This window comes from Sinobaca sp. TMA16-18 (assembly GCF_059510535.1).
In genome coordinates, this window is sequence record NZ_JCAKFM010000014.1 from 1 (window position 1) to 42910 (window position 42910).

The window sequence follows — 42910 nt, forward strand, 5'->3', positions numbered from 1 at the left end:
ACCACCCGTCCGGTGACGATAGCCAAGAGGTCCCACCCGTTCCCATGCCGAACACGGAAGTTAAGCTCTTGTGCGCTGATGATAATTGGGGGGCGACCCCCTGTGAAAGTAGGACGCTGCCGGGCTAATGCAAGCACCTTTTCCATAGAGGAAAAGGTGCTTTTTCTATTATTTTTCTGTTTCACGTGAAACATTTTAAAGGAAAAGAGGATGTTTACTATGGCTGCCTATACTCCTTTACTGGATGCGCTGCTCGCTCACCAGCACAAAGAGACTGTTTCGTTTCATGTGCCGGGTCATAAAAATGGTCGTATTGTTCCCTATGGGAAAGAAACGGTGTTTGCTTCGATACTGAGCTATGATTTCACGGAAATTCCCGGTCTGGATGATCTGCATGCACCTGAAGGAATCATTGAAGAAGCGCAGATTCTGGCCTCTTCCTTCTATCAATCCAGCCATACGTTTTTTTTAACCGGGGGATCCACTTCTGGAAATCAGGCAATGATATTTGGGGCGTTTGAAAAAGGTGCTGTTGTTTTTGTGCAGCGGGATGCGCATGTGTCTGTTATAAATGCTATCCGTCTGGCCGGCCTAAAGCCTATTTTTTTAATGCCGGCTGTCGATGAACTAACAGGCCTTACTTTAGGTTTAAACGTGCAGACCGTGCAGCGGGCGTATGAGCATTATCCAGAAGCCAAGGGTGTTATTTTAACGTCCCCTTCCTACTTTGGCATTGTCTCTTCTCTTCGTGATATTATTTCTCTGGTTCATTGTAAAGAGGGGATAGTGTTAGTTGATGAAGCTCATGGTGCCCATTTTGCTGTGAGTGAATACTTTCCAACCTCGAGTCTTGCGCAAGGAGCAGATGCTGTAGTGCACTCTGCGCACAAAACGCTTCCTGCTATGACAATGGGTGCTTATTTACATATTGGTTCCAGCAGTCGTCTTTCCTTTGAGGCGGTTCAGACCGCTTGTGCTGTGTTTCAGTCCAGCAGTCCTTCTTATCCTATTATGGCATCTCTGGATGCAGCCAGGCAGTTTGCAGTGGATCAAAAGCGGGTTCCTGCAGAACAGTGGCATGAACATTTTACCGAAACAGAGCAGATACTGCAGAATATTGGTTTTAACCTGTACGTTCCACCAGCGCCCTACCAGAAGGATCCATTAAAGTGTATTGTTAAAACGCCAACAGGCTATACCGGCTGGCAGCTTGCTTCTTTACTGGAAGAGGAAGGACTGTATCCCGAACTTTCCACTATGGACACGGTTCTTCTTATTCTTCCGTTAGAGCGGAAGGTATGGACGGAAAAAACGAAGGGCAGGGCTTCACGAGCTCTGCAAAAATTAAAGCAAATGAGTCCTGCGAAAGATCTTCATGTTAAAATGCCTTTGTCGCCTTTTGTAGATACGCCTATTATAGAAGGACGAGTGATCCCCGCTGTTTTTCATGGAGAGCGGAGGGAAAAACTATTGGCAGAAGCGAAATTATGTAAGACTGCAGCTGATATTATTCCTTATCCTCCAGGCATTCCTTTGTTTTTTAAAGGAGAGGTACTGGAAGGAGAACGATGGGAATTTCTAAATAAATGGCTTTATCAGGGAGGCCGGGTGCAGGGAGTATATCCCCACCAGGGCACCTGGAAGGTTAAAACAATGACGGAGGACACATATGACTTATAAAGGCTGGTTTATTACGTTAGAAGGCGGAGAAGGCTCCGGGAAAACAACCGCAATGCACGAGCTGGAACAATTTTTAAAAAAGGCAGGCAAAGAAGTAGTGGTAACGAGAGAACCGGGCGGCATCGCTATCGCTGAAAAAATCAGAGCGGTGATTTTAGATCCCGATCATCAGGAGATGGATGCCAGAACAGAAGCTCTTTTGTATGCAGCGGCCAGACGGCAGCATTTGGTAGAGAAAGTTCTTCCTGCTTTAAAACAAGGGAGTGTCGTCTTGTGCGACCGGTTTGTAGACAGCAGTCTTGCTTATCAGGGAGCCGCCCGCGGTCTTGGAATAGACGCTGTGTACCGGATTAACGCTTTTGCTATTGAGGATTGTCTGCCGGACCTGACCTTGTTTTTTGATATATCTCCGGAAAATGGAATGGCCCGCATTTTGGAGAACCAGGATAGAGAGTTTAACCGCCTGGATGGCGAAGCTATGTCGTTTCATCATTCCGTATATCAGGCCTATCACCAGCTGCTGGAAAAATTTCCGGAACGAATCGCACGGGTGGATGCTGATCAGCCCAGAGAAGAGGTTATAGCAGAGGCTGTGCAGATTATTCAAGCCAGGCTGCTTGGCAAAGCATAACAGCTTGGGATTTCCTGCTTGCGATTTTTGGGATTTCCAGTAATATTAAAGAAAACATACTCATATTATCCTATAGAAAGAGGGGGATCAGCCGTGAAGTTAATCGTAGCCGTAGTTCAGGACAAAGACAGCAATAGACTCTCCAACGCCTTAGTAGAACGCGATTTTCAAGCGACAAAACTTGCCAGCACCGGTGGATTTTTAAAAGCAGGCAGTACGACATTCCTCATAGGCATAAAAGATGAAGAGACAGATGCTGTCCTTGAAATAATAAAGAATCACTGCAAGTCACGGGAGCAGCTTGTGGCTCCTGTTTCTCCTATGGGAGGAAATGCCGATTCCTACGTTCCTTACCCGGTTGAGGTGCAGGTAGGCGGAGCTACTGTGTTTATTATGGATGTGGAACGATTTGAGAAGTTTTAAGGCGGGCGTTAATTAATGAAATGGACGGATATGGAAGTAGAGCAGCCCACAGTAATGACCATGCTGCGGCAGGCTATCAAAAAAGATAGGCTGTCGCATGCTTATATTTTTGAAGGCATGCACGGCAGCAAAAAAGAAGACGTAGCCCTGTTGATGGCCCAGAGCATTTTCTGTGCCAGGCAGACAGAAGGCAGGCCATGTGAAACCTGCGTGGAATGCAAACGCATTGCCCACGGCAATCACCCCGACGTGATGCTTCTGCATCCGGACGGGGATTCCATTAAAAAAGCCCAGGTGGAAGCCCTCCAAAAAGAATTCACTTATAAAGGAATGGAAGCAGGCACGAAGGTGTACCTTGTCCATAAAGCGGATACGATGACAGCCAGTGCCGGAAACAGCCTCCTGAAGTTTTTAGAAGAACCTGCCAGCCCGACCATGGCGGTACTGCTTACAGAAAATGCCCATTTTCTGCTTCCGACTATTCAATCAAGAGCGCAGCGAATCAGCTTTGCGCCGCCGCTTCTTTCCACAAGAACGGCTTATTTTCAAGAGCAGGGGATGAGTCCGGCCAATGCCGGCCTGCTGGCACGGCTGCCTGATGAAACCCTTGACAACTATGAGGAAGAGAGCAAAGAGTGGATTGTACAGGGGCGGGCTCTAGTGATACAATTAGTAAACGAGGTGAACCAAAGACCTCAGCAGGCATTATTGACGTTACAGGAAAAGTGGCTCGTTCATTTTAAAGATAGAAAAGAGCTGGACATTGGCTTGGATCTGCTGCTCTTTTGGTACCGTGATCTACTCTCTGTTCAGAAAGCAGGCGGAGAATTTGCTTATCCTGATCAAATGGAAAAGCTTGAATCACAGGCCCTTTCCATAACAGAACAAGAGATTGCTGCATCGATGCAGTTTATCCTGGACGCGAAACGACGTCTTCGCGCTAATGTAAATAACCAGCTTCTGATGGAGCAGTTAGTGCTCCATTTACAGGAGGGATCGTAGCCTTGCATGACGTAGTAGGAGTCAGATTTAAGAAAGCAGGCAAGATATATTACTTTTCACCAGGTGAGTTGACCATTCCCGCTGAGGAATGGATTGTTGTAGAAACCGCCCGCGGTGTAGAATACGGAAAAGTAGTCATTGGCAACAAACAGGTAAATGAAGATGATGTAGTCCTGCCTTTAAAAAAAGTGCTGCGTATTGCAGACAGTAAAGATAAAAAAGCCATGGAAGAAAACAAAACGTTGTCGGAAAAAGCATTTGCTACCTGTGCTGCAAAAATTTCCGAACACAGCTTAGATATGAAGCTGGTCAATGTAGAATATACTTTTGACCGCAATAAAGTGCTTTTTTACTTTACGGCGGACGGACGCATCGACTTCAGGAATTTAGTAAAAGATTTAGCTTCAGTATTCCGGACACGTATTGAACTTCGCCAGATCGGTGTAAGAGACGAAGCCAAAATGCTTGGCGGGATCGGCCCCTGCGGCCGTGTCCTCTGCTGTTCCACCTTTTTGGGCGATTTTGAGCCGGTTTCTATTAAGATGGCCAAAGACCAGAATCTCTCGTTAAATCCGGCTAAGATTTCCGGGCTGTGCGGACGGTTGATGTGCTGTCTTAAATATGAAAACGATCATTATGAGCAGGCGAAAAAAGACCTGCCTGATATCGGCCAGAAAATCGAAACACCGGAAGGCCGGGGAAAAGTAGCAGGAATCAATATACTCGAACGGCTGGTTCAGGTTCATATTGCAGAGCGTGAAAATGTGCTGGAATACAGTCTTGACGAATTAATGGAGCAGGGATTCATTACTCGCTGATAGCATACGGATAGTTGGGGTGGGGAGGAACGTGGAGAAACGAGAAATATTTTCGCAGGTCATTCATATGGAAGAACGAATCGGTGCTTTGCATGATGAACTGGGAGAATTAAAAGAACAGCTGGCTATGCTGATTGAAGAAAATCAGGCTCTTTCTCTGGAAAACAAGCATCTGCGTAAACGGTTGGATGTAAAAGAAGAGGCCAGGCTGGAAATGGAAAAACTTCAGGTAAACAAAAAACCGAAGCGTACAAGTGTAGGCGAAGGGTATGATAACCTGGCGCGCCTTTATCATGAAGGCTTTCACATTTGCAACATGCATTATGGAAGTCTTCGTACAGATGGCGATTGTTTATTCTGCTTATCCTTCCTCCAGCAAAAATAAAAAACAGGCTGTCTAAAAGTGATATTCACTCTTTGGGCAGTCTTTTTATGTGTAAAATGGAATAAGCCGTTTATCGAAATAAAGGAGTGGCAGCACGTGACAGATTCAAAAGAACGTATTGATTACATAACAAAAACCCTGCAGATTATTCAAAGCGAGGACGTATTCTCGTTTTCTATGGATGCGGTGCTTTTGGCAAGGTTTGCCTGGGTGCCTATTACAAAGGGTACTATCATCGATCTGTGCAGCGGAAACGGTGTTATACCGCTGGTGTTGTCCACAAGAAGCCAAGTTTCCATGACCGGGGTGGAAATTCAGCCCCGTTTGAAAGAGATGGCCGACCGCAGTATTCACCTGAATGATCTCTCTGACCGGATCCAATGCATAGAAGGAGATGTGAGAGAAGTACCATTCTCTCTGGAACAGGCAGATCTGGTAACGTGCAATCCTCCATATTTCGCGGCAGCCGGCGAAGCGGAATATCATAACAATCCCCACTTTGCCGCAGCGAGGCATGAGCAAAACGGCACCTTGCAGGATATCGTGAAGGCTGCTTCCCGTATGGTAAAGCAGAAGGGGAAAGTAGCGATGGTGCTTCGTCCGGAACGTTTTCTGGAGCTGGTGCAGCTTTATCAGCAGTACGGTATTGAACCGAAACGGGCAAAATGGATTCATCCGCTGGCCGACCGCCCAGCGAATATTCTGCTGCTGGAAGGTATAAAAAACGGCCGACCTGGTCTGACGATAGAACCGCCTTTGATTGTATATGATGAAAACAGGCAATATACAAAGGAGTTTCAGAATTATTATGAAGGAAGCGACTAAACGGTACTATGTATATATTCTCTGCTGTGCCGACAACACCTTATATACCGGGTATACTGACAATGTGGAAAGAAGAGTCGCAGTCCATGAAGCGGGAAAAGGTGCAAAGTATACAAGAGGGCGCGGCCCTTTTGTGTTAATGCATCAAGAAATGTTTTCCACTAAATGGGAAGCAATGCAGCGGGAGCGGGAGATTAAATCCTGGAATCGGGAGAAAAAAGAAATGTTGATTCAACACAACAGAGGAGGCAGGCATGAAACAACAACATAGTTATGCCGAGGAAGGCGGAAGCCTGTATTTGGTTGCAACGCCGATAGGGAATTTAGAAGATATGACATGGCGGGCCGTCCGGATTTTAAAAGAAGCAGATATCATTTTTGCAGAAGATACCAGACAAACTAAAAAACTTTGCTCACACTTTGATATTCATACGCCCATGAACAGTTATCATGAGCACAATAAGCAGTATAAAGGAGAAGCTATTCTACAGGCGCTGCAGGACCAAAAAACCGTGGCGCTTGTAAGTGATGCCGGCATGCCGCTTGTGTCGGACCCAGGTCTTGAAATTGTGAAACAGTGTGTCGACCTGGATATCCCCGTAATTCCCCTTCCGGGAGCGAATGCGGTTCTTCCCGCTCTCGCTGCATCCGGGCTGGCCGCCCAGGGTTTCTATTTTTACGGATTTCTTCCAAGAAAGAAAAAAGACCGGCTCGAGGAACTGGCGCGGCTTTCTGAAATCGGCGTACCAATGATTTTCTATGAAGCTCCCCATCGGCTGAAAGATATGCTCAAAGATATGAGCAGCGTGTGGGGGGACCGGCAGGCATCTCTTGGCAGAGAACTGACCAAACGTTTTGAGGAGTTTACGCGCGGTCGTATATCAGAGCTGGCCGATTACGCAGGCTCTCACCAAATAAAAGGGGAATGTTCTCTTGTAGTGGAAGCAGGAAGCGGCGATCTGGCGCAAAAAAACGACTGGTGGGAAGAATACAGCCTTCAGGATCATGTTCATTATTATATAAATGAAGGAATGACATCAAAAGATGCAATTAAACAGGCCGCCGTGGACCGGAATATTCCTAAACGGGAAATTTACGCGGCTTATCACGAGATTAAAGGTGAATAAACTACGCTGTACCCAAAAAAAGGCGGCATCCAAAAGGATGCCGCTTACTTATTTGATTAGGCGTTCGTCTTGTGCTTGCTTGTGTAGCTTTGAAGATCTTTCAAGATTTCCTCTGCGCCTTCTGGGGAAAGAATAATTTTGCCGCCGGCAAGAGAAACGTTATCGTCCGATACTTCACCAGTAACCTGGCAGGTCATGTTCGGCTTGTATTTTTTCAAAATAATGCGGTCGTGATCCACATAAATTTCCAATGCATCCTTTTCAGCGATTTCCAATGTGCGGCGAAGTTCGATAGGAATAACTACCCGGCCCAGTTCATCTACCTTACGTACAATACCTGTTGATTTCATAATATTCGTCCTCCTAGGATTTAAATCATTTATGTCATCTTTCGACATTTTTCTCTATTTGTAACCTAAGAATACCAATGTTTCCAAACCAAGTCAAATATTTTTAACTCCATACCATTGTAATATATAGAAATTTTTTCATATTAATAAAACCCTTTTATACCAGCATTTAAATAAGTATATAGAAAGTATATTATGTTTTAGCCTCTGGTGTAATTTCCATTTGCCGATCCAATAAATGAACGAATAAGAAAAAATAAAGGTGTTTTTGTCGAAAAAAGTCGAACTGTTAGACAGTGACTAATACATTGACAGTGAAGGCTTTCCCGGATATATTTACTATTGATGTCTAATATAAAATGAATACTGTTTTCCTATGAAAGGATAAGTACAAAAGGACGCTGTAACAGAGAGCCGGGAACTGCTGAAAACCGGTACAGCTGGAATTTTCGAAAATGGTCCGGGAGGAACTTTCTCTTGAGTTTAAAAAAATAAAAGAGAAACGTATTTCTGCGTTAAAGATAAGCGTTGTTTTCTGATGGAGCTTTCAGAAGAAGCGCACCGAGCCCCCGCCGTTTACCGGGGGAAATTTGGGTGGTACCGCGTGAGTAGAAACTCTCGTCCCTTTGCAGGACGAGGGTTTATTTTATTTTATATAAGAAGTTTTTTCTATTAAGGAGGCCCCATTATGACAAAGAATGATAAGACGTTTTACCTGACAACGCCCATATACTATCCAAGCGCCAAGCTTCATATCGGCCACGCCTACACGACTGTAGCCGGTGACGCTATGGCCCGCTATAAGCGCCTGCGTGGATACGATGTGCGCTATTTAACGGGCACAGACGAACACGGCCAGAAAATTGAGCGAAAGGCCGAAGAAAAAGGTGTGTCTCCACAGGAGTTTGTTGATGAGGTGGTTACAGGTATTAAAGACCTCTGGGAAAAGCTTGATATTTCCTATGATGATTTTATCCGCACGACAGAATCACGGCATAAAGAAGTAGTCCAGAAGATTTTTGAAACCTTAAAGAAAAACGGCGATATTTATTTAGATGAATATGAAGGCTGGTATTCGGTGCCGGATGAAACATTTTATACCGAAAGGCAGCTCGATGACCCTATTTACGAAAACGAAAAAATAGTCGGCGGCAAAAGCCCGGACAGCGGCCATGCGGTCGAGTGGGTAAGAGAGCGCTCGTACTTTTTCCGGATGAGCAGGTATGCCGACCGCCTGTTAAAATATTACGAGGAAAATCCTGAATTTATCCAGCCGGAATCCCGCAAAAATGAAATGATCAATAACTTTATTAAACCAGGGCTCGAAGACCTTGCTGTCTCCCGGACCGCATTTAAATGGGGCATTCCGGTAGAAAGCGATCCGGAGCACGTCGTTTACGTTTGGATAGATGCATTGTCCAATTACATCACGGCACTTGGGTACAGTACGGACCAGGATGAAGATTACCAGAAATTCTGGCCGGCAGACGTGCATATTGTTGGAAAAGAAATTGTTCGTTTCCACACAATATACTGGCCGATCATGCTGATGGCTCTTGATCTGCCACTGCCAAAGAAAGTATTCGGCCACGGCTGGCTTCTGATGAAAGATGGAAAAATGTCGAAATCAAAAGGCAATGTGGTCGATCCGATTCCGCTCATAGAGCGCTATGGATTAGATGCCCTCCGCTACTACCTGCTTCGGGAAGTACCATTCGGCTCCGACGGTGTCTTTACGCCGGAAGGTTTTGTGGACCGTATCAACTACGACCTGGCCAATGACCTGGGAAACCTGCTTAACCGTACGGTAGCAATGGTGAATAAATACAAAGGCGGAACGCTTCCGGCTTACTTGAAAGACGGAACGCCGTTTGATGATTCCCTGGTAGAGCTTGTAGAAGTTACGGTGGCAAAGGTTGAAGACGCGATGGAGGATATGGAATTTTCTGTAGCCCTGTCAGCTATTTGGCAGCTGGTAAGCCGCACGAATAAATACATCGATGAAACACAGCCGTGGGTGCTCGCGAAAAGCGATGAGCATGCTGAGCAGCTGGGATCGGTGCTTTATCATCTGGCGGAAGCCCTGCGTCATATATCCATCATGATTCAGCCTTTCATGACCAAAACACCGCAGAAAATGTGGGAACAGCTCGGTATTCAACAAGAAGATACAGTCTGGGATTCCCTGCATACGTTTGGGGTACTTCCAGCAGGAACGACGGTTGTGAAAAAAGGGACGCCGGTGTTTCCTAGACTCGATTATAAAGAAGAAGTGACCCATATTATCGAAGATATGGGAGGAGAGGCGAAAAAAGAAGAAACGGAACCGGCACAGCAGGAAGAGGTGCAGGAAAGCGAAAGTAATGAAATTACGATAGATGAATTTCATAAAGTGGAGCTGAAAGTAGCAGAAGTGACAGCTGCCGAACCGGTAAAAAAAGCCGATAAACTCCTGAAAATCCAGCTGGAACTGGGTGGAGAGTCAAGGCAGGTTGTCTCTGGCATTGCTCAGCACTATTCACCTGAAGAGCTTGTAGGACGAAAAGTGATTTGTGTTACCAACCTAAAGCCTGTGAAACTCCGCGGCGAATGGTCTCAAGGGATGATTCTTGCTGCATCCAAAGGAAAAGAACTAACGCTTGCCACGGTAGCGGATTCTCTGCCCAATGGCTCGATTGTTAATTAAATAGAAAGAAAAGGGCAGGCTCCGGCCTGCCTTTTTCGTAAGGAGGATACATGTATGCTGTTTGATACTCATGTTCATTTAAATGTAGAGCAATTTGATGAAGATGTAGAAGAAGTAATAGAACGGGCAAAAAAGGCCGGTGTAGAATGGATGAATGTGATTGGGTTTGACCGCCCTACTATTAAAAGGGCGATCGAACTGGCAGAAAGCTATGAGTTTATTTATGCGACCGTCGGCTGGCACCCAGTAGACGCGATAGACATGACTGAAGAAGATCTGCGCTGGATTGAAAAGCTCGCTTCGCATCCGAAAGTAGTTGCTCTTGGAGAAATGGGACTTGATTACCACTGGGATAAATCACCGGCGGAGGTTCAAAAAGAAGTATTTCGAAAGCAGATTCGACTGGCTCAAAAAGTAAATCTTCCGATCGTTATTCATGACCGGGAAGCCCATGAAGACGTTGTAGCTGTGCTGCAGGAAGAGGAAGCAGAAAAAACCGGCGGCATCATGCACTGTTTCGGCGGCGATTCGGAAATGGCTGCCAAGTGTCTGGAGATGAACTTTTATATTTCCTTTGGAGGGCCGGTGACGTTCAAAAACGCCAAACTGCCAAAGGAAGTGGCGGCAGGCGTTCCAATGGACCGGATTCTAGTAGAAACCGACAGTCCGTTTCTAGCGCCTCATCCTTACCGCGGCAAACGAAATGAACCATCCTACGTAACGCTTGTCGCAGATAAAATCGCTGAACTCAAAGGGATGAAGCCTGAATCGTTTTATGCCCAGACTACAGCTAATGCCAAGCGCTTGTTTCAATTGGAAGATAACTAAATGCTGCGTATTAAAGAATGCATTGTCGTAGAAGGAAAAGATGATACAGCTGCAGTGAAACGAGCAGTAGACGCGGATACGATCGAAACGAACGGCTCGGCGATTGGAGAGTCTGTTCTGCAGCGGATTGAGCTGGCCAATGAACGGCGCGGCGTTATTATTTTTACGGATCCGGATACGCCGGGGGAAAGAATCCGTCGTATTGTCAGCGAGCGTGTGCCCGGGTGCAAACATGCGTTTATTACCAAAACAATGGCAGCATCCAAGTTCAAAGGAAGCCTTGGCATTGAGCACGCCTCTCCGGAACACATTCAGGCAGCACTTGCAGCAGTGCGGGAGGATTATGGAAGCAGCAGGCCGGGCTCTGATATTCCCCGTGGAGATCTCATTGCTGCCGGGCTCCTTGCCGGCCCCCATGCGAAAAAGCGGCGGGAAAAGATGGGCGAAAAATTAAAAATAGGCTATGCAAATGGAAAACAGTTTCAAAAGAGACTGGATATTTTTCAGATCCAAAAAGAAGAATTTGCCAAGGCAATGAAGGAAGTATTAGAGGAGGAAGATCGAGGTGTCTAAAGATATTGCCACACCGACGCGCACAAAAGAAATACTGGAAAAGTACGGCTTTTCATTTAAAAAGAGTCTCGGCCAGAATTTCCTTATAGATACAAATATTCTGCAGCATATCGTAAAAGCCGCGGGAATGGGCGAAAACGACTCAGTCATAGAAATAGGCCCTGGCATTGGCGCGCTCACAGAGCAGCTCGCAAAAGCGGCGGGAAGAGTGGAGGCATTTGAAATTGACCGACGTCTGCTGCCGATTTTAGCAGAGACACTGAAAGATTATCCGCACGTAACGGTGCATCACCAGGATATTCTGCAGGCTGATCTGCGTCCGCTGCTGGAAGAGCTCCGTAGTTCCGGAAAAACTGCGGTAGTCGGTAACCTGCCGTATTATGTCACTACGCCGATTTTGATGGGACTGCTGGAACAAAAGCTGCCGGTGGACCGAATTGTCATTATGATCCAAAAAGAAGTGGCAGAGAGGATTGCAGCGGCTCCCGGTTCAAAAGCGTACGGGTCCCTTTCTATTGCAGCTCAGTATTATGCAGAGGTGACGCAGGAGCTTGTTGTGCCAAGAACGGTATTTATGCCAAAACCTAACGTAGACTCGGCTATTCTCCGTCTGGACGTTCGAAGCGGTCCACCGGTGGAAGTGAGAGACGAAGTTTTCTTTTTTACCCTGGTGCGGGGTGCGTTTACCCAGCGCCGGAAAACGCTCTGGAATAATGTACAGAACAGTGTCATGAATAAAACGTACAAAGAAGAGCTGCAGAATCTTTTTTCTGAAACTGATATTGATCCTGTCAGACGGGCAGAAACACTCTCTATAGAAGAGTTTGCCCTATTGAGCAACCGAATGTATCCAATGTGGAAAGAGATGCGGGAAAAAGCAGAATAGAGGGCATGAGCCCTGCTTTACCCGGCGGAATGAAGCTTTTTTTTCCTCTTTCCGATTTCCTGAATTAAATCGTTGACATGCTCTGTTCATACTTGATATAATCATAAATTTACTTGACATCATCGTTCACTGGTGGTATACTATTGTATGAGTGAGGTGGATCTTAGACAATGGGAAAAACACTGGTAGAAATTAAAGAGTCGCTAGATGCAAAGGTCGGTAAAAAAGTCACGGTTATTGCTAATGGGGGAAGAAAGAAAACGATTGAACGATCCGGTTTTCTGGAAGAAACATATCCTTCTGTTTTTATTGTGAAGCTTGACAAAGAAAAGCATCACGTGGAAAGAATTTCTTACAGTTACACAGATGTACTCACGAAAACCGTACAGCTTTTTCTTCCGGAAGAAGAAGCATTAGTTGAAAAAATGTAATTGTAGCCTTAACCACATATGAACGATGAGTGCACCCTCCATAAAAGCAGGGTGCGCCATAAAGCCCCGGCAGAAGAGAATTCTCTGCTGGAGCTTTTTTTTTGCAGAAAATGATGCTGCGGCAAAAATCAAACTCATTCCTGACTGTCTATAAGCGTAAACTGTACATACTGGAAGTTTTCAACTAAAATATACAGAGATAATGAGGCGGCAGATGCGAAGGCTGCTATCAGCGGCTGAAGACAGAGAAGGAGAATGTTAGGTGAAACGATCAATTAAAGCACCTGCGAAAATTAACTTGAGCCTGGACGTGCTTCATAAGCGCGAAGACGGGTTTCATGAAGTAGAAATGGTTATGGCCCAGGTCGATTTAGCAGATCGTCTGGATTTTACGCTGCGTGCCGACGGTAGGATTACCGTAGAAATGTCCGAAGGCTTTCTTCCCGTGGACCACCGGAATTTTGCTTATCAGGCGGCGCGGCTGCTGCAGAAGAAGTATCAGGTGAAAAGCGGCCTTCATATTTATATACATAAGTATATCCCTGTAGCGGCAGGATTGGCAGGAGGAAGCAGTGATGCAGCTGCGGCGCTGAAAGGCGCTAATGAAATGTGGGGGCTCGGCCTCTCGATAGAAGAGCTTGCAGTATACGCTGCAGAAATTGGGTCTGATGTGGCATTCTGTGTTTACGGCGGAACAGCACTTGCTACAGGACGCGGTGAAAAAATCAAACGCCTGCCGGCGCCTCCGCCGTGCTGGGTGATTTTAGCAAAACCTCCAATTGGTGTATCAACGGGAGATATTTACAAAAAAGTAGACGCGGGAAAGCGAAGAAAGCCAGCCAGTCCTTCCATTGTAAAAGCGCTCGAAGCTGGAAGTTTCCCCGACATGTGTGCCAATTTATACAATGTACTGGAAGAGGTCACGCTGCCGATGTATCCGGAAGTAACCCGCATTAAAGAACGGATGCTGGATTCGGGGGCAGACGCTGCGCTGATGAGCGGCAGCGGTCCGACTGTATTCGGTCTGATTGAACGAGAAGCCAAGGTGCACCGGGTATACAACGCCCTCCGGGGATTCTGTGATCAGGTTTATGCTGTGCGGATGATTCGACATGAGGAATAGGCTTGATTAAATCCGTATATTAATGATATATTTTGGATATAATATTCGGATTTAATACGGAGGTTTACATGAAGAAATGGAAACGAAGCGGACGGCTTGTAGATATGACGCATTATTTAAAAGAACACCCTCATCAGCTCGTATCGTTGAGCTATTTTTCAGAGCGGTATGATTCGGCCAAGTCTTCTATCAGTGAAGACTTAACGATTGTAAAAGAAGTGTTTGAAGAACAGGGCATCGGTTCTCTGTTGACGGTAGCCGGAGCGAGCGGCGGAGTGAAATACATACCGAAAATACAAGGTAAAGAAGCAGCGGAGCTGGTACAGGATATCTGTGAAAAACTGGAAGATAAAGAGCGTCTTCTGCCGGGCGGGTATTTGTATATGATGGATATTCTCGGAAAGCCCCAGCTTATGAAAGAAATTGGGCGCCTGTTTGCTACTGTATTTGCAGGACAGAAAATTGATTCTGTGATGACTGTAGCGATGAAAGGAATCCCTTTGGCATACGCGATAGCTTCGCACTTAAATGTGCCTGTAAGTGTCGTAAGGCGCGATCACCGGGTCACGGAAGGTTCTATGGTAAGTATTAACTATGTATCTGGTTCGGCTAAACGTATACAAACGATGTCTCTTGCGAGAAGAAGCCTGCAGGAGGGCGCCCGCGTCTTGATCGTAGATGATTTTATGAAAGCAGGCGGAACCGCCCGGGGCATGATGGACCTTTTAAGTGAATTCAAAGCCGAGGTTGTCGGCATTGGCGTGTTAGTAGAAGCCGAAGACGTAGAAGAGCGTCTTGTCGATGATTACGTCTCCATTGCAAGGCTTGCGGATGTGAATAACCAGCAGAAGCAGGTAAAAGCGGAGCCCGGCAATATTATAAATAAATTAACAGCGGAGGAATAATACATGAAAAAAGTATTTACTAAAAACGCTCCCGAAGCTATCGGGCCATATTCACAGGGAATTATTGTAAATAATTTATTTTACAGCTCCGGCCAGATTCCCCTGAAGGCAGACGGTGAACTGCTGGAAGGGAATGTGCAGGAGCAGACTCATCAGGTTTTTAAAAACCTCCAGGCGGTTCTTGCTGAAGCTGGTGCTTCTTTAGATACGGTCGTCAAAGCTACAGTATTCATTAAGAATATGGATGAGTTTCCTTTGATTAATGAAGTGTACGGAGAATATTTCAGCGCTCACCAGCCTGCACGCTCCTGTGTAGAAGTGGCAAGGCTTCCAAAAGACGTCTTGATCGAAATTGAAGTCATTGCTTTAGTGAACGCCTAAATAACATTTAAGCACATATCAGCCTTCTCTCTTTGAAAAAAGAAAGAAGGTTTTTTACCATCATTTTCTAAAAATTTAAATTTTTTAGAAGGACTCTCTCTTTTTTTGTTGAATGTAGCTGATATACATCTTAAACAAAAAGGGGGTAGAGCAAATGGAAGTAACTGATGTAAGACTTCGCTGTGTGAAAACAGAAGGGCGCATGCGCGCTATTGCATCTATAACACTGGACGGGGAATTTGTGATCCATGATATTCGGGTCATCGACGGCAATAACGGCTATTTTGTAGCGATGCCGAGTAAGCGTACTCCCGATGGAGAATTTAGAGATATTGCCCATCCTATTTCTACCGGGGCAAGAGAAAAAATTCAGCACGCGGTTCTGCAGGAGTACAGCCGACAGAAAGAAATCGATTCAACGGAGTGGGAAAAAGAAGCGCAGACCCCGCTGTAACATGGTATACTTAAAGATGGAATGTACGGCTCTGCAGCAGGCAGGGTCGTTTTTTGTACGTTATCCATAAGACAGCAGGAAAGAGAATGCATTGCAGAATAATGTGACTTTCTCCGCCTGTCTTGAAATAAAGTGCCTTTTAGGATATATTCGTTATGGAAAATCGGATACTTGGAGGATGAGTAATGAATAAACGCTATGCTGTGATTTTAGCTGCTGGAAAAGGTACACGGATGAAGTCGGAATTATATAAAGTGCTGCACCCTGTGTGCGGGAAACCGATGGTCGAGCATGTAGTAGACCAGGTCGCCCAAACAGGTACAGAAAGTATTGTCACGGTAACAGGTCACGGAGCCGAAATGGTAAAAGAACATCTTGGAAGCCGTTCTTCTTATGTGCTTCAGGAAAAGCAGCTTGGTACAGGCCATGCTGTCATGCAGGCGGAGGAGCTTTTAGGAGACAAAGAAGGCGTAACGATCGTCCTTTGTGGAGACACGCCATTAATCAGTTCGGAAACAATGGAGGCGTTGTTTACCCATCATCAGGAAACCGGAGCAAAAGCGACCGTATTAACAGCAGGAGCAGAAGATCCTTCCGGGTACGGGCGTGTTGTACGTGAACAGGAAACAGGAAATGTGCTGCGTGTCGTGGAACAAAAAGATGCTTCCAAAGCAGAGCTTGCGATTGGAGAAATTAATACCGGCACGTACTGCTTTGATAACGAAACGCTGTTCCGCGTTCTAAAGCAGGTTGGCAATGATAATTCCCAGGGTGAATACTACCTCCCCGATGTTATCGGCATCTTAAAAGATGAAGGAGAAACAGTTTCCGCCTGGAAGACACCGGACTTTTCGGAAACGATCGGTGTTAATGACAGAGTCGCCCTTGCAGAAGCAGAACAGACAATGAAGCGTCGAATTAATACCTATTGGATGCGTCAGGGTGTGACGTTTATTGATGATGCGCAGACGTATATTTCGGCAGATGCGGTTATTGGAAGTGACACCGTGCTGTATCCGGGAACGATACTAAACGGAAATGTAACGATTGGAAGCAAATGTAAAATCGGCCCTCATACGGAGATTTCCGATAGTGCGGTTGGAAGTGAAACGGTAATCAGGCATTCTGTCGTGTCCGAAAGTGAAGTAGGCAGCAATGTCAATATCGGCCCGTTTGCCCATATTCGTCCAGCCTCTGTTCTTGAGGATGAAGTGAAAGTAGGCAATTTTGTGGAAGTGAAAAAAGCTTCTTTCGGCAAAGGAAGCAAAGCTTCCCACTTAAGCTATATTGGGGATGCGGAAATAGGAAGCAATGTAAACCTTGGCTGCGGATCGATCACGGTCAATTATGATGGAAAGCAGAAATACTTGACTAAAGTAAAAGATGGAGCGTTTGTAGGTTGCAACGCCAACTTGATTGCCCCTGTTACAATCGGTGAAAATGCTGTAATAGCAGCAGGTTCCACTATTACAGAAGACGTACCGAGCCAGTCTCTTTCCATTGCCCGTTCGCGTCAGACAAACAAAGAAAATTATATAAAATAAATAAAGCCGGTTACAGGCCTGGATTTTAAAATGTTAACGGAGGGAAATTTACTAATGCCAACCTATGAGGATCCATATTTAAAGCTTTTTACCTTGAATTCCAACCCTGCTCTTGCTGAAGAGATCAGTAATAAAATAGGGGTGCCGATGGGGAAAAGCTCTGTTAAGCGCTTCAGTGATGGAGAAGTACAGATGAATATTGAAGAGAGCATTCGCGGCTGCGATGTTTTCCTTGTTCAATCTACTTCCGACCCGGCCAATGAACATCTTATGGAACTGTTGATTATGATTGATGCCATGAAACGGGCTTCTGCGCATACGATAAATGTGGTTATTCCCTATTATGGATATGCACGCCAGGACCGAAAAGCCCGCTCAAGAGAGCCAATCACATCAAAACTTGTAGCAAACCTACTTGAAACAGCCGGCGCGACGCGCGTATTAAGTGTGGATCTTCACGCGACCCAAATTCAGGGTTTCTTTGATATCCCGGTCGATCAACTGCTTGGAGAACCAATTCTCTCCAATCATTTTGAACAAAAAAACCTTGAGGATGTTGTCATTGTTTCTCCCGATCATGGCGGCGTAGTCCGCGCCAGAAAAATGGCGGACCGTATGAAAGCACCGATTGCGATTATTGATAAGAGGCGTCCGAAACCAAACGTCTCTGAAGTAATGAATATTGTAGGGGAAGTTCAGGGAAAAACAGCGATTATTATTGACGATATTATTGATACAGCCGGCACCATGACGCTTGCTGCAGATGCATTAATTGAAGCAGGAGCTAAAGAAGTATACGCATGCAGCACACACCCGGTACTATCCGGCCCGGCTATTGAGCGGATTGAAAACTCCCAGATAAAAGAACTTGTGGTCACAAATACCATTGTTCTTCCGGAAGAAAAGAAAATTGCTAAAATTACACAGCTTTCTGTTGCCCCGTTACTGGGTGAAGCCATTATCCGTGTGCACGAACACGCATCTGTCAGCACACTGTTTGAATAAGCTTCCTTTGGGAAGGACTTGCTTTTTATAAAAAAGACTGGTATAATCTCGTCTCAAGTGGGTAAAAAAATATTAACCCCTGCGAAGACAATCTAAATGAGGTGAAAGAAGCATGGCTACAGTACTAAAAGCCGAGAAGCGCACAGATCTCAGAACTTCTGAGAACAAATCATTGCGCCGCAACGGGCAGGTACCGGCCGTTCTTTACGGAAAGACAACCGAAAGCACAGCAGTTTCAGTGCATAGTGTTGGTTTTATAAAAACTATTCGTGAAGTAGGACGTAACGGTATCATCGATCTAGAAGTAGAAGGCGGAAAGAAATATCAGGTTATTGCACATGACGTGCAAATAGACCGCATCAAGGATCAGGTTCTTCACATCGACTTCTTTGCAGTTGATATGAAATCTGAAATGGAAGCAGAAGTTTCCGTTAACCTTGTTGGAGAAGCACCTGGAGAAAAAGACGGCGGCGTTGTATCAAACCTATTGTTTACTTTGACAGTAAGTGCATTGCCAGCTGACATTCCTGAGGAAATCACTGTTGATATTTCCGAGCTTAATATCGGTGACTCTATATCTGTAGAAGATGTGAAAGCATCCGGCAACTTTGAGATTACGAATGAGCCGACAGAAACAGTAGTTACAGTAGTAACTCCGGATATCGAAGAAGAGCCTGAGGAAGACGATGAAGAGCAGGAGCCGGAAGTAATCGGTGAAGAGAGCGACGATTCCGAAGAAACAGACGAAGAGAACAAATCAGAATAATAAGCAGTAATAAAAAGGTATAACCGTTACAGGTTATGCCTTTTTACCACTTGCTTGGATAAGAAAGGTGCAGACAGCGTTTAAGAGAACTTAGCCGCTGTCTGCGCTTTTCTGGACGCAGAGATGAAAGGAAGAAACCAAAGATGAAGATTATAGCCGGCTTGGGAAACCCGGGCAAAACATATGACCAGACAAGGCACAATATTGGATTTGATGCAGTAGATAAACTGGCCGCGCGTCTTGGTCTGCAGTGGGTGAAAAACAAAAAAATATTTCTTTCCTGTGAAACGATCATCCATGGGGAAAAAATTATTCTTATAAAGCCTTTAACATATATGAATTTATCAGGAGAAGCGATAGCGCCGATTATGAACTATTTCGACGTATCGCCGGACGAGCTGGTCGTGCTTTACGACGATCTTGACCTGGAGCCGGGAACTCTCCGCCTTCGTCAACAGGGGGGCCACGGAGGCCATAACGGCATTCGGTCCATTATTGATCATTTAGGTACCAAAGAATTCAACCGCATCCGTATCGGCGTAGGAAGGCCGGAACCGGGGGTCTCCGTCGTGAATCATGTGCTCGGGCGCTTTGCCCCGGATGAAAAGGATAAAGTCCAGGAGGCCGCCGAGCAGGCCGCTAAAGCAGCAGAAGCATGGACCTCCCACAGTTTTAAAGAAGTAATGAATACATTTAATCAAAAAGCCTGAAGCCAACTATCTGTTAACGTTCCGGGAAACATTGTAAACTATACATGATAAAGTCGATGCATCAGCTGATACAGAACCAGGGTTCGAAACAAGGAGGATAAACATGTTATGAAGGGATTAATTAATGCCCTCGCAGGAAATGAGGAAATACAAAAGGTCGTAAAAGGAATTAAAGACAGGGCCGGCGAACAGCTGGTAGCCGGGCTGAGTGGTTCAGCGCGGGCTTTTGCTATGTCTTATATTAAACAGTCCATTGATTATCCGCAGCTGATTATTACCCATACCCTGCTGCAGGCACAAAAGATATATGATGACTTGCTGGAGCTGATGAATGCCGATGTTTATTTGTACCCCGTAAACGAACTGATTTCCTCTGAGATCGCTACGGCCAGTCCTGAAATGCGTGCCCAGCGGATTGACATACTCAATAAGCTTGCTTCCAGCACCTTTACCGGCGTAGTTATTGTACCGGTTTCAGGAGCCAAGCGGCTGCTTCCGCCGGTGGATGTATGGCAGGAAGCGAGCATTTCGCTTCGTCCTGGAGAGGAAATAGACATAGATTCCTTTGTGGCAAGACTTATTTCTCTCGGTTATCAGCGGACGACGATGGTATCGGCTCCGGGAGAATTCAGCGTACGGGGCGGTATTATAGACACCTATTCGTTAACGGAAGAATATCCGGTACGTATTGAGTTGTTTGATACAGAAGTAGATTCCCTGCGCTATTTCCATGCAGAAGACCAGCGTTCTCTGCATCAGATTGAGGAAATTACGATAGGTCCTGCTGAAGAAACCATTCTTTACGCCCACCATTTTGAAAAAGCAGCCTCCCGTCTGGAAACGGGCATGCAAAAAGCCATTCAAACGGTACAAAGCAACGATGTCAAAGACAAGCTTTATGAACACCTTTCCTACGAAAAAGAACAGCTGGAGCAGGGCAGCCGTTTTCAGGGTATTTATAAATATACGGAATATTTTTACGATAATCCGGCGACACTGCTTTCTTATTTCCCGGAAAACACGGTCGTCTTTCTGGATGAAATCAGCCGGGTTCAGGAAATGGCGGAACGGTTGGATCAGGAGGAGGCGGAATGGAAAACAGCGGTGCTCGAGCAGGGGGAGCTTCCGCTGGACCTTTCTTTATCGCTGCCTTTTCACCAACTGTTTGCAGAAAAAACCTGGCCCCGCATTCACTTTTCTTTATTCTTACGATCGCTGCCTTCTTCCCAGCCAAGCTCCACCAGCAGCATCTCCTGTAAACCGATGCAGCCATTTCATGGCCAGATGCCGGCGTTGAAAACAGAGGTGGACCGCTGGGTTAAAGCAGATTATCAAGTTGTTTTTATGGCAAGCGACGAAGACCGGGCACAGCGCCTTCAGAATATTTTATCCGACTACGACGTCGATACAGACAGAAGCGGGTTTGACGGTCCGTTTTCGACAGAGCGGGCCTCTGTCGTCATCGGTCAGCTGAGCAGCGGGTTTGAACTGCCTGCCGAAAAAATAGCTATTATCACAGAACAGGAAACCTTCACTAAAAAAGTAAACCGCCACAAAAAAAGACAGAAGCTTTCCAACGCGGAAAGAATCAAAAGCTATTCCGATTTAAAAATCGGTGATCTTGTCGTGCACGTAAACCACGGGATCGGGAAGTACCTTGGAATTGAAACGCTGGAAGTAGGGGGCATTCATAAGGACTACCTGAATGTAGCGTACGCCGGCAACGACAAATTATACGTTCCTGTCGAACAGATTGACCAGGTGCAGAAGTATGTAGGCGCCGAAGACAAAAACCCAAAAATATATGCGCTCGGCGGCAGTGACTGGAAGAAAGTAAAGCGTAAAGTCCAGTCCTCCGTTGAAGACATCGCGGATGACCTGATCAAGCTGTATGCTGAAAGAGAAGCTTCCAAAGGGCATGCTTTTTCTCCGAGCGAAAAGGAAGAAACGCTGTTTGCTTCTTCGTTCCCTTATCAGGAAACCGAAGATCAGGTAAAAGCCATTCAGGAAATTAAAGAAGATATGGAACGCGAACGGCCGATGGACCGGCTGCTGTGCGGAGACGTTGGCTATGGTAAAACGGAAGTAGCCATCCGGGCCGCGTTTAAAGCGATTGCCGATGGCAAGCAGGTGGCGCTCTTAGTGCCGACGACGATTCTGGCGCAGCAGCACTATGAAACCATTTCGGAGCGGTTTGCGGAACATCCAATAAATATAGGTCTCTTAAGCCGCTTCCGGACAAGAAAACAGCAGGCCGAAGCCCTGAAGTCGCTGAAAGAAGGCGGCGTCGATATGATCATCGGAACGCACCGGGTGCTGTCCAAAGATGTTGTTTTCAAAGATCTAGGTCTGTTGATCGTCGATGAGGAGCAGCGTTTTGGCGTAACCCATAAAGAAAAAATCAAGCAGCTGAAAGCTAACGTAGATGTGCTCACGCTGACCGCGACGCCTATCCCAAGAACGCTGCATATGTCGATGCTTGGCGTACGGGACCTTTCTCTTATCGAAACACCGCCGGAAAACCGCTTCCCTGTGCAGACATATGTACTGGAATATAACGCAGGACTGGTAAAAGAAGCTGTGGAGCGGGAATTGAGCCGGGGCGGCCAGATCTACTTTCTGCACAATCGGGTGGAAAATATCAGCCGGGTGGCAGAGCAGATTTCGATGCTTGTGCCGGAAGCAGAAGTCGCTTACGCGCACGGGCAGATGAATGAGCAGGAGCTGGAGTCGGTCATGATCGACTTTTTGGAAGGCAATAAAGATGTGCTGGTGACGACGACGATTATTGAAACAGGTGTAGACATTCCAAACGTTAACACACTGATTATTTCAGACGCTGACCGGATGGGACTCTCCCAGCTCTATCAAATCAGGGGCCGGGTCGGGCGCTCCAACCGGGTCGCCTATGCCTACTTTACGTATCAGCGGGATAAAGTGCTCACAGAAGTGGCCGAAAAGCGGCTGCAGTCGATTAAAGAATTTACCGAGCTTGGCTCGGGATTCAAAATTGCGATGCGTGACCTTTCTATCCGCGGTGCCGGAAACCTTCTTGGTTCCCAGCAGCACGGGTATATTGAATCAGTAGGGTTTGATCTGTACTCGCAGATGCTTAAAGAAGCAATTGATGAGCGGAGATCCGGTACGCCGAAACCAAAGCCTCCGGAAATTGAAATGGACGTAAAAGTAGATGCCTACATTCCGGAAAGCTATATTGGCGACTCCAAGCAGAAAATTGAAATGTACAAACGTTTCAAAGGCATAGAAACACCAGAAGACCTACAGGACCTGCAGGACGAAATGATCGACCGATTTGGCGAGTATCCAAGGGAAACAGAAGATTTGTTTGCCATCTCCCGTATTAAGCTTCTTGCAGCAAAAGAAGGAGCAGAAGCGATTACGCAGGAAGGTAAAAAAATCAATCTGCTCGTTACAGAAGAGATCAGCCGGCAGATTGATGGAGCCAAGCTGTTCGCAGTCGTAAACGAATACGGCAAAGCGATTGGTATCGGCACAAGCGGAGCCAAAATAAAGCTGGCCGTTTATCTGGACCGCCTTGGCGGGAAATCTTTCCTGCATGTGCTTGAAGCGTTGTTAAAACAGCTTCCCTATACGAAAAAAGAAGACGAAGCGATAGTCAAATAATAGAAGGCCCTCTGTTGGAAAGCAGGGGTCTTTTTTCATGCAGCAGCAGAAGGAATAGGAACGCTGTGTGCTATACTGGGGACGGAAAAGGAGCGAATGCCATGGAAGAAAAAAGCCCGGGCCGAAAAATATGGGCAGGCGCTTTATTTATATCAGGAGCCACGATTATAGGGAAAGTACTGAGTTCATTATATAGAGTGCCTTATCAAAACATGACAGGAGACCTCGGGTATTATGTGTATCAGCAGGTTTATCCTTTGTACGGGGCGGCAATGGTTATCGCCATGTATGGCTTTCCCGTTATTATCTCTAAAATGATTGTAGATGCCAAAATAGATAAAGGGATTCAGGAAGCAAAAGAAACAGCATGGTCGGCTTTTTTTATTTTGTCACTGCTGTTCACTATTCTTTTTGTATTGTTTTATGCCGGCGCTGGGACGGTTGCTTTGTTTATGGGAGATGCTGAACTTACCGGCGCAATCCGGACGATGTCCTACGTTCTTCTAACTGTGCCGATTTTGTCTGTAGTGAGAGGATATTTTCAGGGAATGAACCAAATGGAACCTACCGCGTATTCCCACGTAGCCGAGAAGTTCATTAGAGTAGCAGGGATTCTATTGTTTGCCTGGCTGGCTGTAACACTGGGCAATGGAGCGTATGATGCCGGTGAAGGCGCTTCGGCAGGCTCCGTGCTTGGAAGTGCCATGAGCGTACTGGTGCTGGTCTGGTTCCTGCAGAAAAACAGGAAAAAAGCACTGCTGCAGCCAATGTCATATAGAAACGCAGTACATAGAATGCCGGGTCACTCCAAAGTGCTGCTTACGCAGGGACTTGTTGTGTGCCTCGGAGCGCTTTTGTTTATTTTGTATCAAATGATTGATGCATTTACCGTCGTACGGTTTCTGCAGATGAACGGTGCTGTGGGAGAAGAAGCGATGATTGCTAAAGGGGTGTTTGACCGGGGGCAGCCGCTGCTTCAATTTGGTACGGTGATCGCGTCTTCTTTCGCGATGGTGCTCGTTCCGCTTTTGCAGGAGGAACGAATGAAAGGAAGGCTTGCGGCCTCCAGGTATTACGCTGCCCTTATGATGAAAGTCAGCTTTTTATTGGGGGTGGCGGCTGCGGCGGGCATGGTTATTTTAACGGAGCCGATTAATATTATGCTGTTTACAAATGACAGCGGCACCGATGTCCTCCGCACACTGTCGACAGCCCTTGTGATGAGCGGAACGGTAATGATTTCAGCGGCTGTCCTGCAGGGAAACGGTTCTTTTAGAGTACCGGCGATTTCCCTGGCAGCCGGTTTTGCCGTGAAGCTTGTCTGTAATGTACTGTTAATTCCTGTGCTGGACACACACGGCGCAGCCATCGGGACGGTTGCTGGATTAGGGGTAACAGCAGCTGTTAACATTTACTGGATTTACCGAAAAGACATGATGGAAGCTTTCACTATAGGCTGGCTGGGAAAAGCTTCAGCCGCGCTTGCCGGCATGAGTCTGCTTCTTTTAGTGATGATGGCAGCTGGAGAAGATCTGATGCACGGAGAAAACCGGCTGCTTGCCGCTGGCTTTACATTAATGACCTGTGCTGCAGGAGGTATGTTGTTTTTATATCTTACAGCGGTTCTGCAGGTAATTACGAAAGAAGAACAAAAAATGCTTCCCGGCATAAAAAAACTACAGTCATTACGAAAGAGGAGGAACAAGTAGCATGAAACAAATAACAATAATCGGCCTTGGCGCCGGGGAAGCGGATCAAATGAGCTTTGGCGTATATAAACAGCTGCGCCAGGCAGATTATGTATACCTGCGCACAAGAGAGCATCCAGCCGTTTCCATGCTCGAAAAAGAGGGTATTTCTTTTCGGAGTTTTGATCATATTTACGAAGCCCACGACCAGTTTGGTGAGGTATATGCCCAAATTGTCGAAGCGCTGCTGGAAGCTGCAGAAGGGGCGTTAATTTATGCTGTGCCCGGTCATCCGCTTGTGGCGGAAGAAACGGTGCAGCGTTTAATAGAGGAAGAAAAAAAAGGAGTGGTGCAGCTGCATATTCAAGGAGGCCAAAGCTTTCTGGATCCTGCTTTTTCCGCTCTGCGGATAGATCCGAATGACGGGTTTCAACTGCTTGATGCGACCTCTCTTGTGCCCGGGCAGCTTATGATGACCCAGCATATAATCATTTCGCAGGTGTACGATCAGATGAGCGCCTCCAATACAAAACTCACTCTAATGGAAAAGTATCCGGACGACTATGAAGTGACGCTCGTTACGGCTGCCGGAACGTCCGCAGAAAAGCTGGAGACCTTTCCGCTTTTTGAACTGGACCGGCGTGCGGCTCTCAGCAATTTAACGGCGCTGTATGTACCCCCGGTAAAAGAAGAGGCCCTTTTATATCGTGAATTTGGAAAGTTAAAAGAAATTATAGGTACGCTTCGTGCACCGGGCGGATGTCCGTGGGACCAAAAGCAGACACACGATTCATTGAAACGGTATCTGATTGAAGAAGCGTATGAAGTGATTGACGCGGTAGACGAAAAGGATGACGAGCATCTCCAGGAAGAGCTGGGCGATGTGCTTTTGCAGGTAATGCTTCATGCCCGGATCGCAGAAGAGGAAGGATTTTTTGCGATAGAAGATATTGTAGGGACACTCAATGAGAAAATGATCCGCCGCCATCCTCATGTGTTTGGAGATACAAAAGCGGAAACGAGTGAGGAAGTAAACTATAATTGGGGAAAGATTAAACAGGCAGAGCGCGCGGATTCGGGAGGGGAAACAGACAGTCTGGACGTTCCTGCTTCTTTCCCCTCCCTAATGAGAGCGGCCGAGCTTCAAAAGCAGGCAGTCAAGCAGGGTATGCCGGTTAAAGAGGAACCGCTGCTCTGGGGAATCTTTGAAAAAGAATTACAGGAGTGGAAAACGGTACTACAGGGAACGGATAAAGAACGGCAGAAAAAGGCGTTTGGCAGCGTGCTTTTTGTTCTTGTAACTATAGCCGGCCGCTATAAGCTTCATCCGGAAGAATCGCTTCATACCGCTAATCGGAATTTTGAGAAGCAGTACAAGGCGAAGAACGGCCAATAAAGGAGAGTAAACGATGAGAATAGACAAATTTTTAAAAGTATCCCGCTTGATAAAGCGTAGAACCCTGGCTAAAGAAGTAGCTGCCCAGGGAAGAATTAAAGTAAACGGCCACCAGGCCAAGGCAGGAACAGAGGTAAAACCCGGGGACGAAGTGTCTATCCGTTTTGCTAGCAAAACGATTACGTTTTCGGTGGATGAAATTAAAGATACGACCAAAAAAGAAGCTGCAGAAAGCATGTACACTATTCTAAAAGAAGAGACGCCGGAGAGTAAATAAAAGAAAATTGCATAATTTATACAATTTTATATTGAAAGACCCTTCCTCCTTCGTTATGATATTAATAATTGGTTATTGTATAACAGTTCTGAAAATATNCCGGAGAGTAAATAAAAGAAAATTGCATAATTTATACAATTTTATATTGAAAGACCCTTCCTCCTTCGTTATGATATTAATAATTGGTTATTGTATAACAGTTCTGAAAATATATAGCTCATGGCTAATATAATATATAAATATAGTAACAGAAGGAGGGACGAAGGTCTTGGGTTCTAATAGTAGAAAAGTAACAGAAATTAACAAGTCTTATGTCCGTCAGCAGGAACGCGAACAACAGCTTCAGGATGCCATTCAATCGAAGCGTAAAAAAGGACTCCGCCGCCGCTTAACGGCAATGGCTGTCACGGGATCCATTATTGCTGTAGTATTGGCTGTTATTCTTATTACACAGTGGCAGACGCTTCATGCCAAGGAAACAGAAAGAACCAATTTAGAAACACAGTACACGGAAATGCAGGCTGAAGAAGAACAGTTGAGGCAGGACATAGAAAATTATCACGATTTAGATTACATTGCCGAAGTAGCGAGAAGTGACTATTACTTCACAAAGCAAAACGAAACACTGTACAAAATGCCGGAAGAGTCTGCTGAATAACAAACACATTCAAAGTGGTGTCCCTTTGTTCAATTAAGTAAATACATGATGCTGTTATAAACGTAATCAGGCAGCTTTACTGTTTTTATTAACATTTGAAGAGGAGCAATTTCTACATGGCAATAAAAGCTGGCGATAAGGTAAAGGGCAGAATATCAGGTATTACCCATTTTGGTGCGTTTATTGAACTGGCTGACGGGAAAACCGGCCTGGTTCATATTAGTGAAATAGCAGATAAGTACGTCGACAACATTAAAGACTTTGTGAATGTTGGCGATGACGTTACTGTAAAAGTCATAAAGGTAGAAGCAGGCGGAAAAATCAGCCTGTCTATTCGAAAAGCGATAGATCGCCCCGCCGATGAACGACCAAAGCCGACCCGCCCTGCACCCGCCCGGCCGAGAGACAGCAGCCGTCGGAACGGATCTCCCGGTACTAGCAGGCCAAAACCTCTTTCATTTGAAGATAAAATGAATAACTTTATGAAAGATAGTGAAGAGCGTCTGTCCGCATTGAGAAAGCAGACAGATAATAAACGAGGAAAACAATCCCGGAAATAAAGGCTTCTGCTGAAACCGTGCGGGCTTCATTTGTTAAAGAAGCCTGCGCGGTTTTTATGCTTTTAAGAATCAGTAAAAAGAAAAGTGTTGACGGGGCCTGGTGCATTGTTTATAATTACGGATGTTGCTAATTTGGCGGTGTAGCTCAGCTGGCTAGAGCGTACGGTTCATACCCGTGAGGTCGGGGGTTCGACTCCCTCCGCCGCTACCAAAAACAAAACAAATGGTATTCTTAAAAAAGAGTATCTATTTAATACCGAAACTGTGCCCATTAAAGGTGCAGTTTTTTTTGTATCCAACGTCGTTTAAATGTATATTCATCAGCTGGTATATAGGGTATAGTGTATTTCAAGAAAATAAGGAATAACTGGAGGGAACGACGTGGTTCGTGGAAAGAAAACAATGGACATCTGCCTGTTAAGCGGCAGGCTGCTCCTTCGGTATGGAGCAGAAACATATCGAGTAGAAGATACAATGGTACGAATGGCGAAGGCCGCAGGAATGAATAATGTCCACAGCTTTGTCACCACGACCGGTATATTTCTTTCGTTCAAAACTGAAGAAGATTACGATAGTATGCAGATGATTCGGATTAAAGAACGGTACCAGGACCTTGGAAAAGTAACGGAAGTAAACCAGCTGGCCCGGGAATTCACATACGGAGATATTACCCTGGATGAAACGCAGGAACGTTTAAAAGCGATAAAAGATGCACCGATGCATTATCCACTTTGGTTTATTTACTTAGCTTCCGGTATTGGCGGCGGCGCTTTTTCCTATTTAATTGGGGGCAGTTATTTTGATATGATTCCAGCGTTTATTGGAGGAACCGTTACTACCATTACTCTAGTTCTGATACAAAAAGTGTTGAAAGTAAAGTTTTTTGCTGAATTTGCGGCGGCGTTAACCGGCGGGATATTGGCTCTCATAATGGTAAACGGAGGATTTGGAACAGAATTAAACCAGGTCATCATCGGCTCGTTGATTCCTCTCGTACCCGGCGTGCCCCTGACAAACGCTGTCCGGGATTTAATGTCGGGAGACCTTGTAGCAGGTGTGGCGAGAGGCTCAGAAGCCCTGGTTACGTCTTTATCTATTGCAGCGGGAGTAGCCCTGTCGCTGTCCATCTTTTATATGTAGCAGGGCACATGGTGTCGGAAGGAGGAGGAAATGATTTTGCTTGAATGGTTGATATGTTTCATCGCCACCGTGGCGTTTGGCGTAATTTTTAATATTCCTCTTCGGCTGCTTTGGTGGGGCGGCACTGCCGGGGTAGCTGCCTGGATTGTTTACAGTACCCTGCCGGAGCTGGGAATGAGCCTGGTGTTTGCTGCAGCAGCTGCAGCTTTCACTGCGGCTTTTATCGCACACTGGCTTGCCATATGGAAAAAGGTGCCGGTTACAATGTTTACGATTCCGGGAATTATTCCACTCGTACCCGGCGGCCGTGCTTACTCGACGATGCTTGCTTTTGTAGAAGAAAATCATATAAGAGGGCTCGAGCAGGGGGTTCAGACCTTTATGCAGGCTGGTGCAATAGCGGCCGGGCTCGTATTTGCCCTTTCTTTATTTTCTATCGGAAAAGGAGTAGGACAGCGGTATGAAACAGAAAATTGAAGCGTTTATCAAAAAGTATTCACTGCTTCAAAAAGGTGACCATGTAATAGCAGCTGTATCAGGCGGGGCAGACTCTATGGCGCTTGTTCATGTACTTAGTGAACTGGCAGACCCCCTGCAGATTTCTGTATCAGCGGCGCATGCTGATCACGGCCTGCGTCCCGAAGATTCAAAAGAAGAAAAGGATATGGTGGAAGCCTATTGCCGAAGCCGCTCTATTGCTTTCTATACAGAGGTGCTTCCCGTGCGGGCTTATTTATCTGAACAGGGAAAAGGAGTGCAGGAGCAGGCCCGGCTGCTTCGTTATCAATTTTTAGAAAAAGTGATGAAAGAATGTGGAGCAGCAGTTCTGGCCACCGGTCATCACGGAGACGATCAAGTAGAGACAATGCTCCTTAGAATGGCAGCAGGCCGCGCTTTATGGGAAGAAATGGGTATAGCCGCTTCCCGTTATCAGCAGGCAGGAAAGATTATCCGGCCGATGCTCGGTGTAAGCAAAGAGGCTGTCTATGCCTATTGTGCAGAACACGCTGTTCCTTTTAAAGAAGACCAGACCAATCGTTCAGATACGTACGCAAGAAATCGAATCAGACATCATGCCCTGCCGGCCGTTCTTCACGAAAACAGGGAGGCCCGGGAACATTTCCAGACACTAAACGAATGGACATCAACCGAAAGGCAGTTTATTAAAGAAGCCGCAGAGAAAGAAGCTTCCCAGCTGATTCTGCACCAAGATGAACATTCTTTGACGTTTTCCATAAGCGGCTGGAAAGCCCTTCATTTGGCTTTACAAAGAAGGGTTATTCCTCTACTATTAACTTATCTTTGCAAAAATCAACACACGGCCGTTTCTACTATACATATAGAACAGCTGCTGCTGCTTCTCTATAAACCCGATCCGTCCTTTACTATTGATTGGGCGGACGGGGTGTTGGTAAGGCGGACATATGATACATGCACGTTTCATATTCAAAACAGCATGGAGCCGCCTGCAGTCGAAGCACCCAAACGCCTCGATGTGCCGGGGACCGTCACGTTTAACGAGTGGACTATTACGGCGAGCTGGCACGATGGTTCGATCAGCCCTGAGCCGGCTGATGTGTTTTGCATAAAAGAAGCAGATGCAAAGCTCCCTGTGCTGGTCCGTTCGAGAAAGCAGGGAGAAAAACTTCATGTAGCAGGAATGACAGGCCGAAAGAAATTAAATCGTTTATTTATCGATGAAAAGGTACCTAAAACCCAAAGGGACAGCTGGCCTGTCTTGGCAGCCTCTGATGAAACGATCTTATGGGTGCCAATGCTCGCCAAAACAAAAGCCGTGCAAAGAGCGCCTGAAGGAACCAGGACTATTTTATTTAAGTGCCAAAAGAACTAGATTCAACGGGCAAATACGGTATTATGAAACAATCGGCCAGACAGTTTTCAAGACGTGAAGGATGAAATTCATGCTTTATTCATGATATGATTAAAGCCGGGTATTCACCCTATTTTTTAATGTATACTGAGATAATGAATTTTTGGGAGGCTTAAGCGATTCTGATGCATGACGATATTGAGAACATACTAATTAGCGAAGAAGAGATCCAAACCAAGATTAAAGAGATGGGAAAAGCTATCTCAGCAGAATACGATAACCGTTTTCCGCTGGTTGTAGGAGTTTTAAAAGGGGCTCTTCCTTTTATGGCTGATATAATTAAAAGAGTAGAAACGCATCTGGAAATTGATTTTATGGATGTTTCCAGCTACGGTAAAAGCACTGTATCTTCAGGGGAAGTTAAAATTATTAAAGACCTTGATACAACAGTGGAAGGTAGAGACGTTATCATTTTGGAAGATATTATCGACAGCGGCATTACGCTTAACTATTTGATCAAGCTGATAAAGCACCGCGGTGCAAAGTCGGTAAAGATCATTACGCTGCTTGACAAGCCGGATGGCCGAAAAGTCGATCTTGTACCGGATGTAGCAGGCTTTATCGTGCCGGATGCGTTCGTGGTGGGGTATGGTCTTGATTACGCAGAACGGTATAGAAATCTTCCATATATAGGGGTACTAAAACCGAAAATTTACAACAATGAGGCAGCGGCATCAGAAGTTTTATAGAACACCGCCAGTGCTTACAGAAGGAGGTCAGGAATGAATCGAATGTTTAGAAACGTCGTGGTGTATTTGCTTTTGTTTTTGGTCATTATCGGTATTTTCAGCTTTTTGAGTGGGGATCAGACCACTACAGAAGAAATGAGCACCACCGAATTGATAACCAAGCTTGAAAATAATGAAATTGAGTCAGCCACCCTCCAGCCTGAAGGAGAAGTGTATTTAGTAGAAGGCCAGGAACAGGGCATGGAAGAAGAGGAAGCATTTGAAGCCTACCTTCCAATGACCGATGAGAATACCCAGCTGATACTAAACGCTCAGGGCCCGGATGGAAATGAGCTGACGATCAATACACAGCCGGCAGATGAACCAAGTATCTGGTCCAACCTGCTTGTTACCGCTATTCCGTTTGTGATTATTATTCTATTATTCCTATTCCTCTTCAGCCGTGCTCAAGGCGGCGGAGGCGGCGGAAACAAAGTGATGAACTTTGGTAAGAGTAAAGCCAAGCTGTACCAGGAAGATAAGAAAAAATCCCGCTTTAAAGACGTAGCTGGTGCAGATGAAGAGAAACAGGAATTAATTGAAGTAGTAGACTTCCTGAAAGACCCACGCAAGTTCGCCAATATGGGAGCACGTATTCCAAAAGGTGTTCTTCTTGTAGGACCTCCAGGTACTGGTAAAACACTTATTGCACGTGCAGTAGCAGGTGAAGCAGGCGTACCATTCTTCACAGTCAGTGGTTCAGACTTTGTTGAGATGTTTGTCGGTGTCGGTGCTTCCCGTGTACGTGATTTGTTTGAAAACGCGAAGAAAAACGCTCCATGTATCATTTTCATTGATGAAATTGACGCAGTAGGGCGTCAGCGTGGAGCCGGTGTCGGCGGCGGCCATGATGAACGTGAGCAGACGCTGAACCAGCTTCTTGTTGAAATGGATGGTTTCAGTGCAAACGAAGGTATCATCATGATTGCTGCAACAAACCGTTCCGATGTACTTGACCCTGCCCTTCTTCGTCCAGGACGCTTTGACCGCCAGATTATGGTAGGTCTTCCTGACGTAAGAGGACGCGAAGAAGTGCTTCAGGTTCACGCCCGCAACAAACCGCTTGCAAATGACGTTAACTTAAAAGCGATTGCCCAGAGAACACCAGGATTTTCCGGTGCGGATCTGGAAAACCTGTTAAACGAAGCAGCGCTTATTACTGCCCGCGGTGACATGGACAAAATTAGAATGAGCCATGTAGACGAAGCTATTGACCGGGTTATTGCCGGTCCAGCTAAGAAAAGCCGTGTTATTTCGAAAAAAGAAAGACAAATCGTTGCTCATCACGAAGCAGGCCACACGGTGGTCGGCGTGAAGCTTAGAAACGCGGATATGGTTCATAAAGTGACGATCGTTCCACGTGGACAAGCCGGCGGTTATGCCGTTATGCTTCCACGAGAAGACCGTTACTTTATGACAAAACCTGAACTGCTGGATAAGATTGTCGGCCTTCTCGGTGGACGGGTAGCAGAAGAAGTAATGTTTAACGAAGTAAGTACAGGCGCCCATAACGACTTTCAGCGCGCCACTGCGATTGCCCGGAAGATGGTAACGGAATACGGTATGAGTGATAAGCTCGGGCCGCTTCAATTCGGTTCCGGTTCCAGCGGCCAGGTGTTCCTCGGCCGTGATATGCAGAATGAACAAAATTACAGCGATGCAATTGCTTATGAAATCGACCAGGAAGTTCAGCGCTTTATTAAAGAATCCTATGAGCGCTGCAGACAGATTCTAACAGAGCACAAAGACAAGCTTGAGCTTGTTGCACAGCAGCTGTTGGAACTGGAAACTCTCGATGCAGAGCAGATTGAATCGCTCGTAGAAGAAGGCAAGCTTCCAGACAATCACCATTTAAACAAAAGTGATGATGAAGTGGAAGTAGTCAAACAGCCTGAACAAGAAGATTCTGCAGAAGAAGATGAAACAAAAGAGACGTCTTCTTCAGACAATGAAGATGACAACGGATCCTCTTCGGAGGAGGCTGCTGATGCTCAAAATAAGGATGAGCAGAAAGAAGCCAATCCCGAAAATCCAAAGGAAAATGCAACCCCTTGGACAAACGAACCGCCGTCTGATGAAGACCGAAAATCATAACAGATCGAAAAGAGATGCCCTTCGAGGCATCTCTTTTAACGTAAGGCAGATTATTTGAAATGATAGAGGACTAATATGATACTGGGAATGGATATTGGAAACACAACCATTACGTTCGGCGTATTTAAAAACGGCACCCGGCTTGATACGTGGCACCTTTCTTCCGATCAAACAAGGACGGTCGATGAATATGGTCTTCAACTTATTTCTTTCTTTCAGTTCAAAAGCTGGAAAACAGAAGAAATAAGCGGTATTATCATTTCATCTGTTGTTCCGTCTTTAATGAATACAATGAGCCGGCTTTGCAGAGAGTATTTTAACCTCGCTCCTTTAGTCGTTGGCCCGGGAGTGAAAACGGGGTTGAATATACGTTACGAAAATCCGAAAGAAGTTGGGGCAGACCGTATTGTTAACGCGGTAGCAGCTCTTCAGAAAACACAGCCTCCTTTGATTGTGGTCGACTTTGGAACCGCCACAACATTCTGCTATATCGATAAAAACAGCCAGTACCAGGGAGGCGTTATTCTTCCAGGACTCGACCTTGCCACACAGGCTTTATATGAAAAAGCGGCCAAGCTGCCAAAAATTGAATGGAAACAGCCTGCCCGCGTGATTGGAAAAACTACCGTAGAAGCGATGCAGGCGGGCATGTATTACGGATATGCTTCCCAAGTAGATGGCGTTATCCGGAAAATAAAAGAAGAACAGCAGTCAGAAGCGTATACGATTGCTACAGGATCAACGGCCAAATGGCTTCAGCAGGAAACAAACGAAATAGATGAAATAGATGAAGATCTAACTCTTGCCGGCCTCTATGCCATCTATCAAAAGAATATAAAAGAATGAGACGAAAGGATGTTACAACACATGAGTGATTATCTAGTAAAAGCAACGGCATTTGATAATAAAATCAGGGCTTATGCGGTTAATACCACCGATATGGTAAATGAAGCTGTCCAGCGCCATCAGGCATGGCCGACAGCAGCTGCTGCCCTGGGACGTGCCATGACTGCAGGCTCGATGATGGGGGCCATGCTTAAAGGAGAAGACAAGCTGACGATAAAGATTGAAGGCGGAGGCCCAATGGGACCCATTATTGTAGATAGCACCTCGGACGGCAATACGCGGGGCTATGCTCATAATATGCAGGTTCATTTTGATTTGAATCCACACGGCAAGCTCGATGTAGCCCAGGCGGTTGGTACCGGAGGTCATATGGCTGTGGTAAAGGATCTTGGGATGAAAGACCATTTTACCGGAACCGTGCCAATTGTTTCCGGGGAACTCGGAGAAGATTTCACCTATTATTTTGCAGCTTCCGAACAGGTCCCTTCTTCTGTCGGCCTGGGGGTTCTCGTTAACCCTGACAACAGCATTAAAGCGGCCGGCGGGTTTATTATTCAGCTGATGCCGGGTGCGGAAGAAGAGACGATTGAGGCGTTGGAAAAACAAATTGAAAACATGCCTCCAGTTTCAAAGCTGATCGAAAAGGGTAAAACACCTGAAGAAATGCTTCAAACTATTTTTGGGCAAGATATCAACTTCCTGGAAAAGCATGATGTTTCCTTTTCCTGTCATTGTTCAAAAGAGCGCATTACAAATGCCCTCGTTTCTCTGGGAAGTGATGAAATTAAAGATATGATCACAGAAGACGGCGGGGCCGAAACCCAGTGCCACTTCTGTAATGAAATATATAACTTTGATGTGCCGGAGCTCGAAGAAATCCGCGGCGAAGCAGAAAAAAAAGAAAATCGTGTGCAATAAATGCATAAAGGACCTGGTCATTTGGTGATCAGGTTCTTTTTTTAAAAGGGAAGGAATACTCAGAAAATAGAAAACGCCTGTATTGACACCGTTTTAAAAGACTGATAATATATAATCAATAAAACCAATGAAATTACTTGGTATTGTCGAGGAGGATATTTACATGAGAGTAGCAAATAACGTTTTAGAACTAATAGGCCAAACACCGATGGTGAAGCTTAACCGCCTTACGGGGGAAAATGATGCTGATGTGTATCTGAAGCTTGAATTTATGAACCCGGGAAGCAGTGTAAAAGACCGTATCGGTATGGCTATGATTGAAGCTGCAGAGAAAGACGGCAGACTTAAAGAAGGCGATACGATTGTAGAGCCTACAAGTGGAAATACAGGCGTCGGCCTTGCTATGGTAGCCGCAGCAAAAGGTTATAAATCTATTCTGGTTATGCCGGAAACAATGAGCATGGAGCGCCGCAACCTGCTTCGTGCCTATGGTGCTACGCTGGTACTGACACCAGGACCTGCAGGAATGGGCGGAGCAATCAGCAAAGCGCACGAGCTGGCAGAGGAAAACGGTTATTTCATGCCGCAGCAGTTCGAAAATGAAGCCAACCCGGCTATTCACCGTGAGACAACAGGTAAGGAACTTCTGGAGCAGGTAGACGGCCAGATTGATTCTTTCGTTTCCGGTATTGGTACAGGCGGAACAATTACAGGGGCAGGCGGACTGCTTAAAGAGCACTATCCCGATATGCGTATCGTAGCTATTGAGCCGGCGGATTCTCCAGTATTGAGCGGAGGACAGAAAGGCCCTCACAAGATTCAGGGTATTGGAGCAGGCTTTATTCCTGAAATTCTTAATACTGATATTTATGATGAAGTTGTACAGGTAACAACAGAGCAATCATTTGAGTATGCACGCCGTGCAGCAAGAGAAGAAGGTATTCTCGGCGGTATTTCTTCCGGCTCTGCGATCTATGTGGCGCTTCAAGAAGCGAAAAAGCTTGGCAAAGGCAAAAAAGTAGTTGCCATTATTGCAAGTAATGGGGAACGGTACCTCAGCACGCCGCTTTACAACTTTGAAGACGAGCAATAAAATAAAAGAAACGGGAGCAGGGCTAAACGGTCCTGCTCTTTTTATTTTGACCAAAGGGGGAGGACGATGAGACCTCAATTAGCACCACTTCCGGCTGCAAGCGATGCATACCGGGTGTCCGGACGGGCTTTGGATTTTCCGGAACACCGTTTTTTTTCAGCGTACGCGTCTTTAAGCAGCACCTGCGAGTATCACGTGATTTTAGAAAGTGGGCAGAGAGGCCGCTATAGTATTGCCGCCCTGCACCCTTTTGCTTTATTTACAGGAAAAGATAATCAGCTAACGATTGAGACAGCAGAAGAAACCATTCTAAAACATGGAGACCCGCTTCTGCAGATGAAAGAATGGATGAAAGGATACGCCACGGAGACCCTACCGGACTTTCCGGATTTCCAGGGTGGACTCTTTGGATTCATCAGCTACGACTATGTGAGGTATATTGAACAGCTGGAGGAGACGACAGCAGATGATTTGGATACGCCGGACTGCTTTTTTCAAGCGTTTCAAGAAGCGGCCGTGTACGATCACGAAGAAAAAAAGCTTTGGGTGCTCCGTCTGACAGGTGCCGAAGAAAACGATAAGGATCAACTCGATTACATGATGAGCAGCTGGCTGGCTGCGACGAAAAAAGACCCGACTGTAGAGCCGGCTTATACTGTAACGGATGACGTAATGACAGAAGAGGCTTCCTGGAAAGAGACTGAATTTGCTGAAGCGGTGGAAGAGGTGAAAGAATACATTGCCCAGGGGGATGTATTCCAAGTGAACCTTTCCCTTCGGCAGGGAAAGCCGCTTCGAAGCGATCCGTTTCATATTTACAAGAAGCTGAGGGAAATTAACCCTTCTCCTTATATGGGGTATTTTCATACGCCGGATTTCCAGCTTGTAAACGGCTCTCCTGAGCTGCTTATCAAAAAGCGCGGAGAGGAAGCTTCCACCCGGCCGATTGCAGGCACCAGATCCAGAGGGGCGGATGAAAAGGCCGATCAGGAACTGGGAATAGAACTACTTACTACAGAAAAAGAGCGTGCTGAACATATTATGCTGGTCGATTTAGAGCGTAATGACCTGGGAAGAGTCTGCCGTTTCGGCTCCGTGGAGGTAGACGAACTAATGGTGATTGAACGGTATTCCCACGTGATGCACATTGTTTCCAATGTTAAAGGTATACTGGCTGATCACATGGACGTCTATGACATGATCCGGGCGGCTTTCCCCGGGGGGACGATTACCGGTGCTCCTAAAGTGAGGACAATGGAAATAATTGAGGAACTTGAACAAGTCCGTCGAGGCGTTTATACTGGCTCTATTGGATGGATTGGGTATAATGGAGACACTGAATTAAATATTGCCATACGCACGATGATTACAAAAAACGGCATGGCCTACGTGCAGGCGGGAGCAGGAATCGTTATTGATTCCCATGCTGAAGCAGAGTATAAAGAATGCCTGAAAAAAGCAAAAGCACTATGGACCGCAAAAGAGCTGAGTGAAGAAGAGATGAGCAGAGGAGGAAGTGTACGATGATTTTAATGATTGATAATTATGATTCTTTTACCTATAACCTTGTGCAGTATCTTGGAGAAATGGGAGAAGAACTTGTTGTAAAACGAAACGATCAAATAACAATTGAAGAAATTGAAGCCATCGCACCTGATTTTCTAATGATTTCCCCGGGACCTTGTTCGCCGGACGAAGCGGGAATCAGCATGCAGGCCGTGGAACATTTTGCTGGTATCATCCCTATATTTGGTGTCTGCCTGGGTCACCAATCGATTGCCCAGGTATTCGGTGGAGATGTAGTCCGGGCAGACCGTCTCATGCACGGAAAAACGTCCGAAATGCATCACAATGAGGAAACCGTGTATAAAGGACTCAACAATCCATTTACGGCGACAAGGTATCATTCGCTGATTGTTAAAAAAGAAACGCTTCCCGACTGCCTGGAAATTACCTCGTGGACCGAAGAGGGAGAAATTATGGGCCTTCGCCATAAAGAGCTCGCAGTAGAAGGTGTTCAGTTTCATCCTGAATCTATCATGACCGATGTAGGAAAAACCATTTTAAAAAATTTCATTTCTACTCACAGCCTTCCACAGGGAGTTTAAAAAATGTTTGTATTGCAAAATGGAACAATTCAGGAGGCGGGCGAAGCCCGTCTTTCTGTATTTGAACACGGGTTTATGTATGGGCTGGGCCAGTTTGAAACATTTCGGGTGTACGACGGCCACCCTTTTTTATTGGATGAACATATGCTCCGGCTCGAACGCGGCCTCCGTGAGATGAATATTAAATGGACGTACGAGCGGGCGGCCGTCACAGCGCAGATCGAGAAGGTCTTATCAGCAAACAAGTGGGAGAATGCATATATACGGTTTAATGTATCAGCCGGTCCGGGCCCATTAGGACTGGAGCAGTCATGCTATGAGCACCCGGAAGTGATTATTTACGGGAAACCACTGGAGAAAAGAACTGGAGTCCAGCTGTCGCCGAAAAGGGCTCAGGTGCTGCAGACAAAAAGAAATACCCCGGAGTCAGACGTGCGCTTGAAATCCCATCATTACTTTAACAGCATTCTCGGTAAAAACGAGATACGGGGATTCCCTGATACAGAGGGCTTGTTTCTTACTCGGGAAGGGTATGTAGCAGAAGGGGTAGTATCCAATGTGTTTTGGCGGAAGGGAACGACCCTTTATACTCCTGCTGTTCAAACTGGTATTCTGCCGGGCATTACAAGAAAAGCTGTTATGATGCTGGCAGAAAAACGGGGTTATTATATTCGGCAGGGTTGTTTTCCTCAAAGTATGCTGTTGGAAGCTGAAGAAGCCTTTGTCACAAATTCGATTCAGGAGATCAGCCCGCTGCTGGGGATTAATAAATACAACTACCCATGTCATTCAGAGCTGTCATATACACTGGCTGAAGATTATGCAGAAATCAGGCGGTCTGCCTGGTCGTTTAAGGATTTACTATAGAAAATAAGCAAGGAGCAATGATAATGAGCGGTATTATCCAATGGGGAAAGCACTCTCTCGATCTTTCACAACGAACCTATATAATGGGCATACTTAACATTACACCGGATTCTTTTTCGGACGGCGGCCGGTACAATCAAATTGAGAACGCCATCGACCGGTCCCGTCAAATGATTGAAAACGGAGCGGACATTATAGATGTAGGCGGGGAGTCCACGAGACCGGGCTATGAACCGGTCTCTGCTGAAGAAGAGCTTTCCCGTGTGCTGCCGGTTATTGAGGCGCTTACTGCCCGTTTTGATGTTCCTGTTTCCATCGATACGTATAAAGCGGAAACGGCAAAGCAGGCAGTGGCTGCAGGAGCTGGAATCATCAATGATATCTGGGGCGCAAAAGCGGACCCTGATATGGCGGCGGTTGCGGCAGCGTGCAACGTGCCAATCATTTTGATGCATAACCGACATAACAAGGAATATACTGACTTAATGGATGATATGAAAAAAGATATTTTTGAAAGTGTGAATATATGTAAAAAAGCTGGGGTAAAGGAAGAGTATATTATCTTAGACCCTGGAATTGGATTTGCTAAAACATATGAACAGAATTTAGAGGCAATGCGCCGGATGCGGGAATTTACAGAACTGGGTTACCCGGTTCTGCTTGGAAGCTCACGAAAGTCCCTTATTGCTAAAACATTGAACCTGCCTTCTGCCGAAAGGGTGGAGGGGACTGCTGCAACAGTAAGCCTCGGCATTGAGCGGGGGTGCAGTATTGTCCGCGTCCATGATGTGCTGGAAATGAAGAGGACAGCTCTTATGATGGATGCAATGCTGAGAAATGAAAGGATGAGCGAGCATGGATAAAATTTATATTAAAGGAATGGAGTTCTACGCTTACCACGGAGTATTTCCTGAAGAGAATAAACTCGGCCAGCGCTTTCGTGTTGACTTAGTAATGGAAACCGATTTAAGAGAAGCGGCCCAGGAAGATAACATCGATAAAAGTGTAAACTATGGGGAAGCATTTGAAACGGTAAAACGAGCGGTCGAAGAGAACACATACGATTTAGTGGAAACTATAGCAGAACAAATTGCATCCAGCCTGTTTGCTTCCTTTTCGATTATTGAGCGCGTAACAGTAAAGGTAATTAAGCCTGATCCGCCGATTCCGGGCCATTATGAGCATGTAGCTATTGAGATTATGAGGACTAGATAAGTGCCTAAAGATATTTATCTAGGTGTGGGTTCTAATATCGGTGACCGCATGGAGGCGCTGAAAAAAGCAATAGAGCTTTTGCAGAAAGCAGAAACGATAACCGTACTGGAGTGTTCTGATGTTTATGAAACAAAGCCGGTAGGTGTTACAGATCAGGCTGATTTTTTGAACATAGCGCTGCGCGGCACGACGTCGAGTTCTCCGAAAGAACTGCTGCATATTACGCAGAGCATTGAAAAAGAAATGGGCCGAACAAAGGATATACGCTGGGGACCCCGTAATATAGACCTTGACATTTTGCTTTATAATGATGAAAATATTATGATGGAAGAGTTAGTTATTCCTCACCCAAGAATGGAAGAAAGGGCGTTTGTCCTGATCCCTCTATTGGATATTACATCGAACTCAAGAACAGCGGAAGTAAAGAAATGGCTAAACCGTCTGCCGCCGGAAGAAAAAGTGGGAGTAAGCCTGTATAAAGAAACGGGCGGCTGGCTGACATAGTGCACTGCTAGATGGATCCCTTAGAAACCAGGGGAAATAAAGAGTGTCTTGTTCTATAGAACAAAGCAGCAACGGGGGCTGGCCCTAGAAAGGTTCAGCTCCCTTAAATATGATTAAAAACGTAAGCCGGGGAGAGATAGCTGTGAGTGAAGAAATAGAATACAATGATCAAATGATGGTTCGAAGAGAAAAGGTAGCACGAATGCAGGAAGAAGGAAAAGACCCTTTTGGAGAACGATTTGACCGCAGCCATACCGCGGAATTGGTTCAAAAGGAATTTGGGGAGTTTTCAAAAGAAGAACTTGAAACAAAAGATACGGTATTAACATTAGCTGGACGTGTAATGACAAAACGAGGTAAAGGAAAGGCCGGGTTTGCTCATATACAGGACTTAAGCGGCCAGGTACAGATATATGTAAGAAAAGATGCAGTAGGAGACGAAATGTATGAGCTGTTCGAGGATCTTGATATCGGCGATATTATCGGAGTAGCCGGTACGGCTTTCAAAACAAAAGTAGGAGAGCTTTCAGTGAAACTTTCTTCTATTAAACTTCTCTCGAAGTCGCTGCGTCCGCTTCCTGATAAATTCCACGGACTTAAAGATGTAGAGCAGCGCTACCGTCAGCGCTACCTGGACTTAATCGCCAATCCTGAAGTAAGAGATACTTTTGTTCTCCGAAGCAGAATTATGCAGTCGATGAGAAGGTATCTTGATAATAAAGGATACCTGGAAGTGGAAACGCCTATGCTTCATTCTATTCCCGGTGGAGCTTCCGCCAAACCGTTTGTGACTCATCACAATGCGCTTGATATGGAGCTTTATATACGAATAGCGATCGAGCTGCATTTAAAGCGTTTGATTGTCGGAGGCCTCGAAAAAGTATATGAAGTAGGCCGTGTGTTTAGAAACGAAGGGATATCCACTCGTCACAACCCCGAGTTTACGATGATGGAACTTTATGCCGCATATACAGATTACAATGATATTATGGATTTAACAGAAAGTTTAATTGCACATATTGCTCAGGACGTTCTAGGCAAAACAAAGGTTGCTTACGGAGAACTGGAAGTGGATCTGACACCGAAATGGCGCAGGCTTCATATAGTAGAGGCAGTAAAAGAAGAAACCGGTGTGGATTTCTGGAAAGACATGAGTGATGAAGATGCCCGTGCACTTGCTAAAGAACACAACGTTCCTATTAAAGACAGCATGTCCTTTGGTCATGTGGTAAACGAGTTCTTCGAATACTTTGTGGAAGAGAAGCTCATTCAGCCTACTTTTATTTATGGTCATCCTGTAGAAATTTCTCCATTGGCTAAGAAAAATCCGGAGGATGGAAGATTTACAGACAGATTTGAGCTTTTCATTGTAGGGCGCGAGCATGCCAACGCGTTTACAGAATTAAATGACCCTATCGATCAGCGTGAGCGTTTCGAAGCTCAAGTGCAGGAAAGAGAGCAGGGAGACGATGAAGCCCATATGATGGATACGGATTATTTGGAGTCAATGGAATACGGGCTTCCTCCAACCGGCGGTCTTGGTATCGGAATGGACCGGCTTGTAATGCTTCTGACAGACTCTCCTTCTATTAGAGATGTATTATTGTTTCCGCAGATGAGAAACCAGCAGCATAATGAATAGATAGAAGCGGGAAAGAGCCGGTGTGCAGGCCGGCCTTTCTTTTTTTATATTTTTTTAGAAAATGTAGAAAAAACACTTGTCAGTTAAGACGTACGATGATATATTAA

44 protein-coding genes, 1 tRNA gene, 1 rRNA gene and 1 other annotated feature are annotated in these 42910 nt (G+C 45.8%); of the genes, 45 read left to right on the forward strand and 1 reads right to left on the reverse strand.

Annotated elements, in window-relative coordinates:
* Positions 1-8: 8 nt before the first annotated feature.
* From rrf to rsmI, 10 genes are all read left to right on the forward strand, one after another.
* Positions 9-125 (forward strand): 5S ribosomal RNA (gene rrf, locus AC5W14_RS16415).
* 94 nt (positions 126-219) lie between these two features.
* On the forward strand, positions 220-1680 hold the full coding sequence (locus tag AC5W14_RS16420; RefSeq protein ID WP_496195003.1) for an aminotransferase class I/II-fold pyridoxal phosphate-dependent enzyme: 1461 nt from the start codon (positions 220-222) through the stop codon (positions 1678-1680).
* Complete coding sequence (tmk, locus tag AC5W14_RS16425) at positions 1670-2311, forward strand: dTMP kinase (RefSeq protein WP_496195004.1); 642 nt, start codon at positions 1670-1672, stop codon at positions 2309-2311. The genes AC5W14_RS16420 and tmk overlap by 11 nt, the downstream gene beginning before the upstream one ends.
* Before the next feature lie 93 nt (positions 2312-2404).
* Entirely contained in the window at positions 2405-2734 is a 330-nt protein-coding gene (darA, locus tag AC5W14_RS16430) for a cyclic di-AMP receptor DarA (protein ID WP_496060635.1), read from the forward strand.
* A 15-nt stretch (positions 2735-2749) separates the two neighbouring features.
* A complete protein-coding gene (gene holB / locus AC5W14_RS16435) occupies positions 2750-3736 on the forward strand; it encodes a DNA polymerase III subunit delta' (protein WP_496195005.1) in 987 nt (328 codons plus the stop codon).
* 2 nt (positions 3737-3738) lie between these two features.
* Entirely contained in the window at positions 3739-4554 is an 816-nt protein-coding gene (locus AC5W14_RS16440; RefSeq protein WP_496060637.1) for a PSP1 domain-containing protein, read from the forward strand.
* Between the two features lie 31 nt (positions 4555-4585).
* Complete coding sequence (gene yabA / locus AC5W14_RS16445) at positions 4586-4939, forward strand: DNA replication initiation control protein YabA (protein ID WP_252313691.1); 354 nt, start codon at positions 4586-4588, stop codon at positions 4937-4939.
* Positions 4940-5035: 96 nt separating this feature from the next.
* Entirely contained in the window at positions 5036-5764 is a 729-nt protein-coding gene (locus AC5W14_RS16450; RefSeq protein ID WP_496060638.1) for a tRNA1(Val) (adenine(37)-N6)-methyltransferase, read from the forward strand.
* On the forward strand, positions 5748-6035 hold the full coding sequence (locus AC5W14_RS16455) for a GIY-YIG nuclease family protein (protein WP_496060639.1): 288 nt from the start codon (positions 5748-5750) through the stop codon (positions 6033-6035). The genes AC5W14_RS16450 and AC5W14_RS16455 overlap by 17 nt, the downstream gene beginning before the upstream one ends.
* Positions 6019-6891, forward strand: a complete 873-nt coding sequence (gene rsmI / locus AC5W14_RS16460) for a 16S rRNA (cytidine(1402)-2'-O)-methyltransferase (RefSeq protein WP_496195006.1) — start codon at positions 6019-6021, stop codon at positions 6889-6891. The genes AC5W14_RS16455 and rsmI overlap by 17 nt, the downstream gene beginning before the upstream one ends.
* A 56-nt stretch (positions 6892-6947) precedes the next feature.
* Here the strand turns inward: rsmI and abrB are convergent, their stop codons facing one another.
* Positions 6948-7241: a transition state genes transcriptional regulator AbrB gene (abrB, locus tag AC5W14_RS16465; protein WP_496060641.1), complete on the reverse strand. Its 294-nt coding sequence runs from the start codon at positions 7239-7241 to the stop codon at positions 6948-6950.
* 367 nt (positions 7242-7608) lie between these two features.
* Positions 7609-7870 (forward strand) — a binding site (T-box leader).
* Between the two features lie 59 nt (positions 7871-7929).
* Between abrB and metG the strand changes: the two genes are divergently transcribed.
* From metG to lysS, 35 genes are all read left to right on the forward strand, one after another.
* Complete coding sequence (gene metG / locus AC5W14_RS16470; protein WP_496195007.1) at positions 7930-9927, forward strand: methionine--tRNA ligase; 1998 nt, start codon at positions 7930-7932, stop codon at positions 9925-9927.
* A 54-nt stretch (positions 9928-9981) separates the two neighbouring features.
* Positions 9982-10755 (forward strand): TatD family hydrolase, encoded by a 774-nt coding sequence (locus AC5W14_RS16475; protein WP_496060643.1) that lies wholly within the window; start codon positions 9982-9984, stop codon positions 10753-10755.
* A gap of 3 nt (positions 10756-10758) precedes the next feature.
* Positions 10759-11328, forward strand: a complete 570-nt coding sequence (rnmV, locus tag AC5W14_RS16480; protein WP_496195021.1) for a ribonuclease M5 — start codon at positions 10759-10761, stop codon at positions 11326-11328.
* Positions 11321-12214 (forward strand): 16S rRNA (adenine(1518)-N(6)/adenine(1519)-N(6))-dimethyltransferase RsmA, encoded by an 894-nt coding sequence (gene rsmA / locus AC5W14_RS16485; RefSeq protein ID WP_496195008.1) that lies wholly within the window; start codon positions 11321-11323, stop codon positions 12212-12214. The genes rnmV and rsmA overlap by 8 nt, the downstream gene beginning before the upstream one ends.
* 170 nt (positions 12215-12384) lie before the next feature.
* Positions 12385-12645 (forward strand): Veg family protein, encoded by a 261-nt coding sequence (locus tag AC5W14_RS16490; protein WP_252313686.1) that lies wholly within the window; start codon positions 12385-12387, stop codon positions 12643-12645.
* 262 nt (positions 12646-12907) lie between these two features.
* Positions 12908-13768, forward strand: coding sequence for a 4-(cytidine 5'-diphospho)-2-C-methyl-D-erythritol kinase (gene ispE / locus AC5W14_RS16495; RefSeq protein ID WP_496060645.1), 861 nt, complete (start codon positions 12908-12910; stop codon positions 13766-13768).
* A 68-nt stretch (positions 13769-13836) separates the two neighbouring features.
* Entirely contained in the window at positions 13837-14673 is an 837-nt protein-coding gene (gene purR, locus AC5W14_RS16500) for a pur operon repressor (protein WP_496060646.1), read from the forward strand.
* Positions 14674-14676: 3 nt separating this feature from the next.
* Complete coding sequence (locus tag AC5W14_RS16505) at positions 14677-15054, forward strand: RidA family protein (protein ID WP_496195009.1); 378 nt, start codon at positions 14677-14679, stop codon at positions 15052-15054.
* A 154-nt stretch (positions 15055-15208) separates the two neighbouring features.
* Positions 15209-15508, forward strand: coding sequence for a septation regulator SpoVG (gene spoVG, locus AC5W14_RS16510; RefSeq protein WP_496060648.1), 300 nt, complete (start codon positions 15209-15211; stop codon positions 15506-15508).
* A gap of 185 nt (positions 15509-15693) precedes the next feature.
* Complete coding sequence (gene glmU / locus AC5W14_RS16515; RefSeq protein ID WP_496060649.1) at positions 15694-17052, forward strand: bifunctional UDP-N-acetylglucosamine diphosphorylase/glucosamine-1-phosphate N-acetyltransferase GlmU; 1359 nt, start codon at positions 15694-15696, stop codon at positions 17050-17052.
* Between the two features lie 54 nt (positions 17053-17106).
* Complete coding sequence (locus AC5W14_RS16520; protein WP_496060650.1) at positions 17107-18057, forward strand: ribose-phosphate diphosphokinase; 951 nt, start codon at positions 17107-17109, stop codon at positions 18055-18057.
* A 112-nt stretch (positions 18058-18169) separates the two neighbouring features.
* Positions 18170-18823: a 50S ribosomal protein L25/general stress protein Ctc gene (locus tag AC5W14_RS16525; RefSeq protein ID WP_496060651.1), complete on the forward strand. Its 654-nt coding sequence runs from the start codon at positions 18170-18172 to the stop codon at positions 18821-18823.
* 143 nt (positions 18824-18966) lie between these two features.
* Positions 18967-19533 carry an aminoacyl-tRNA hydrolase gene (pth, locus tag AC5W14_RS16530; RefSeq protein WP_496060652.1) on the forward strand — a complete coding sequence of 189 codons (567 nt, stop codon included), beginning with the start codon at positions 18967-18969 and terminating at the stop codon, positions 19531-19533.
* A 108-nt stretch (positions 19534-19641) separates the two neighbouring features.
* Positions 19642-23178 (forward strand): transcription-repair coupling factor, encoded by a 3537-nt coding sequence (gene mfd / locus AC5W14_RS16535; RefSeq protein ID WP_496195010.1) that lies wholly within the window; start codon positions 19642-19644, stop codon positions 23176-23178.
* Positions 23179-23279: 101 nt separating this feature from the next.
* On the forward strand, positions 23280-24887 hold the full coding sequence (locus AC5W14_RS16540; RefSeq protein ID WP_496195011.1) for a putative polysaccharide biosynthesis protein: 1608 nt from the start codon (positions 23280-23282) through the stop codon (positions 24885-24887).
* A 1-nt stretch (position 24888) separates the two neighbouring features.
* The gene (yabN, locus tag AC5W14_RS16545) at positions 24889-26262 is read left to right on the forward strand and encodes a bifunctional methyltransferase/pyrophosphohydrolase YabN (RefSeq protein ID WP_496195012.1); all 1374 of its coding nucleotides are present in this window, start codon (positions 24889-24891) and stop codon (positions 26260-26262) included.
* Positions 26263-26275: 13 nt separating this feature from the next.
* Entirely contained in the window at positions 26276-26539 is a 264-nt protein-coding gene (locus AC5W14_RS16550; protein WP_252313673.1) for an RNA-binding S4 domain-containing protein, read from the forward strand.
* A gap of 268 nt (positions 26540-26807) precedes the next feature.
* Entirely contained in the window at positions 26808-27197 is a 390-nt protein-coding gene (locus tag AC5W14_RS16555) for an FtsB family cell division protein (RefSeq protein WP_496060656.1), read from the forward strand.
* A 116-nt stretch (positions 27198-27313) separates the two neighbouring features.
* A complete protein-coding gene (locus AC5W14_RS16560; RefSeq protein ID WP_496060657.1) occupies positions 27314-27757 on the forward strand; it encodes a S1 RNA-binding domain-containing protein in 444 nt (147 codons plus the stop codon).
* A 134-nt stretch (positions 27758-27891) separates the two neighbouring features.
* Positions 27892-27968: transfer RNA gene (locus tag AC5W14_RS16565), tRNA-Met, on the forward strand.
* A 170-nt stretch (positions 27969-28138) separates the two neighbouring features.
* Entirely contained in the window at positions 28139-28897 is a 759-nt protein-coding gene (locus AC5W14_RS16570) for a threonine/serine exporter family protein (protein ID WP_496060658.1), read from the forward strand.
* 30 nt (positions 28898-28927) lie between these two features.
* Positions 28928-29374 carry a threonine/serine exporter family protein gene (locus AC5W14_RS16575; RefSeq protein ID WP_496195013.1) on the forward strand — a complete coding sequence of 149 codons (447 nt, stop codon included), beginning with the start codon at positions 28928-28930 and terminating at the stop codon, positions 29372-29374.
* A complete protein-coding gene (gene tilS, locus AC5W14_RS16580) occupies positions 29358-30749 on the forward strand; it encodes a tRNA lysidine(34) synthetase TilS (RefSeq protein WP_496195014.1) in 1392 nt (463 codons plus the stop codon). The genes AC5W14_RS16575 and tilS overlap by 17 nt, the downstream gene beginning before the upstream one ends.
* 164 nt (positions 30750-30913) lie before the next feature.
* Positions 30914-31477 carry a hypoxanthine phosphoribosyltransferase gene (gene hpt, locus AC5W14_RS16585; RefSeq protein ID WP_496060661.1) on the forward strand — a complete coding sequence of 188 codons (564 nt, stop codon included), beginning with the start codon at positions 30914-30916 and terminating at the stop codon, positions 31475-31477.
* Between the two features lie 33 nt (positions 31478-31510).
* Positions 31511-33610 carry an ATP-dependent zinc metalloprotease FtsH gene (ftsH, locus tag AC5W14_RS16590; RefSeq protein WP_496060662.1) on the forward strand — a complete coding sequence of 700 codons (2100 nt, stop codon included), beginning with the start codon at positions 31511-31513 and terminating at the stop codon, positions 33608-33610.
* Between the two features lie 75 nt (positions 33611-33685).
* The gene (locus AC5W14_RS16595) at positions 33686-34456 is read left to right on the forward strand and encodes a type III pantothenate kinase (RefSeq protein ID WP_496195015.1); all 771 of its coding nucleotides are present in this window, start codon (positions 33686-33688) and stop codon (positions 34454-34456) included.
* Between the two features lie 21 nt (positions 34457-34477).
* Positions 34478-35374, forward strand: a complete 897-nt coding sequence (gene hslO / locus AC5W14_RS16600; RefSeq protein WP_496060664.1) for an Hsp33 family molecular chaperone HslO — start codon at positions 34478-34480, stop codon at positions 35372-35374.
* 163 nt (positions 35375-35537) lie between these two features.
* A complete protein-coding gene (gene cysK / locus AC5W14_RS16605; RefSeq protein ID WP_496060665.1) occupies positions 35538-36467 on the forward strand; it encodes a cysteine synthase A in 930 nt (309 codons plus the stop codon).
* A 66-nt stretch (positions 36468-36533) separates the two neighbouring features.
* Positions 36534-37994 (forward strand): anthranilate synthase component I family protein, encoded by a 1461-nt coding sequence (locus tag AC5W14_RS16610; protein WP_496060666.1) that lies wholly within the window; start codon positions 36534-36536, stop codon positions 37992-37994.
* Positions 37991-38575 (forward strand): aminodeoxychorismate/anthranilate synthase component II, encoded by a 585-nt coding sequence (gene pabA / locus AC5W14_RS16615; RefSeq protein ID WP_496195016.1) that lies wholly within the window; start codon positions 37991-37993, stop codon positions 38573-38575. Before AC5W14_RS16610 ends, pabA begins: the two co-directional genes overlap by 4 nt.
* 3 nt (positions 38576-38578) lie before the next feature.
* The gene (gene pabC / locus AC5W14_RS16620; RefSeq protein WP_496195017.1) at positions 38579-39442 is read left to right on the forward strand and encodes an aminodeoxychorismate lyase; all 864 of its coding nucleotides are present in this window, start codon (positions 38579-38581) and stop codon (positions 39440-39442) included.
* Positions 39443-39459: 17 nt separating this feature from the next.
* A complete protein-coding gene (gene folP / locus AC5W14_RS16625; protein ID WP_496195018.1) occupies positions 39460-40305 on the forward strand; it encodes a dihydropteroate synthase in 846 nt (281 codons plus the stop codon).
* Positions 40298-40657: a dihydroneopterin aldolase gene (gene folB / locus AC5W14_RS16630; protein ID WP_496195019.1), complete on the forward strand. Its 360-nt coding sequence runs from the start codon at positions 40298-40300 to the stop codon at positions 40655-40657. Before folP ends, folB begins: the two co-directional genes overlap by 8 nt.
* Positions 40658-41161 carry a 2-amino-4-hydroxy-6-hydroxymethyldihydropteridine diphosphokinase gene (gene folK, locus AC5W14_RS16635; RefSeq protein WP_496195020.1) on the forward strand — a complete coding sequence of 168 codons (504 nt, stop codon included), beginning with the start codon at positions 40658-40660 and terminating at the stop codon, positions 41159-41161. It begins immediately after the preceding gene.
* Between the two features lie 142 nt (positions 41162-41303).
* Positions 41304-42803, forward strand: coding sequence for a lysine--tRNA ligase (gene lysS / locus AC5W14_RS16640; RefSeq protein WP_496060673.1), 1500 nt, complete (start codon positions 41304-41306; stop codon positions 42801-42803).
* Positions 42804-42910 lie beyond the last annotated feature (107 nt).

What these genes read in the sequence shown, in the direction of transcription:
- folB (WP_496195019.1), top strand. Translation starts at nt 40,298, where the DNA reads ATGGATAAAATTTATATTAAAGGAATGGAGTTCTACGCTTACCACGGA.
- yabN (WP_496195012.1), top strand. Translation starts at nt 24,889, where the DNA reads ATGAAACAAATAACAATAATCGGCCTTGGCGCCGGGGAAGCGGATCAA.
- tilS (WP_496195014.1), top strand. Translation starts at nt 29,358, where the DNA reads ATGAAACAGAAAATTGAAGCGTTTATCAAAAAGTATTCACTGCTTCAA.
- AC5W14_RS16490 (WP_252313686.1), top strand. Translation starts at nt 12,385, where the DNA reads ATGGGAAAAACACTGGTAGAAATTAAAGAGTCGCTAGATGCAAAGGTC.
- AC5W14_RS16595 (WP_496195015.1), top strand. Translation starts at nt 33,686, where the DNA reads ATGATACTGGGAATGGATATTGGAAACACAACCATTACGTTCGGCGTA.
- abrB (WP_496060641.1), bottom strand. Translation starts at nt 7,241, where the DNA reads ATGAAATCAACAGGTATTGTACGTAAGGTAGATGAACTGGGCCGGGTA.
- AC5W14_RS16610 (WP_496060666.1), top strand. Translation starts at nt 36,534, where the DNA reads ATGAGACCTCAATTAGCACCACTTCCGGCTGCAAGCGATGCATACCGG.
- tmk (WP_496195004.1), top strand. Translation starts at nt 1,670, where the DNA reads ATGACTTATAAAGGCTGGTTTATTACGTTAGAAGGCGGAGAAGGCTCC.
- AC5W14_RS16525 (WP_496060651.1), top strand. Translation starts at nt 18,170, where the DNA reads ATGGCTACAGTACTAAAAGCCGAGAAGCGCACAGATCTCAGAACTTCT.
- AC5W14_RS16420 (WP_496195003.1), top strand. Translation starts at nt 220, where the DNA reads ATGGCTGCCTATACTCCTTTACTGGATGCGCTGCTCGCTCACCAGCAC.
- metG (WP_496195007.1), top strand. Translation starts at nt 7,930, where the DNA reads ATGACAAAGAATGATAAGACGTTTTACCTGACAACGCCCATATACTAT.
- spoVG (WP_496060648.1), top strand. Translation starts at nt 15,209, where the DNA reads ATGGAAGTAACTGATGTAAGACTTCGCTGTGTGAAAACAGAAGGGCGC.
- cysK (WP_496060665.1), top strand. Translation starts at nt 35,538, where the DNA reads ATGAGAGTAGCAAATAACGTTTTAGAACTAATAGGCCAAACACCGATG.
- hpt (WP_496060661.1), top strand. Translation starts at nt 30,914, where the DNA reads ATGCATGACGATATTGAGAACATACTAATTAGCGAAGAAGAGATCCAA.
- AC5W14_RS16455 (WP_496060639.1), top strand. Translation starts at nt 5,748, where the DNA reads ATGAAGGAAGCGACTAAACGGTACTATGTATATATTCTCTGCTGTGCC.
- AC5W14_RS16540 (WP_496195011.1), top strand. Translation starts at nt 23,280, where the DNA reads ATGGAAGAAAAAAGCCCGGGCCGAAAAATATGGGCAGGCGCTTTATTT.
- folP (WP_496195018.1), top strand. Translation starts at nt 39,460, where the DNA reads ATGATAATGAGCGGTATTATCCAATGGGGAAAGCACTCTCTCGATCTT.
- mfd (WP_496195010.1), top strand. Translation starts at nt 19,642, where the DNA reads ATGAAGGGATTAATTAATGCCCTCGCAGGAAATGAGGAAATACAAAAG.
- AC5W14_RS16575 (WP_496195013.1), top strand. Translation starts at nt 28,928, where the DNA reads ATGATTTTGCTTGAATGGTTGATATGTTTCATCGCCACCGTGGCGTTT.
- pabA (WP_496195016.1), top strand. Translation starts at nt 37,991, where the DNA reads ATGATTTTAATGATTGATAATTATGATTCTTTTACCTATAACCTTGTG.
- pabC (WP_496195017.1), top strand. Translation starts at nt 38,579, where the DNA reads ATGTTTGTATTGCAAAATGGAACAATTCAGGAGGCGGGCGAAGCCCGT.
- hslO (WP_496060664.1), top strand. Translation starts at nt 34,478, where the DNA reads ATGAGTGATTATCTAGTAAAAGCAACGGCATTTGATAATAAAATCAGG.
- AC5W14_RS16550 (WP_252313673.1), top strand. Translation starts at nt 26,276, where the DNA reads ATGAGAATAGACAAATTTTTAAAAGTATCCCGCTTGATAAAGCGTAGA.
- AC5W14_RS16475 (WP_496060643.1), top strand. Translation starts at nt 9,982, where the DNA reads ATGCTGTTTGATACTCATGTTCATTTAAATGTAGAGCAATTTGATGAA.
- ftsH (WP_496060662.1), top strand. Translation starts at nt 31,511, where the DNA reads ATGAATCGAATGTTTAGAAACGTCGTGGTGTATTTGCTTTTGTTTTTG.
- glmU (WP_496060649.1), top strand. Translation starts at nt 15,694, where the DNA reads ATGAATAAACGCTATGCTGTGATTTTAGCTGCTGGAAAAGGTACACGG.
- AC5W14_RS16520 (WP_496060650.1), top strand. Translation starts at nt 17,107, where the DNA reads ATGCCAACCTATGAGGATCCATATTTAAAGCTTTTTACCTTGAATTCC.
- holB (WP_496195005.1), top strand. Translation starts at nt 2,750, where the DNA reads ATGAAATGGACGGATATGGAAGTAGAGCAGCCCACAGTAATGACCATG.
- rsmI (WP_496195006.1), top strand. Translation starts at nt 6,019, where the DNA reads ATGAAACAACAACATAGTTATGCCGAGGAAGGCGGAAGCCTGTATTTG.
- pth (WP_496060652.1), top strand. Translation starts at nt 18,967, where the DNA reads ATGAAGATTATAGCCGGCTTGGGAAACCCGGGCAAAACATATGACCAG.
- AC5W14_RS16505 (WP_496195009.1), top strand. Translation starts at nt 14,677, where the DNA reads ATGAAAAAAGTATTTACTAAAAACGCTCCCGAAGCTATCGGGCCATAT.
- purR (WP_496060646.1), top strand. Translation starts at nt 13,837, where the DNA reads ATGAAGAAATGGAAACGAAGCGGACGGCTTGTAGATATGACGCATTAT.
- AC5W14_RS16560 (WP_496060657.1), top strand. Translation starts at nt 27,314, where the DNA reads ATGGCAATAAAAGCTGGCGATAAGGTAAAGGGCAGAATATCAGGTATT.